42 protein-coding genes and 1 tRNA gene are annotated in these 44926 nt (G+C 32.9%); 19 read left to right on the top strand and 24 right to left on the bottom strand.

Annotation, left to right across the window (positions count from 1 at the left end):
* Positions 1–25 precede the first annotated feature (25 nt).
* Positions 26–2146: a cation:proton antiporter gene (locus VGE71_RS12815; RefSeq protein ID WP_331138681.1), complete on the top strand. Its 2121-nt coding sequence runs from the start codon at positions 26–28 to the stop codon at positions 2144–2146.
* A gap of 37 nt (positions 2147–2183) precedes the next feature.
* Here VGE71_RS12815 and VGE71_RS12810 read toward each other — a convergent pair whose 3' ends face one another.
* From VGE71_RS12810 to VGE71_RS12780, 7 genes are all read right to left on the bottom strand, one after another.
* Positions 2184–2906 (bottom strand): type 1 glutamine amidotransferase, encoded by a 723-nt coding sequence (locus VGE71_RS12810; protein ID WP_331138680.1) that lies wholly within the window; start codon positions 2904–2906, stop codon positions 2184–2186.
* 91 nt (positions 2907–2997) lie between these two features.
* Positions 2998–3480, bottom strand: coding sequence for a GNAT family N-acetyltransferase (locus tag VGE71_RS12805; RefSeq protein ID WP_331138679.1), 483 nt, complete (start codon positions 3478–3480; stop codon positions 2998–3000).
* 4 nt (positions 3481–3484) lie between these two features.
* Complete coding sequence (locus VGE71_RS12800; protein ID WP_331138678.1) at positions 3485–4906, bottom strand: PLP-dependent aminotransferase family protein; 1422 nt, start codon at positions 4904–4906, stop codon at positions 3485–3487.
* 20 nt (positions 4907–4926) lie between these two features.
* Positions 4927–5295 carry a hypothetical protein gene (locus tag VGE71_RS12795; protein ID WP_331138677.1) on the bottom strand — a complete coding sequence of 123 codons (369 nt, stop codon included), beginning with the start codon at positions 5293–5295 and terminating at the stop codon, positions 4927–4929.
* A gap of 167 nt (positions 5296–5462) precedes the next feature.
* Complete coding sequence (locus VGE71_RS12790; protein ID WP_331138676.1) at positions 5463–6062, bottom strand: DUF6624 domain-containing protein; 600 nt, start codon at positions 6060–6062, stop codon at positions 5463–5465.
* Between the two features lie 68 nt (positions 6063–6130).
* Positions 6131–6391: a hypothetical protein gene (locus VGE71_RS12785; RefSeq protein WP_144218008.1), complete on the bottom strand. Its 261-nt coding sequence runs from the start codon at positions 6389–6391 to the stop codon at positions 6131–6133.
* Between the two features lie 139 nt (positions 6392–6530).
* Positions 6531–6604 (bottom strand) — tRNA-Met (locus VGE71_RS12780).
* A 150-nt stretch (positions 6605–6754) separates the two neighbouring features.
* Here VGE71_RS12780 and VGE71_RS12775 point away from each other — a divergent pair.
* Positions 6755–7147, top strand: coding sequence for an START-like domain-containing protein (locus VGE71_RS12775; RefSeq protein ID WP_144218010.1), 393 nt, complete (start codon positions 6755–6757; stop codon positions 7145–7147).
* Positions 7148–7201: 54 nt separating this feature from the next.
* Entirely contained in the window at positions 7202–8038 is an 837-nt protein-coding gene (locus VGE71_RS12770) for an aminotransferase class IV (RefSeq protein ID WP_331138675.1), read from the top strand.
* Here the strand turns inward: VGE71_RS12770 and VGE71_RS12765 are convergent.
* The 6 genes from VGE71_RS12765 to VGE71_RS12740 all read right to left on the bottom strand — a co-directional run bounded on the left by VGE71_RS12765 (position 8035) and on the right by VGE71_RS12740 (position 13900).
* Positions 8035–8595, bottom strand: coding sequence for a YqgE/AlgH family protein (locus tag VGE71_RS12765; protein WP_144218014.1), 561 nt, complete (start codon positions 8593–8595; stop codon positions 8035–8037). The two genes, VGE71_RS12770 and VGE71_RS12765, sit on opposite strands and share 4 nt — an antisense overlap.
* A 128-nt stretch (positions 8596–8723) precedes the next feature.
* Positions 8724–8996 (bottom strand): HU family DNA-binding protein, encoded by a 273-nt coding sequence (locus tag VGE71_RS12760; RefSeq protein ID WP_008464760.1) that lies wholly within the window; start codon positions 8994–8996, stop codon positions 8724–8726.
* A gap of 180 nt (positions 8997–9176) precedes the next feature.
* Entirely contained in the window at positions 9177–10124 is a 948-nt protein-coding gene (gene fmt, locus VGE71_RS12755) for a methionyl-tRNA formyltransferase (RefSeq protein WP_331138674.1), read from the bottom strand.
* Positions 10124–12019, bottom strand: a complete 1896-nt coding sequence (locus tag VGE71_RS12750; RefSeq protein WP_331138673.1) for an ATP-dependent DNA helicase RecQ — start codon at positions 12017–12019, stop codon at positions 10124–10126. Before VGE71_RS12750 ends, fmt begins: the two co-directional genes overlap by 1 nt.
* A 65-nt stretch (positions 12020–12084) precedes the next feature.
* Positions 12085–12618: an ATP-binding protein gene (locus tag VGE71_RS12745; protein ID WP_331138672.1), complete on the bottom strand. Its 534-nt coding sequence runs from the start codon at positions 12616–12618 to the stop codon at positions 12085–12087.
* 367 nt (positions 12619–12985) lie between these two features.
* On the bottom strand, positions 12986–13900 hold the full coding sequence (locus VGE71_RS12740; protein ID WP_331138671.1) for an alpha/beta hydrolase: 915 nt from the start codon (positions 13898–13900) through the stop codon (positions 12986–12988).
* A 292-nt stretch (positions 13901–14192) separates the two neighbouring features.
* Between VGE71_RS12740 and VGE71_RS12735 the strand changes: the two genes are divergently transcribed.
* From VGE71_RS12735 to VGE71_RS12720, 4 genes are all read left to right on the top strand, one after another.
* On the top strand, positions 14193–14489 hold the full coding sequence (locus tag VGE71_RS12735) for a DUF493 family protein (RefSeq protein WP_035649758.1): 297 nt from the start codon (positions 14193–14195) through the stop codon (positions 14487–14489).
* Between the two features lie 3 nt (positions 14490–14492).
* Positions 14493–15218 carry a DUF4290 domain-containing protein gene (locus VGE71_RS12730; protein ID WP_331138670.1) on the top strand — a complete coding sequence of 242 codons (726 nt, stop codon included), beginning with the start codon at positions 14493–14495 and terminating at the stop codon, positions 15216–15218.
* 89 nt (positions 15219–15307) lie between these two features.
* Positions 15308–16621, top strand: coding sequence for a UDP-N-acetylglucosamine 1-carboxyvinyltransferase (gene murA, locus VGE71_RS12725; RefSeq protein ID WP_331138669.1), 1314 nt, complete (start codon positions 15308–15310; stop codon positions 16619–16621).
* A gap of 113 nt (positions 16622–16734) precedes the next feature.
* The gene (locus tag VGE71_RS12720; RefSeq protein ID WP_331138668.1) at positions 16735–17610 is read left to right on the top strand and encodes a cation diffusion facilitator family transporter; all 876 of its coding nucleotides are present in this window, start codon (positions 16735–16737) and stop codon (positions 17608–17610) included.
* 79 nt (positions 17611–17689) lie between these two features.
* Here VGE71_RS12720 and VGE71_RS12715 read toward each other — a convergent pair whose 3' ends face one another.
* The 3 genes from VGE71_RS12715 to VGE71_RS12705 all read right to left on the bottom strand — a co-directional run bounded on the left by VGE71_RS12715 (position 17690) and on the right by VGE71_RS12705 (position 21497).
* Positions 17690–20179 carry a DUF5686 and carboxypeptidase regulatory-like domain-containing protein gene (locus VGE71_RS12715; protein WP_331138667.1) on the bottom strand — a complete coding sequence of 830 codons (2490 nt, stop codon included), beginning with the start codon at positions 20177–20179 and terminating at the stop codon, positions 17690–17692.
* A 204-nt stretch (positions 20180–20383) separates the two neighbouring features.
* Positions 20384–20797, bottom strand: coding sequence for a type II 3-dehydroquinate dehydratase (gene aroQ / locus VGE71_RS12710; RefSeq protein ID WP_331138666.1), 414 nt, complete (start codon positions 20795–20797; stop codon positions 20384–20386).
* Positions 20798–20936: 139 nt separating this feature from the next.
* Positions 20937–21497 carry a porin family protein gene (locus tag VGE71_RS12705; protein ID WP_331138665.1) on the bottom strand — a complete coding sequence of 187 codons (561 nt, stop codon included), beginning with the start codon at positions 21495–21497 and terminating at the stop codon, positions 20937–20939.
* Positions 21498–21784: 287 nt separating this feature from the next.
* Here VGE71_RS12705 and VGE71_RS12700 point away from each other — a divergent pair, with 287 nt between their 5' ends.
* From VGE71_RS12700 to VGE71_RS12675, 6 genes are all read left to right on the top strand, one after another.
* Complete coding sequence (locus tag VGE71_RS12700) at positions 21785–22288, top strand: hypothetical protein (RefSeq protein ID WP_331138664.1); 504 nt, start codon at positions 21785–21787, stop codon at positions 22286–22288.
* 206 nt (positions 22289–22494) lie between these two features.
* Complete coding sequence (locus VGE71_RS12695) at positions 22495–23064, top strand: porin family protein (protein WP_144218038.1); 570 nt, start codon at positions 22495–22497, stop codon at positions 23062–23064.
* Positions 23065–23224: 160 nt separating this feature from the next.
* A complete protein-coding gene (locus VGE71_RS12690) occupies positions 23225–23731 on the top strand; it encodes a hypothetical protein (RefSeq protein ID WP_331138663.1) in 507 nt (168 codons plus the stop codon).
* A gap of 143 nt (positions 23732–23874) precedes the next feature.
* Positions 23875–24459: a porin family protein gene (locus tag VGE71_RS12685; protein ID WP_331138662.1), complete on the top strand. Its 585-nt coding sequence runs from the start codon at positions 23875–23877 to the stop codon at positions 24457–24459.
* Positions 24460–24560: 101 nt separating this feature from the next.
* Positions 24561–25457 carry a site-specific tyrosine recombinase XerD gene (gene xerD / locus VGE71_RS12680; RefSeq protein WP_331138661.1) on the top strand — a complete coding sequence of 299 codons (897 nt, stop codon included), beginning with the start codon at positions 24561–24563 and terminating at the stop codon, positions 25455–25457.
* Positions 25458–25609: 152 nt separating this feature from the next.
* Entirely contained in the window at positions 25610–27130 is a 1521-nt protein-coding gene (locus VGE71_RS12675) for a sensor histidine kinase (protein ID WP_331138660.1), read from the top strand.
* Between the two features lie 67 nt (positions 27131–27197).
* On the opposite strand, the gene rny is transcribed toward VGE71_RS12675, so the two are convergent.
* From rny to VGE71_RS12660, 3 genes are all read right to left on the bottom strand, one after another.
* A complete protein-coding gene (gene rny, locus VGE71_RS12670) occupies positions 27198–28757 on the bottom strand; it encodes a ribonuclease Y (RefSeq protein ID WP_331138659.1) in 1560 nt (519 codons plus the stop codon).
* Between the two features lie 210 nt (positions 28758–28967).
* Complete coding sequence (locus VGE71_RS12665) at positions 28968–29261, bottom strand: cell division protein ZapA (protein WP_091497311.1); 294 nt, start codon at positions 29259–29261, stop codon at positions 28968–28970.
* A gap of 4 nt (positions 29262–29265) precedes the next feature.
* The gene (locus VGE71_RS12660; protein WP_144218050.1) at positions 29266–29556 is read right to left on the bottom strand and encodes a hypothetical protein; all 291 of its coding nucleotides are present in this window, start codon (positions 29554–29556) and stop codon (positions 29266–29268) included.
* A gap of 180 nt (positions 29557–29736) precedes the next feature.
* Between VGE71_RS12660 and VGE71_RS12655 the strand changes: the two genes are divergently transcribed.
* From VGE71_RS12655 to VGE71_RS12645, 3 genes are all read left to right on the top strand, one after another.
* On the top strand, positions 29737–31416 hold the full coding sequence (locus VGE71_RS12655) for a M23 family metallopeptidase (protein ID WP_331138658.1): 1680 nt from the start codon (positions 29737–29739) through the stop codon (positions 31414–31416).
* A gap of 11 nt (positions 31417–31427) precedes the next feature.
* Positions 31428–33893, top strand: coding sequence for a TonB-dependent receptor (locus VGE71_RS12650; RefSeq protein WP_331138657.1), 2466 nt, complete (start codon positions 31428–31430; stop codon positions 33891–33893).
* Between the two features lie 87 nt (positions 33894–33980).
* Entirely contained in the window at positions 33981–34700 is a 720-nt protein-coding gene (locus VGE71_RS12645; RefSeq protein ID WP_331138656.1) for a hypothetical protein, read from the top strand.
* Between the two features lie 210 nt (positions 34701–34910).
* On the opposite strand, the gene VGE71_RS12640 is transcribed toward VGE71_RS12645, so the two are convergent.
* The 5 genes from VGE71_RS12640 to VGE71_RS12620 all read right to left on the bottom strand — a co-directional run bounded on the left by VGE71_RS12640 (position 34911) and on the right by VGE71_RS12620 (position 41111).
* The gene (locus VGE71_RS12640; RefSeq protein ID WP_331138655.1) at positions 34911–35612 is read right to left on the bottom strand and encodes a DUF2971 domain-containing protein; all 702 of its coding nucleotides are present in this window, start codon (positions 35610–35612) and stop codon (positions 34911–34913) included.
* 126 nt (positions 35613–35738) lie between these two features.
* A complete protein-coding gene (locus VGE71_RS12635) occupies positions 35739–37568 on the bottom strand; it encodes an ABC transporter ATP-binding protein (protein WP_331138654.1) in 1830 nt (609 codons plus the stop codon).
* Between the two features lie 235 nt (positions 37569–37803).
* Positions 37804–39531, bottom strand: a complete 1728-nt coding sequence (locus VGE71_RS12630) for a phospho-sugar mutase (protein WP_331138653.1) — start codon at positions 39529–39531, stop codon at positions 37804–37806.
* Positions 39532–39615: 84 nt separating this feature from the next.
* Positions 39616–40572, bottom strand: coding sequence for a glycosyltransferase family 2 protein (locus VGE71_RS12625; protein ID WP_331138652.1), 957 nt, complete (start codon positions 40570–40572; stop codon positions 39616–39618).
* A gap of 8 nt (positions 40573–40580) precedes the next feature.
* Positions 40581–41111 (bottom strand): DUF4199 domain-containing protein, encoded by a 531-nt coding sequence (locus VGE71_RS12620; protein ID WP_331138651.1) that lies wholly within the window; start codon positions 41109–41111, stop codon positions 40581–40583.
* Positions 41112–41360: 249 nt separating this feature from the next.
* On the opposite strand from VGE71_RS12620, the gene VGE71_RS12615 reads away from it, so the two are divergent.
* The 3 genes from VGE71_RS12615 to VGE71_RS12605 form a co-directional block, all read left to right on the top strand.
* Positions 41361–41615, top strand: a complete 255-nt coding sequence (locus tag VGE71_RS12615) for a type B 50S ribosomal protein L31 (RefSeq protein WP_007804523.1) — start codon at positions 41361–41363, stop codon at positions 41613–41615.
* A 161-nt stretch (positions 41616–41776) separates the two neighbouring features.
* Positions 41777–42952, top strand: coding sequence for a GlmU family protein (locus VGE71_RS12610; protein WP_331138650.1), 1176 nt, complete (start codon positions 41777–41779; stop codon positions 42950–42952).
* 628 nt (positions 42953–43580) lie between these two features.
* On the top strand, positions 43581–44926 hold a 1346-nt coding region (locus VGE71_RS12605; RefSeq protein ID WP_331138649.1), incomplete at its 3' end, for an ABC-F family ATP-binding cassette domain-containing protein.

Here is a 44926-nt window from a genome sequence, read left to right as displayed (position 1 = left end):
ACTTACGCCATCAAAAAAATAATTTATGTTTTTAAGTATACATCATATTAGTCTTCCTATTGAAGATCCGCTTTTAAAATTTCTTATCGAACTTATTATAATATTATGCATTCCGCTTTTATTAAATAAGATTAAAGTTCCGCATTTGCTGGGTCTTATTATTGCTGGCGCCGTTATTGGCCCAAATGGTTTTGGCGTGCTTTCTAGAGATAGCAGCGTAGTGGTTACGGGAACTACAGGACTTTTATATATTATGTTTTTAGCTGGACTGGAAATCGATATGGCCGATTTCAAGAAAAATAAATGGAAAAGTATCGTGTTTTCTCTATATACTTTTGCTGTTCCTTTTATTCTTGGTCTTGTTGGAGGATATTATGTATTAGGTTTTTCCTTTCTGACTTCGGTACTTTTTGCTAGTTTGTTTTCGTCGCATACTTTAATTGTGTATCCAATGGTAAGCGCATTAGGAATTGCTAAAAACCTTTCGGTAAACATAACCGTAGGAGGAACCATGATTACCGATGTTCTATCGCTTCTTGTTTTAGCTGTAGTGGTCGGAATGTCTCAAGGAGAAGTTGGTACTGCTTTTTGGGTACAACTAACTGTTTCAATGGTACTTTTTACCCTCATTGTTTTATTGGTTTTTCCAATTATTGCGCGATGGTTTTTCAAAAATGTCGAGGATAAAATCTCTCAGTATCTTTTTGTAATTGTGATGATTTATTTGGCGGCTCTTTTGGCAGAACTTGCCGGAATCGAATCTATCATTGGTGCCTTTTTTGCAGGTCTTGCTTTAAACAGATTAATTCCGCATACTTCGTCTTTAATGAATAGAGTAGAATTTGTTGGAAATGCTATTTTTATTCCCTTTTTTCTAATAAGTGTCGGAATGCTTATTGATTTTACTGCTTTTATACAAAGTTGGGAAACATTATGGGTAGCCGCAATTATGCTTGTAGCTTCTATTGGAGGTAAATATTTTGCCGCCATGCTGACCAAGAAAACCTATAAACTTACAAATGACGAGGGACAATTGATTTTTGGTATGAGCGCCGCATCTGCAGCTGCAACATTGGCCTCTGTTATGGTAGGTTATAACATTATTATTGGAGAAAATGATGCTGGCGAACCCATAAGACTTTTAAACGATCATGTCCTTAACGGAAGTATTCTTTTGATATTAATTTCTTGTACTGTTTCTTCTTTTGTTTCAATGGCCAGCGCTCAGCGAATTGCAGACTCAGATAAAGATGATAAAGTGTCGGGTAAAAGCGAAGAAAAAGAGAATATTCTTCTGGCACTCAATCACGAAGAGACGGTAGAAAAAATGGTGAATCTCGGACTTATTGTAAAAACATCTACGAATAAAGACCGCGTTTTTGCTGTCAATGTAATTAATGAGGAAGAAAATGAATCGTCTGTAAAAAATGCAGAAAAGATTCTGGGATTGGCGGTTAAAGCGGCTTCTGCAGCCGATGTTAAACTCAATCCGATTACGCGTCATGATAATGATACAGCAAGCGGAATTAGTAATGTAATTAAGGAAAAAGAAATAACAGATTTAATTGTAGGATTAGAAGGCGGAAAAGGATTCTCTGCTTCTTTTGTTTATAATTTATACAACGGCTATCTCAAAAATAAAAATATAAATCTGATGATTTATCATGCCGTTCAGCCTGTTTCTACTATAAAAAATTATATAGTTTTGATTCCTGAAAATGCTGAAAAAGATGCTGGTTTTTTTCATTCAATGCTTCGAATTTGGAATATTGGGCGAAATTCTGGTGCAAAAATGAACTTTTACGGAAAAGAGAAAACCATGTTGCTTTTAAAAAGAATTGTAAAAAAAGCAGCTATAGAAGCCACATTCAATATACTTGATTCTTGGAACCAGGCACAGGAAACTGCCTTCAATTTGGGAGAAGATGAAGGTTTGATCATTATGATGGCCGATAAAGGAATGTATTCTTACTTTCAGCAAATGCGCGATGTGCCTGATTTGCTTAATAAAAAAGTAATTAATAATAATTACATGCTGATTTATCCTTTTTCAAAAACGGAAAAAAATACAACAGAAAAAAGAGCCGTTAGCAGTCACGACGATTTTGTTGAGATAGGAAAAGTAATTCGAAATATCTTTAAATAAATCAAAACCCTTAGACAGAAATCTAAGGGTTTTCTTTTTATTTTGATGAGGTATAAGCCAAAACAAGTTTGTCAAGAAATTGAAAAAGCTTTTCATTCATTTCATTATAATCATAAGAAAGAATTTCTTCAGGGTTTTGAACGAATTTGTATTTTTTACTTTCTGCCAATAAATCTGTTTCGCTTTCAATTAAAAGAGAAACCACTTCTGTTGTTAATTCCATGTGGCACTGAAAACCATAAACAAAATCAGAATAGGAAACAATCTGAATCGGACAACCTTCACTAAAAGCTAGAACTTTACTTTCTTTAGTTAAACCTGGCATATCGTTGTGCCAATGACCCACATTTAAAATTGATCCAAAATGACTTATTTTTTTATCTTTTATTCCATCTTCCGTTAAAGTTATCGGGAAAACTCCAATTTCTTTTTCTGGACTATGACCAAAGTTTGCTCCTAAAGCTTGTCCGATTAATTGTGAACCTAGACAAGCGCCAACAACTGCTTTTCCATTAGCAATACATTTCTGAATTAAAGTAATTTCTGCTTTGGCATCAAAATGCGAACATTCTTCAAGCGTTGTGTTTGGACTTTGAGGTCCGCCCATTACAATAAGCATGTCTATAAAGTCAACAGAATCAGGAAGAGGATTGTTTTCGTAAACTTTAGAAAAAGATATTTTGTAATTTCTGTTTTCAGCCCAGTTTAGATATGCGCCCGGAGCTTCGTAGGTTTCGTGTTGTATAAAGTGTATGTTCATCTGATCTAAAATAGCATCGCAAATTTACGCGGATAAAGAACGCTTTTGATAGTCCACTTTTTCTTTTAGTGAAATAGTCCAGTTTCTAAATTTAAGAATTCAGCGTAAGCATCATCTGAATATTTACCCTATTGTAAGTTGAAGAAAGACCTGTAACTTCTTTAAAACCTAGTTTTTCATACAATTTAATCGCTGGTTGTAGTTTGGTGTTGCTTTCCAAGTAAATTTTAGAAGCTCCTTTTTCTGAAGCCCATTTTATTGCCGATTCAGCCAATAATAAACCAACACCTTTTCCTTGTGCTTTCGGACTTACAGCCATTTTTGCTAATTCGTAATCAAATTCTTTTCCGTCACTTTTGATTAAGGCACAAACACCTAGCACTTCATCATTTAAAATGGCAGAAAAAATCTCTCCACATTTATTTATAATATATTCTTCGGCATGATCCAGCGCTTTTACATCGTTCGATTCAACTTCAAAATAATTTGAAATCCATTCTATATTTAAATCCTTAAAACTTTTTTGATATTTCGGATTATAAGTTACTATCGTTACTTGCTCGTTATTTTTCATGTTTTTAATAAATACTGTTTTTTATTATTCTGCCTAATTTTTCCAAATCAGAATCTACACGGTCATTCCATTCTAAAGCATAAGTTAATCTCATACAATTATGATATTGATTGTACTGAGAAAAGATTCTTCCAGGAGCAAAATTGATTTTTTGGGCTAGGGCAGTGTTATACAATTCTGTTGTTGAAATTCTTTCGTCTAATTCCAACCATAACATAAAGCCGCCTTTTGGCTGTGCTATTTTAGTGTTATCCGGAAAATAAGATTCTACAGCTCGATTAATCTGGAGATAATTAGCATAAAGTTTATTTCTAAATGTTCTCAAGTGATGATCGTAGCGACCGTGCTCTAAGAAATCTGCAATAACATCTGAATATAAAGAAGAATTGCAAACCGTTTGAACCAACTTTTGACGTATGATTTTATCTTTAAATTTTCCTGGTGCAATCCATCCAACCCGATATCCTGGTGCGAGCGTTTTAGAGACCGATCCAATCCATAAAACTAAACCAGCCTCATCGTAAAACTTACAAGGTTTAGGACGTTCTGAACCAAAATAAAGATTGCCATAAAGATCATCTTCAATTAACGGAACATTGTATTCTGTAATCAGTTTTACCAATTCTTTTTTGTTCTCATCGGGCATTTGAAATCCCATCGGATTATTGAAATTGGTGATGAAACAACAAGCTTTTATTTCAGGAAGTACTTTTTTTAAAGCATCAAGATCTAAACCGTATAAAGGATGAGTCGGAATTTCTACTGCTTTTAAACCTAATACCTTAATCGCCTGAAGTATTCCAAAATACGCGGGACTTTCTACAGCAACACTGTCTCCTGGAGAGGTTACGGCCATAAGTGCATTGTACATGGCATGCATGGCGCCAGAAGTAATGACAAGATCATCTTCGGTAATTTTGCCTTCCATGACAAGCGCCCATTTTGCAATCGCGCGTCTAAGTTCTTCAGATCCCTGAACGGGTTCGTAAGCTGTACCTGCATCGTCTCTATTGCGAACCGCATTGATAATGCCTTTGTTGAGTTTGGCCACTGGAAGGAAATTCTTTCCAGGTAATCCCAATGCAAATTGGGTCACATCTGATCTGTTGATGGTGCTGAAAACTTTATCGATAAGTTCTTCAGGAGTATTTTCGGTTTCGTGATTGTCAATGCTGGCAATTGTTGGAAGCGCTGTTGTGCGCTGTGAACTTTTACTAACATAATATCCCGTTTTTGGACGAGATTCTATCAACGAACGGCTTTCTAATTCTAAATAAGCTTGTTTGATTGTGTTTAAACTAACATTATATAATTTTTGCGCACTTCGTACAGAAGGCAGTTTGCTGCCGAGCACCAGAATCTCATTATGAATTTGATCTTCTATTATTTTGGCAATTTTTAAATATAATGTTTCGCGATTTTTCATTGACGCTTTTTGCTAATGGTTTAAAAGTTTAAAGAATGCATAAAATAATCCATACTGTGTTTGAGCTGTTGAGGATTTTTGAAATTCGCACTTCTTTTTTTCTTTAGAAAATTTGAAATATACTCCTCAAATAGTGTTTTGTCTTTATCGGTTAAACTTCCGTCATCGTAAATTTGATGTACGATTTCGTTATTCGAATTCAGTAATAAAGTGGCAAACGAATTGATTTTGTTTTCTTTTTCAACGAGTAAAAAAGGAATACCAAAAAGCATTTGATCTTCGGCTTTTACAGACTTGTTTTGACTGAAAATGTTTTGTAAAATTTCCATATCAAATATATACACTTCTCTAAATGTTAGTTTTTCCTGTAGTAATGCTTTAGATTTCATATCTTTTTTTAGCAAAATTATTGCTATTAAAGATTTGGGTACAGATACAGAAAATACTTTTTTTACGGATACAGATTAAAAGTAGTGTTTTTATTGTATCTGTAAAAATTACCGTTAAGTTTTTTATTGAATGAAGGATTGATTCAGAACTACTGTTGAATTTGAAGTTATTTTATCCAGCCTGTTTTTCTTCTCCAGTCCAGAACTTCTTGTTTTCGTTTTTCGAAATCTTCTGGTGGTAATTGATTTTCTTGTTTTACTTGTTTGCGAATAATTTCTGTTTGTTCTTCTAAAGAGTTGAGTCCAACAGATTTTCTTCTTTGGTTTACCATTTGTAAGTCATCAAACAAATTCGGACTTAAATCTCCATTTTCGTCCCAATCAAATTGAGTTCCGTAAAGTTGAGGTTTTTCTTCGAGAACCGCTATTCTGTCATTTAAATAGGCTAAATTGATAGGATCAGCTTTCTTTTGATCAACCGCATTTTGTAATTGATCAGCACATTTTTTCATAAAATGAGGCAGTGCGATTGAATGCTGAATGATCAACCAAGCGGCTTCACTTGCTTCTTTACCTACTTTGTCGATAGTTGGATAACCGATTGAATTTATTATTTCTTCTAAAATTGCTGCGTTTTGAAGATGCAGTTTTTCCATTTCTTCGTTATATCCTTCAGAAAGCTTTTTACTTTCAATAAGTTTAGCTCTCAGCTCGAGATCGGTATTTTTCAGCTCAATGATTCTTTTGGAAATGGTTTTATTATCCATTTTGATATTGGTTGAAGAATTAACGAAAAATGACTTTAATTTATAAAAAGTAGTCTTTTCTTATAAATTTAATTATTATCCTCCTTTTCTAAATCAGCAGCAGAAATCTGATCTAAAATATTGGTTTGGTTTGGCGAAATATAATTTTTGTTTTCAATTGTGGCTTCTTTCTTAAAAAGAAGATCTAAGGCATTGTATAGTTTTAATAAAACATCTTTGTCTGCTTTATCGATTTCTAAAGCAGTATTAAAATTAAAAACATAATTGTTCGAATTGCGTACTTCGACTTTTATCGTTTTTGATGTGATTTTAAATTTAACTATATCCATTTGGTTATAAATTACTTAGTTCGAAAAAAGCTGTTTTAGTAGTTTGTTTATTGAAAAATAAAACACAAATCTACTACAAATTACGAAGATTTTTAAATAAAAAAAACACCACTTAAAAAAGTGGTGTCTCTTACCTAAGTAGCGAGGACGGGAGTTGAACCCGTGACCTCAGGGTTATGAATCCTGCGCTCTAACCAACTGAGCTACCTCGCCTGGACTGCTATCATGAATTCCTGATTGCGGGTGCAAAGATAGAAATAATATTAAAGCATACAAGCAAAAAAGAAAGAAAAAAAAATATTTTTAAAAACGCATTGTTTTTGGACATATATTCTTATATTTCGAAAAAATTAAAAGTAGCACATGGATTCAAAAATACGTTACGAAATCGAGTTTCCGATCAATTCTTCGCCACAATTATTGTATCAATATATATCAACGCCGTCAGGTTTACAAGAATGGTTTGCTGACAACGTTAACTCAAGAGGTGAATTTTTTACTTTCATCTGGAATGATTCACAAGAAAAAGCACGTTTAGCGTCTAAAAAATCTGGTGAAAAAGTAAAGTTTAAATGGGTGGATGAAAGCAGTAAAGACACTGACTACTTTTTTGAACTCCATATTTTAGTGGATGAATTAACTAAAGACGTATCGCTTATGGTAGTTGATTTTGCCGATAGAGAAGAAATTGGCGAGGCTAAACAATTGTGGGAGAATCAGATCTCAGATCTGAAACATCTTATTGGATCTGTTTAGTAAAAGTCTATTTTATACCTTATATTTGCCCTGAACAAAATTCAGGGTTTTTTTATGATTAATTTTAACGGAAACATCGGACAGGAAGAGAATATATTAACTCAAAATCGTGCCTTTTTATACGGTGATGGGATATTTGAAACAGTAAAAATTATCAACGGAAAAATCTTGTTTCTTGAGGATCATTACTTTAGATTAATGGCTTCCATGCGTGTTGTTCGAATGATGATTCCGATGAATTTTACAATGGAATATTTTGAAGAGCAAATTCTTAATCTGGTTAAAGAACTAAATATTACTTCTTCAGCAAGAGCGAGAATCACTGTTTTTAGAAAAGATGGTGGTTTGTACCTTCCAAAAAGCAACGAAATTTCGTTTTTAATTAATGCTATCGTTCTTGGAAATACTTCTTATTCGGTAAGTACAAAAGAATATGAAGTAGATTTATACAAAGACTTTTATGTGACTAAACAGCTGTTATCATCTCTTAAAACAACTAATAAGATGATTAATATAACAGGAAGTATTTATGCGCACGAAAACGACCTTGCAAACTGTATTTTGTTGAATGACAGCAAAAATGTAGTAGAGGCGCTTCAGGGAAATATTTTTATGGTTTCTGGAAACAAACTAATTACGCCTCCAATTTCAGAGGGAGCTTTAAACGGTGTAATGCGTAAACAAATTTTAGCTTTGGCTAAGAAAGTAGAAGGCATAGAAGTTTTAGAAGAAATAATTTCGCCATTTGATCTTCAAAAAGCAGACGAATTATTTCTAACCAATGTAATCACAGGAATACAGCCGATAACTAAATATCGAAAAAAGGAGTTTAAGATAAATCTGGCGCATTTATTAGTGCAAAAACTAAATGAATCCATTTCTGAAAATTAATTCAGATATGGATTTTCTGGTGCATTAGACCAAATAAGATAGTCGCCTCCGAGTTCTATAATCTGCTCTTTCCAAAAATGAGTGGTAGATTTTCCGATAATTTTATTTTTATAATTATTATCAGCAATAATCCAAGAGTTTCCCTGCATTTCATTTTCAAGCTGATTTTCGTCCCAACCGGTATAACCTAAGAAAAAGCGAATGTTATTCTTGCTGATAGCACCGCTATTAATTAAATCTTTGGTCGACTCAAAATCACCTCCCCAATAAATTCCGTTCGAAATCTCAACACTATTTGGGATTAACTCAGGAATATTGTGAATAAAATAAAGGTTGTCTTGTTCTACAGGGCCTCCGTTGTATATTTTGAAATTAGCATCAATTTCTGGTATTAAGTCATTAATAGTATATTTTAATGGCTTGTTGATTATAAAACCTATTGATCCTTCTTTGTTATGGTCTGCTAATAAAATTACCGATCTGTTAAAAGATAAATCTCCAATTATTGAAGGCTCGGCAATAAGCAGGTGTCCTTTTTTTAATTTTTCTGAAATCATACGGTTACAATTTTTATTAAATTTAATCATAAAAAAATTAAAATCACAAAAAAAATCGTTAAACCGCATAAAAAAACCTTCCATAAGGAAGGTTTTAATTATATTATAAGTTTAGAGAACTTTCTTACTTAGTTCACTGCACCTTCTAATTCAGCACCAGCTTTGAATTTTACTACGTTTTTAGCCGCGATTTTGATAGTTTTTCCTGTTTGAGGGTTTCTACCATCTCTAGCAGCTCTTGAAGATACTGACCAAGATCCGAAACCTACTAATGAAACTCTTCCTCCTTTTTTCAAAGTTGTTCCTACATTACCTAAAAAAGACTCTAAAGCTAATTTCGCCGCAGCTTTTGTAATTCCTGCATCAGCAGCGATAGCATCGATTAATTCTGATTTGTTCATAATAATTAGTTATTAATTGTTGGTTAAAAAAAATTGTTAATACACAAATTTAGTAGGAAATCCGTTGCGTGCAAGTCTTTTCTTTAATTTTAGCAAAAATTGTTGATAACTTGCTTTTTTTGTTCATAAAGAATGTTGTTCATCGATGAAAATTAGGTACAAACCCCTGTTTTACTGATGTTAATAGACTTTTGCAGCGTCTGAAAAACTTACTCCATTTAATAATTCTGAGGCAAGCATTCTCTTTTTTCCTGGAAATTGTAGACTTAATAACTGAATAAAACCATCTTTTATTGCAATCTTGATTTCTTTTTTATTACTAATGAGTTTTCCGACCTCATAAGAATGTTGCTCTAAAATTAGTTTTGACTCATATATTTTGATGTTCAATTCTTCTGCTTGATCTTTCAAAAAACACCAAGATGCAGGATATGGACTCAAACCTCGAATCAGATTGTTGATTTCTGCGCCCGATTTTGTCCAGTCAATTTTGCAGTTTTCTTTGTTTAATTTATAGGCTGTTTTAATATCGTCATTATCTTCCTGAATTGTTGTTGTAACATTTCCGTTTTCAATCACTTTTAAGGTGTCAATTACCGTTGTGCTTCCTAAATTCATTAATCGATCGTGTAATTGTCCCGCAGTTTCTTCTGGTTCGATAGCAATTTCAGAATTCAAAATCATAGCTCCAGTATCAATTTTGTCGTCAATAAAGAAAGTCGTAACGCCGGTTTTAGTTTCTCCGTTAATGATTGCCCAGTTAATTGGTGCAGCACCACGATAATTGGGTAATAAAGAAGCGTGAAGATTAAAAGTTCCTAATTCTGGCATTTCCCAAACTACTTTTGGTAACATTCTAAAAGCGACTACGATTTGTAAATTGGCATTTAAAGCTTTTAGTTCGGCAAGGAAATTCTCGTCTTTTAAATTCGTAGGTTGTAATAAATTAAGATTGTTGGCAAGTGCATATTCTTTAACTGCCGAATATTTTATTTTTTGTCCGCGACCTGCTGGTTTGTCTGCAGCAGTAATTACGCCGACAACTTCGTAGTTGTTTTTGATAATGGTATCCAGAATGCCTACAGCAAATTCTGGTGTTCCCATAAATATAATTTTCAATTTCTTCATTATGATTTTAAAGTGTATTTATTATTCGCTTGTATGATAATATGATTGTTTTCGAGTAATTCTTGAAGAACCGAAACAATGTCTTTGGTATCCATGTTGATCTGGTTTTCAATTTCTCTTGAACTTAAAGAAGTTGTTTTTAGTAAAGATAAAATCTTGTCAGCAATGGAATCGGCTTCAGTAATTTTTCCTTTTTGGGTAATGCAATAAGAGCAAATGCCACAGTTTTCGTTGGTTTCTTCTCCAAAATAATCCAGAACCAATCTGTTTTTGCAGGTTTTATTGTCTTTTATATAATGAAGGACAGATAAAAGCTGTTCTTTTTTAACTAGATTTTGTTTTTCTAAATACTTCGAAACCCTGTTTATGGTATGATCGTCTTCTCGGACTTCATTAAATAAAATAGTAGCGTCGTTGTTTTTAGATTTATATTCAATGATTTCTTTTTCTTTTAATTTTTCTAAAAGAGCGATAACTTGTTCTTCAGAATGATTAGATTTTTTGGCAATTAAACCGAGATTTAAATTGGATTTAACTTCATAAACGCCAGGATAAGTTCTTAGAATAGCCAGAATGATTTCTTCGTCATTTGGATTTAAACTCATGTAGCGAATCACTTCTTTGGACTCAATCAAAAACTGAATATTAATTTTTTCTGAGAATTCCTGAGACATCGTAATAATTCCCTGCTGGTTCAGAAACTGTAAAGCATTATAAGTTTTTACAGTAGGGAAGTCGTATTTATTACAAAAATGATTCATTTTAAACGAAAATGATTCGTCTAAACCTTCGCCATAAGCAATCTGAAAATAATTACAGAGTTTTACATACATCGTTTTTAAAAACTTCTTATCGGGAAGAATATTTAAAAACTGCTGTTCGGTCTGAATCATATCGGAATTATTATAAAGCAGAACCGAAAAAGCTTTTGCGCCATTTCGTCCAGCTCGTCCAGATTCTTGGTAATAATTTTCTAAATTTTCAGGAAGCTGCGTATGAATAACGGTTTTAACATTGTCTTTGTCAATTCCCATTCCGAAAGCATTTGTTGCTACAATAACCTGTGCTTGCTGTGACATCCACAACTGCATGTTCTTGTCTTTTTCTTTTGCCGAAAGTCCGCCATGATAGTATGTCGCTGTAAATCCTAAGGATTGTAATTGCGAAGACATGTTTAGGCAAGATTTGCGATTTCGGACGTATATAATAGAAGGTTGCGGATTTTTTTTAAGAATTTGTTCGGTTCTGTAAAGTTTGTCTTCCACTTCAAAAACCATGTAAGCAATATTTTTACGCTCAAAAGACTGTTGAAAATGTCTCGGATTTTTTAATTCTAATTGCGTTCTAATGTCTTCAATGACTCTCGGAGTTGCGGTTGCGGTTAAAGCCAAAAACGGAATTTTAGGAAAGAATTTCTTTAACTCCGAAATTTTAAGATAAGCCGGTCTAAAGTCGTGTCCCCACTGCGAAACACAATGCGCCTCGTCAATAGCAATTAAATTGATAGGAAGATTTTTGATTCGTTCCAGAATCCAATCCGATTGTAAACGTTCTGGAGAAAGATAAAGGAATTTATAATTACCATATTGGCAATTGTCTAAAAGATCAATAATTTCTTCGGTGTGAATTCCACCAGTAAGAGCAATTGCTTTAATGTCTCTCTTTTGAAGATTCATTACCTGATCTTTCATCAAGGCAATAAGGGGAGAAATTACTAGACAAATACCTTCCTGCATCATGGCAGGAACCTGAAAACAAATCGATTTTCCTCCGCCTGTCGGAAGTACTGCAAAAGTATCCTGTCCTTCTAAAACAGAATCGATAATTTCTTTTTGCAACGGTCTAAAACTGTCGTGTTTCCAGTATTTTAGAAGAATATCCTGCGCTCCGAGCATTGCGTGAGTTTTAAAGTTAAAAATTTAGAAAGCAGCTTCTAGTTTTGCAACTTTAAAACCTTTTACTAAATTTTGTCTAAGATATAAAGAATTCTGTTCTCAACCGTATCTTTTGGAACTTCGATCAGTTCGTAACCATATTTTTTATAGGTTTCAATAAGATGTTCCTGAATTTTAACTGCCTGTTCAAAATTTTCGTAACGCTCTGCATCACTTTGGTAAATTTCTTCCCATGGCGGTAGAATAAAAGTTTTAGAATATTTATAATCTTCGCAAGCTTGAACAAAACTTTCTGGATATTCATCACCAATATAATCCATATAAGCTACAACATCAGGAATTCCTCGGTCAATAAAAACGACTTGGTCAGGTTCTTTAAGAGCATTTTTGTATTGTTCGATACGACCTTCCAAAAGCATTTCGCTAAACAAAAGTGGTTGTTCTAAAAACAATTGTTCAATACCTTCTTCTTGCGCTTTCATGGTCACCTGTCTGGAAATTTCAGGATAGCAACAAAAGCCACGAGCTACCAATTCGTTAATAAGTGTTGATTTTCCAGTACCGGGTCCGCCAAGTAAGACTATAATTTCTTTTTGCACTATTCTAAAAATAAAGCGCAAATTTACCTAAACTTATTTATAATTAAAAAGAATATTTATCAGAAACAAAAGATTTGATATTTTAATAAACAAAGGTTCCAGTTTTAAAGTCCCAGAGGGACGAGATATTTATAGAAAAATATACGCAATAAATATAAAGCTCCAGCGGAGCGACATAATTTTAATAGTTTAAATGTCGATCCGCTGGAGCTTTTGATTGGGTAAATTGAATTTTGCTATAAATATTTTGCTCCGCTGGAACAATTTTTAAAATGGAAATTGTTTTTTTATAGTTTGTTTGAATTGCCGTTGGTTTTAACCAACCTTTTTTTTGGAGATTTAGAATTTCGGCTTTAGCCAAAAAAAATTACTCGCAAAACAAATACTTCCCAGAGTCCTTTCCTTTTTTATTAGAAGGAACAATCAAATGCGATTCAAATTTTTTTCCTTTCAAAACATCATTCACAAAATCCAAAACATATTGTTGTCCTTGATGGAAAAGATAGCCTGAAAATTCATGTCCGCCTCCACAGAAAGTAATCAATTCGATGTCTTTGTGTAAATCTTGCATTTGATTGTAAACAGCATAAGAACCGAAAAGAATTAGCCAACCAGAAGCATTTGTTGGGCAAGAACGGTGTGAACCTGCAGCGTATGGCACAGTGTCGTCATTATTTCCATGAGCTAATAACATCGGAATTGCTTTTTCTTTTGTGATTAAATTAATATCCTGGATCGCTCCTGAACCTCCAATGAAACCTTTGTATTTGAAGTTTTCTGGAAGATTACTTTTGTATAAATTCATTAATTTATAATCCCAAAAAGAAGCGTGAAAGCCAATTTCTGCTCCAGCGCTAATTCCAGAAATAAAAAATTTTGAAGCATCGAGATTGTATTTGTCGGCATTTTCAATCATGAAAGCAGTTGCTTGCCACATATCGCTCACTCCAATTTGAATCGCTTTAATTTTTTCTGTTAAAGTTCCTTTACAACCAAAATCTTTTCCTTTCATATATAAACTGTATGAAATACTAGCGACAGCATAGCCATTTTGTGACATGAATTTTCCGAAGTCTTTTTCGCTTGTGCGTTCTCCGCCCGAAAATCCTCCACCAAAAGCAAATAGTATTAACGGAACTTTTTCGCCAGCTTTTTTCTTTGGCAGATATAAATCTAAATCCAGTTTTAAAGTGTCATTTTGAAAATAAGTTAAGGTTTTGACTTCTTGTGCCTGAAGTAAGTTTAATGAAAATGCGATAAAAAGTAAAAGGAGTTTTTTCATTCTGTTGTGTTTTTAATATCGTAAAGTCTCCAAGACGCAAAGTTTTGTTTTTGCAAAAAGGATTGTTTTTTTTTAGCAGATATAGCATAAAAGCTTTGCATCTTGGAGACTTTGCGAGAGATTTCGGTAGATTATTTCCTCAAATATAAGCTGAAATTTTACAATGAAATAATCTTGTAAAGCTTTTTTCTCTGCACCTTTGTAGCTTTGTAACTTTGAAGCTTTTTTCGAAAGAAAAAATCTAAAAAATCTGAAATCAAAAACGTATATTTGCGTTTATTTTTAATTACGAATGGAGAACGATAAAGAAAAAAATACAGCCGAATTTTACGAAAGATTGAAATTAGAGCTTGATAATGCAAATACTTGGCCAGCAGAATATTTATACAAATTCATTGTGCCTTCTGTAGCAGATAATGTAGAGCGCGTAGAAAAAGCTTTTGATCGAATGGGAGCGGTTATTAAAACAACAAAATCTAAAACAGGTAAATTTACCAGTGTTTCTGTAGATGTTACTATGCACAGTTCAGATGATGTGATTAGTAAATATAAAGAAGTTTCTACAATAGAAGGTATAGTTTCATTATAACTTATGATCGAAAAATATAAAAGAGAAGCCGCAAGCGATGTTGTCTATAATTTGGAATACAATTCTGAAAGACAACGCTTAATTATTCCAGAATATGGTCGTCATTTGCAAAAATTGATTGATCAGGCAACCGCTATAGAAGATGATGAAACGCGCAATAAAGCAGCGAAATATATCATTCAGGTTATGGGAAGCTTGAATCCGCATTTGAGAGATGTTCCAGATTTTCAGCACAAACTTTGGGATCAGCTTTTTATCATGTCTGATTTTAAACTGAATGTAGAATCACCATATCCGATTCCGTCAAGAGATGTTCTGCAGTTAAAGCCTGAAACTTTACAATATCCGCAGAATTTCCCAAAATACAGATTTTATGGAAACAATATCAAATACATGATTGATGTTGCCAATAAATGGGAAGATGGCGAAATGAAAAATGCATTGGTAATGGTGATTGCCAACCACATGAAAAAATCTTTCTTAAGTTGGAACAAAGACACCGTGAAAGATGATGTGATTTTTGAACATTTATATGAACTGTCTGGTGGTAAAATCAATTTACTGCAAAGTACAGAAGAACTGTTAAATACGACAGATTTGATGCGTACCAACAAGCGTATGTCTAATAAAACAGCTTCTGGTGCACAGCCAAAAAATCAAAACAACAAAAACAATAATAATAAAGGCGGTCAGAAAAAGACGTTTCAAAAAAATAATAATCAGAAATAAAAAGGCGCTAAGATGCTAGGGGCTAAGATGCTAAGATTTTTAGCTTAGAACCTCAGAATCTCAGAACCTCAGAACCTTAACAAAGATCTATGGGAATTTTTAAAATCGAAGGAGGAACTCCTTTAAAAGGAGAAATCACTCCGCAAGGAGCAAAAAACGAGGCATTACAAATTTTATGTGCCGTGCTGCTGACAGGAGAGAAAGTAAAAATTAATAACATTCCTGATATTATAGACATCAATAAATTAATCACTTTGTTGGGTAATTTAGGGGTTAAAATTCAACGTAACGAACCGGGTTCAATAACTTTTCAGGCCGATGAGGTTAATGTTGGTTATTTAGAAACAGAAGCTTTCAAAAAAGAAGGTGGAGCGCTTCGTGGTTCTATTATGATTGTTGGTCCGCTTTTGGCTCGTTATGGAAAAGGATATATTCCAAAACCAGGAGGAGATAAAATTGGTCGTCGTAGATTAGATACACACTTTGAAGGTTTTATCAACCTTGGAGCAAAATTCAGATATAATAGAGAAGATCACTTTTATGGAGTAGAATCTCCAAAAGAAGGACTTCAAGGAACAGATATGCTTTTAGATGAAGCTTCTGTAACTGGAACTGCAAACATTGTAATGGCTGCTGTTTTAGCAAAAGGAACAACTACAGTTTACAACGCTGCTTGTGAGCCTTACTTACAACAGTTATGTAAAATGTTGAACTCTATGGGAGCAAAAATCACTGGAGTTGGTTCTAACTTATTGACTATTGAAGGTGTTGAAAGCCTTGGAGGATGCGAACACAGAATTTTACCAGATATGATCGAAATCGGTTCTTGGATTGGTCTTGCGGCTATGACAAAAAGCGAAATCACAATCAAAAATGTTAGCTGGGAAAATTTAGGATTAATTCCGAATACTTTCAGAAAACTAGGTATTACAATCGAAAAACGTAATGACGATATTTACATTCCAGCTCACAAAGATGGATATGAAGTAAAAACAGATATTGACGGTTCTATCTTAACCATTGCCGATGCACCATGGCCAGGATTTACGCCTGACTTGTTAAGTATCGTTTTGGTTGTGGCAACACAAGCAAAAGGAGATGTTTTAATTCACCAAAAAATGTTCGAAAGCCGTTTGTTCTTCGTGGATAAATTAATCGATATGGGAGCAAAAATCATGTTATGTGATCCGCACAGAGCTGTGGTTATGGGACATAATTTCGAATCTCAATTAAAAGCAACTACAATGTCATCTCCAGATATTCGTGCGGGAATCTCATTGTTAATTGCTGCGCTTTCTGCAAAAGGAACAAGTACAATCCAGAATATTGAGCAAATCGACCGTGGATACGAGCGTATCGATGAGCGCTTAAGAGCAATTGGTGCTAAAATTGTTAGAGCATAAAGTTATTAGCCACGATCCGAGCGATAGCGAACGGGCGAAGCAATTCAAGAATTATTTTGATAATCTTTGCAGATTTAAATTCGTGAATTCGTGGCGAAAAAAAATAGTCATAAATGACAAACGAACAAAAAGCTATAAAAGCTACATACTTTAGTATAGCTGGAAACACCTGCTTAGCCCTTGTAAAAGGCTTAGCAGGTTTTTTTGGCAATTCATACGCCTTGATTGCAGATGCTATTGAGTCGACTACAGATATATTTTCGTCATTTTTGGTTCTGTTTGGAATCAAATATTCGAATAAACCTGCAGATGAAAATCATCCTTACGGTCATGGTCGTGCAGAACCTTTAATTACCTTTTTAGTAGTTGGTTTTTTAATTACTTCTGCAACTATTATCGGATATGAAAGTATCTCTAATATTGGAACTTCACACGATTTGCCTAAATCTTGGACATTATATGTTCTTGGAGCTATTATTATCTGGAAAGAGTATTCATTTCGTTTAGTGATGAAAAGAAGTCGACAAACCAACAGTACATCTTTGGCTGCAGATGCCTGGCACCATAGAAGTGATGCTATAACTTCTGTAGCGGCATTTATCGGAATTTCGATTGCCCTGATTATGGGTAAAGGTTATGAATCTGCAGATGATTGGGCAGCACTTTTTGCGGCTTTCTTTATTTTGTATAACAGTTATAAGATTTTTAGACCAGCATTAGGTGAAATCATGGATGAAAATCTTAATGATGATTTAGTAGAAGAAATTCGAGTGGTAGCTCTTACGGTTCCTGGAATTTTAGGTACAGAAAAATGTTTTATTCGTAAAGCAGGAATGCGTTATCATGTAGATTTACATGCAATTGTGTCGGCTAAAATTTCTGTAAAAGAAGGTCACGATTTATCTCATAAATTACAAGATACACTAAAGGAGCAAATTCCGCAGTTAGGAAATGTCCTGATTCATATTGAACCAGATGATTATCATTGAGAGGTTCAAAGTTGTAAAGGCTTAAAGGGACAAAGTTTCTAAACTGCATTTTAACTTTGTCCCTTTGTTGCTTTGTGGCTTAATCCAACGCATTCAAAATTTTTAATCCAAATACAACGCCGTTTTGCTGAATACCTCCTTGGTAAGAATGGATGTAATCAATTCTAAATAATTTAAATTTTCCAAAACCTAGATTGTCTAAACCAACTGTAAGCTCTGTATAAGGTTTTCGGTCAGGAATAGCCAGCGAATGAAAACCAATATTCATAGTCGATTTTAAAAGATTCAAAAGCGGAATTTTATTCGTAACATATCCCTTGTCATTGTGTTCCAAATGCATTTCAAAGTAACTGTCATTTGTGCTGTTGGCGTAATAAGGCATTAAATTAAACACATTAAGATAACGTCCTGTCGTGCCAATATGAGTTTGATTTCCGTTGAAATGTCTGTAATCAATAAAAGCAATATTTTCGGCATTAAAGAATTTTCCAGCTCTGAAATTCATGCCTAAAATTCCTTTATTGTTTAAATTTAAATCATATTGTACTGCTGCACCAATTCTTTCAAATTCGTATTTCTTTTCACTTCCGCCAAAAGCTTTTTCGAAACCTAATGTTACAGTTGGATATCTATCATCTTTGAAATTATATCTTCCGTCTGGTCTCGAAATGTATTTATTTCCGAAATCAATACGGGCATTTATACCAGCTTTAAACAAATGATGTTGGTCAAATGGGGCAGTAGTAAAGTTATTTGGATCTAATGGATTGTTAGAAGAATACAAATCATCTCTTTTAAAGAAAGAATAGTCTGTGGTGTTAAAAAGAGGTTTTCTCTGTTCATAAGCTACTTTTGCAAATAAGTTGACGCCATTTAAAACGTTTTGCGAATAGTTTACCTGTGCATATTCTAAGTTGTACAATTTCATGTAATTGTCTTTAAAAAATAAAGAACTTACAGAGTTCACCAATTTCGTAATCGGTTCTGCACTATTGAACTGTGCTACTTTCGTTCCACCAGAAACTCCAATTGTGGCGTAATTTATATTGTTGAATTTATGACTAAAATATCCCGTTGCTCTAAAACGTTCGTCTGAAAAACCGTAGTTGAAAGTTGTTCCAATTGTAGTTGTTTTTCCTTCTTCTTCATTCTCTTTTTTAAATGAAAAACCCGAATCTAGATTAAAGCCCTGAACGGTATTAAAACTTAGAGAAGAAATATTCAATAAACCCTGATAATTGAAAGAGTATTTTTTGAAAGTATTTTTATAATCATATCCCATTAAAATATCCCAAACTTTAAATTTATTGTTTTTGGCATCTATAGAATCTGTATACTTTTTGGATGTTCTAATGGTTAAAAGACTGTCTTTTTTGACATAATCGTTACTTTCTTCAATTGTCAACGGAATCGGACGGATTTCATTCCAGAAAGCATTATCTTTTTTGTTTGCATTAGCTTCAAAAGAAACAATTTCATTTCCAAAAGTTTTCTTTTCAAAAGAAGAAGGAAACTCATAATTAGAATATACGTAATTGAATTGTCCAGAGAATTTTATTCCAAAAACACCTGCCGTAAAAGAAAGAGTCTGCGCATTTTTAGACCATATTTTATTTTTTGAATTGTAACTAAAACTTTGTGTCAAAGACATTGTCTCAGTAAATTCATTTTTCATTCGATAACCTTTTAAATCTAAATCAATTGCATAAATGGCAAAACTATCATCTACTATATAAATATAACCTTCAAAAACGGGTTCTTTATCTCTTTTTGGAATGATCTTTATTTTGTAAATCTGTTTGTTATTATCATCATAAAAAGTGCCTTCGAGTTTATATTTGTAATAATTGAAAGCATTGTCAGCAATCGGAGAAATCATTTTGACATCAAAATCTAAAGTGTTGTCATAAAAATCATAAGTCGATAATGCAGCAGTATTATAACTATAACCTCTATTGTTTCCGGAGATTTTAGAAGCAATGATTTTCTCTTTTAGTTTGAAAGGTTTTTCAAAAGTAATCTTCGAAACGGTTTCTGATAAATATAAAATTCCAGATCCGGTAGAATCTAAATTAGCAGCCATATCTGGACCAAGATCTACTTTTTGACCAAGGATTTTTTTAGGAAGATCTTTGACTTTAAACATTCCTTTAGAATAAAAATCGGCAGTATATCTTTGTGTTCTGTCTGAGTTTTCCTTTTTTTTTGCAATGGCATTTTTGATGATGGCATTCGCAGGATTATTTTTAGGATCAATAACCACTTCGTTTAATGCAAAACTCTCTTCTTGTAGTTTTACATCTAAAGTTATGACCTTGGAATCTGGAGAAACCGTAATTTTTTGGGTTTTAAAACCTAAATACTGAAACACAATTCGGTTAGAACCAATTTCCTTTACCTGAAGTTGGTATTGTCCTTGCTCGTTAGAAGTGGTTCCTCTGTAAGTTCCTTCTTCAAAAATGGAAACAAACGGTAAAGGAGTTCCTTTTTCATCAGTTACAGTTCCTTTGATTTGGGCGAAATTGGATATTGAAAAAAGTAAAAAGGCAAATAATGTAAAGTTTCTCATGTAAGTGGTTTATCTTACAAAAATAGAATAACTTGAATCTCAGGGTATTAATAATTTGTTAAATTGTGGAGCGACTTTTCGAGCGTTATATTGGCGATTGATGCTAATGGTAGAAGTTAAGCAGGTATTTTTTTCTCGCAGATTCAGCAGGTTTTTTCTTGAAATATTGTAAGATCTGCTCAATCTGCGAGAAAAATAAATTATTTACAAAAAGGATTGAATAGCCAATTCATAACTTTTAAGTCCGAAACCTAAAATTACACCTTTTGCATTTCCAGATAAATACGATTGATGTCTAAAACTTTCACGTGCATAAGTGTTCGAAATATGAACTTCAATAACTGGAGTTGTAACCGCTTTCATGGCATCACCTAAACCAATTGAGGTATGAGTATAAGCGCCAGCATTTAGAATAATTCCGTCAAATGAAAAACCAACTTCCTGAATTTTTCCAATCAATTCGCCTTCAATATTACTTTGATAATATGAAAGTTCAACATTTGGAAATTTTGCTTTCAACGTTTCAAAATAGTCTTCAAAAGTTTGGCTTCCGTAAACTTCCGGTTCTCTTTTTCCTAAAAGATTCAAATTGGGTCCGTTGATAATGCAGATTTTCATGTTTTAAATTGTTTATATTGAAGTATTATAATTGTCATTGATTTTTGTCATTGCAATTGCAATTCTCATTGAGCTGCGTAAAAATAAAAAAACCGCTCTAATTAATAGAGCGGTTTTTGTAAAAGTATGTGATATATTTTTAGAACATGTATCCAGCTGAAAGTTGGAATACAGAGTTTTTGAAGTCAGCTTCTTTAGAAATTTCTGTCAAACCAATTCCGTAACGAGCTTGAACAAAAAGACCTCCAACAACTTTTAATCCTAAACCTGCATTAAGAGAGAAGTCAAATGTTTTTGGATCTGCAACATCAAATTCTTTTTTATTGCTTACAAGGAAAGATGCTTGTGGTCCAAGTTCTAAACTAAGAGATTTAGTCATGTAGATTTTTGCCATTACAGGAATTGCAATGTATCCCATTTCGTTTTTAAATTCAGATATAGCATTTTTATAAGTAGCTCCTTGTGTAGTATACAAAAGCTCTGGTTGGATTGAGAATTTTTCTAACAATTTAAGTTCTGCTACAAGACCTGCGTGGTAACTTGTAATCCCTTCTTTATCGACAGAAATTCCATCAAAGTCAGAACCTCCTGTTTGATTAGCAAAGTTAACTCCGGCTTTAACCCCGATTTGTACAAATTGGGCATTCATTGTTGCTGATGTTGCAAGGAACAAAACAGCGGCTACAATTATTTTTTTCATAAAAATGTTTTTTTAAATTTTTGGTATTTAAATGTTATTCTAAAGTTCAAAACTACATATTTAGCATTTTATTGCATTATATTTTGGATTAAATAATTAATAAAATTCCCACTACAAATGATTTTTTGAGTACTTAAACGATGATTTTTGCAAATATAGTGTTGATTTTCAGGCTCTTTTTTAGTAAAAAAAATATGTCTTTTTTTAATACTTTTTAAACTTTTGGAGCATTTTATTCTGTAAGTCTAATCCTAGTTTTGTCTTAAGTAATTAAAAAAAATATAAACATGAAAAAAATTGTTTTAGCTGCTATTGCAGTAATGGCTTTTGGTTTTGCTAATGCGCAAGAACAAACAGCAAAAGGGAAATGGTTAATTGAAGCTAATACTGGTTTTGGTGCAGCAACTGGAAACACATCTTTTGGTTTGACATCAAGAGATGGTGAAACAAATTGGAATGTTGGAGCAGAAGGTGGATACTTTGTGGCTGATAATTTAGCGGTTAAGTTAGGTTTAGGATATGGAGATGATGGAGATTCTAATGTGTTCTCTTATAAAGTTGGAGCTAAATATTATTTGTTAAACAAGTTTCCCTTAGAAGCTTCTTATACAGGGGTAAGTATAAAAGATGTGGATCATAATCCTTCTTTTATTGGACTTCAAGGTGGATATGCTTTATTTCTTGGAAATAATGTTTCAATTGAGCCAGGTTTACGCTATAACATAACTACTAATGAAGATTATGGAAAAAGCTTTTTCCAATTCAACATTGGATTTGCATTGCATTTCTAAAAGAAAATAGTGAATATTTTTTTGAGAGCCTTTTCAGAAATGAAAAGGCTTTTTTTTTTCTGTTTTGGTAAGTTTTATCAGGAATTAATCGCTATTTAACAATTTGTGTACTTATTACTATTTTATTTGTTAAATTCCAAATTAGTTTTTATGAAGAATATTTTTATATTTGATATGAAAATTAATTTAACCCAAAACAAATTAGAATGAAAAAAATAATTTTATCAGCCATTGCAATTATGGCTTTTGCATTTACAAATGCTCAGGAAACAAGATTTGGAGTAAAAGGAGGTCTTAACCTAACTACTTTTGCTGGAGGAAATTATTGGGATGCTAAATCTCTGGTTGGTGCTCATGTTGGAGGTTTTGCTGAAATTAAAGTTATTGAAAGATTAGCAATTCAACCCGAAGTATTATTTTCAATGCAAGGTGCAAAATTGGATGACTTAAATGTAGATGCAAAATTAAATTATATCAACGTTCCTGTTTTAGCTAAATTTTTTATTACTAAACAATGGACAGTTGAAGCAGGTCCTCAAATTGGATTCTTAGTTTCTGCCAAAGTTGATGGAGAAGATGCTAAAGACGGATACAAATCAACAGATTTTGGTTTTAACTTCGGAGGTGGATACAATTTTACAGACAACCTTTCTGTAAATCTTCGTTACACTGTGGGTGTGTCAAACATCGCAGATTATAATGCAGAAGATTTTGATCAATATTTTGATAGTCCAAAAAATAGTGTTTTAGCACTTTCTTTAGCTTACAAGTTTTAAGTTTTTGATTTATAAATATTTAAGAAGACCTTCCTCGAAATGGAAGGTTTTTTTATTTCATTTTTTCTAATAGTACTATTTTATTTGTTAAATAAAATACTTGTATTTAATAAGTATATTTTTATATTTGGTGAAAATTATTTAACCCAAAACAAATAAAATGAAGAAAATTTTTTTATCTGCTATTGCATTTATGGCATTTGGTTTCGCGAATGCACAGGATGGACACTTTAAAGTTGGAGCTCACACAGGTGTAGTTCTAGGTGATTTAAAAGATTCCTATTCAGTTAATCTAGGTGTTGACGTGGCATATCTATGGAATGTTACTGATAAATTCAGTGTTGGTGCAACAACAGGTTATACAACTTATTTTGCAAAAACGTATACCTTTTATAACGGTATGACATCAGTTGATATTAAAGGAGATAATGCTGGTTTTATTCCGGTTGCGGGTACAGCACAATATTCTATAACAGATAATTTATTTGTTGGTGCAGATTTAGGATATGCTATCTATGCAGGAAGTGGAAGCGGAGATGGAGGTGTTTTGTATCAGCCAAAATTTGGTTATCAAAATGATAAAATTGAACTGTTTGCTTCTTATAAAGCAATATCTGATGATGCAACACTTTCTTCTTTAAATATTGGTTTTAATTATAAATTCTAATTTATAGTTCAGTATATTTTGTAAAACCTTCCTGATATCTGGAAGGTTTTTTTTATGTGATTTTTTTAAATTAAATGTGTATTTGGTAAGTATATTTTTATATTTGGGCAATTAATTTAACCAAGCAAAAAAAGAAATTAAAAATGAAGAAACTTATTTTATCTGCTCTTGTAGTTATGGTATTTGGCTTTGCAAATGCTCAAGGAACTGGGGGGAGATTTGGAATTAAAGGAGGTGTTAATTTTCCAAATAGTTCTAGTGATTTCCATGAAAATGAAACTTTATTAGGGTATCAGGTTGGAATTTTTTCAGAAATTAAAACAGATGAAAAATTTGCTATTCAACCAGAACTTTTCTACTCAACTCATGGGGTGAAAAATAAATTTGAAAGGGATGGTATAGCATATAATAATGACATTAAATTCCGTTATTTGAGTTTACCTATTTTGGCAAAATATTTCGTTGTTCAAGGATTAAGTGTTCAGGCAGGTCCGCAAGTTGGTTTTTTAATGAAGGCTGAAGAAAACGGTATTAATATTACAGATCATGTTAAAACCATCGATGTTGGTTTGAATTTTGGTATCGGCTGTAATTTTCTGGAGGTTTGTTCGGTAGACCTTCGTTATAACTTAGGTTTGTCTAATGCTGTAGATTTTCATGTCGGAGAGGATAATTATAAAATAAAAAATAACTTATTTTCTTTGACTTTAGGATATAAATTAAATTAAAGTATTTAATAATTGTAAAAACCTTTTCTCCTTTAAGAAAGGTTTTTTTTATTTCGTTGTGTAAGACATTTTTATTTCTAAAATTGTTTTACTTTGTAATTATGAATTGGAGCAGATATATTAAAGATTATCAGTCGTATTTGAGGATAGAAAGAGGTTTGTCTAAAAATACGATCGAAAATTATGGCTTTGATATTGAACGGTTGTGCCTTTTCTTAGAAATGAATCAAGTAGATGTTTCTCCAATAAAAATTTCTGATGAAACGATACAGCAGTTTATTTACACTGTTGCAAAAGAAGTAAACCCGAGATCGCAGGCAAGAATTATTTCAGGACTAAAAAGCTTTTTTAATTATCTGGTTTTTGAAGATTACAGAAATGATAATCCGTTAGAATTAATTGAAACTCCAAAAACAGGTCGAAAACTTCCAGATACTTTATCGCTTCAGGAAATTGATAATTTAATTGAAGCGATAGACTTGAGCACCAATGAAGGAGAAAGAAATAGAGCAATGCTCGAAACTTTATACGGTTGCGGACTTCGTGTTTCGGAACTAATTACGCTTAAAATTTCAGATTTATATTTTGATGAAGGTTTTATCAAAATTACAGGTAAAGGAAATAAGGAAAGATTCGTTCCAATTGGATCTTTAACTCAGAAATATATCGACATTTATAAAAATGCTGTCCGCAGTAATCTGACTATCAAAAAAGGTGCAGAAGATACCTTGTTTCTTAATAGAAGAGGAAATCAATTAACAAGAGCTATGATTTTTACTATTATCAAAGATCTTGCTCAAAAAATAAACCTAAAAAAAAGTATAAGCCCCCATACTCTACGACATTCTTTTGCCACACATTTACTAGAAAATGGTGCCGATTTAAGGTCAATTCAATTAATGTTAGGCCACGAATCAATTACAACAACAGAAATTTATGTGCATTTGGATCGCAGTTTCTTAAAAGAAGTGATGCATAGTTTTCATCCGAGGAAATAATTTTTTAAATGTTGCGTTTGTTTTGTTGTAAAAATTTATATATTGTGTTAAAATATTGTTGTAATAAAAACAATAATGGAATAAGTTGTGATTTTTCTCTCTTTTTTAAAGAAAAAAATCTGAAATATTTTATTTACATAAAGAAGTAGTGTATGATTTTTGATTTATATGGAAATGACGATTGCTTGGAGGTAAATAATTTTTATAAAAAATTGTTGGCCGAAATGCCTGACTTACTTTTTCAGTTTACAATTGATCCCGATAATAACTATTCGTTTCCGCTTGTAAGCAAGTCTGCTGATGAGATATTTGAGCTTTCTGCTTCAGATTTTACTAATAATATCAAGCTTATAATTTACGATAGAATTGTTCCGCAGGATCGGGAGTATTTTTTTCAGTCCTTAGTTAAAGCACGTAAAGAGATTACGCCTTGGGATATTGAGTTTAGAGCTGTTCTTCCTAAAAAAGGAATTCGTTGGTTTAAGATTGCTTCAAAAACGGAGTTGACTTTAGAAGATAAGGTCGTTTTTTATGGTCATGTATCTGATATTACCGATTTAAAAGATAAAGAAGAAAAGCTTCGGATATCCGAAGAACGTTTTCAGTTTGCACTCGATGCTTCAACAGCTGGGATTTGGGATTGGGATATGGTGACAAACAGTGTTTTTTATTCGTCTTTGTCTCTTAAAATTCTAGAATTAGAGTCCACTGATATTTTTGACGATCCCGAGCGTTGGGACAAAATTGTGCATCCAGATGATCTTCCAAAATATTACTCGGATATTCAGGAACATTTCGATAATAAGATTCCATACTATGAGAACTATCATCGTGTGATGACTTCTAGTGGAAATTATAAATGGATTCTAGATCGTGGCAAAGTGATTAAACGTGACGAAAACGGAAAACCTTTGCGAGTTATTGGGACCCATACAGATGTTTCTGCACAGAAGGAAAAAGAGTTGGAACTTTTAAAAACGATGAAATTGTACAGCGATCAAAATAGTCGTTTGTTAAATTTCTCGCATATCGTTTCGCATAATTTAAATACACAAGCTGGTAATATAAAATCAATTTTGGATTTTATTGATGCGGATGTAAATAAACAAACAGTTGAAGAGATGCTGGAGCATTTGCGAACAGTTTCAAATGATTTGAATGAAACCATTTCTAATCTTACGCAAATTGTAAAAACGCAGAGTAATATTAATATTGCGGTTGCTCCGTTAATGTTGTGCGAATATATTGAAAAGACCATTTCGACAATTAAAGGTTATGATAAGCAACGTAAGGTTACAATTATAAATAACGTTCCGAAGTATTTGACGATTAATTTTAATCCGGCTTATATGGAGAGCGTTTTATTGAATTTTACAACAAACGCAATTAAATACGCGCATCCAGATAGAGATCCTGTAATTGTTTTTGATTTTGCAATAGAGCCAGAAGGATTTAAATCGTTAAAGATTACAGATAACGGATTAGGAATCGATTTAAAAGTGTACGGAGATTTATTGTTTGGAATGTATAAAACGTTTCATAAACACGAAGAAGCACGAGGGATTGGTTTGTATATTACAAGAAATCAAATAGAAGCCATGAAAGGAACTGTTTTGGTGGAAAGTGAAGTAGGAGTAGGGACAAGCTTTAAAATCGTTTTTAATGATATGTAAAGTTTTAAAATAGTTATAAAAAGAAAGGCTGTCAATTGACAGCCTTTCTTTTTATATAAATCTTTGATTATTTAGCAATGTTTACAGCTCTTGTTTCTCTGATAACTGTAACTTTTACTTGACCAGGATAAGTCATTTCTGTTTGGATTTTTTGTGAAATTTCGAAAGATAAATTTGCAGCATTATCATCTGAAACTTTTTCGCTTTCAACAATCACACGAAGTTCTCTACCAGCCTGAATTGCATAAGCATTTTTAACACCGCTGAATCCGTAAGCTACATCTTCAAGGTCTTTCAAACGTTGGATGTAAGAATCTAATACTTGACGTCTTGCTCCCGGTCTTGCTCCTGAAATCGCATCACAAACTTGAACAATTGGAGATAATAATGATTTCATTTCAATCTCGTCGTGGTGTGCTCCAATAGCGTTGCAAACTTCGTCTTTCTCACCATATTTCTCTGCCCATTGCATACCTAAAAGTGCGTGTGGTAAATCACTTTCAGTGTCTGGCACTTTACCAATATCGTGTAGTAAACCGGCTCTTTTAGCTAGTTTTACGTTTAATCCTAATTCTGCGGCCATGATACCACACAATTTAGAAACCTCTCTTGAGTGTTGTAATAAGTTTTGTCCGTAAGAAGAACGGTATTTCATTCTACCGACTACTTTAATTAATTCAGGGTGTAAACCGTGAATTCCTAAGTCGATTACAGTACGTTTTCCAACCTCGATAATTTCGTCGTCGATTTGTTTAGCAGTTTTAGCAACAACTTCCTCGATTCTTGCTGGGTGAATACGTCCGTCAGTCACTAATTTGTGTAAAGACAAACGAGCGATTTCTCTACGTACAGGATCAAAACAAGAAAGAATGATAGCTTCTGGTGTGTCGTCAACAATGATTTCAACTCCAGTTGCAGCTTCAAGAGCTCTAATGTTACGTCCTTCACGACCAATGATACGTCCTTTTACATCGTCAGACTCAATATTGAAAACAGATACGCAGTTTTCAACCGCTTCTTCAGTTCCAACTCTTTGAATAGTATTGATGATAATTTTTTTAGCTTCTTGCTGTGCAGTTAATTTAGCTTCTTCAATAGTCTCTTGAATGTGAGACATTGCTTTGGTCTTAGCTTCAGCTTTTAAACCTTCTACTAATTGCTCTTTTGCTTCTTCAGCAGAAAGTCCTGAAATTACTTCTAATTGCTGTAATTGACTTTTGTGAAGTTTGTCAACTTCAGCTTGTTTTTTGTCTAGAACCTCAATTTTATTATTGTACTCTGCAGTTTTTGATTCAAAATCTTCGTTTACTTTTTTAGCTTTAGAAAGTTCGTTGGAAACTTGAGATTCTTTATCACGTACACGTTTTTCTACTTCGGCAACTTTTTTGTCTCTTGCCAAAATAACTTGTTCGTGTTCAGATTTAAGTTCAATAAAACGCTCCTTTGCCTGAAGAATTTTATCTTTTTTAATATTTTCTGCTTCTAAATTAGCATCTTTTAAGATTGAAGCTGCTTCTTTTTTAGCATTTTTGATTAGGTTTGAAATATTACTTTTCTCGATAATTTTAGCTATTGCAAATCCTGCTGCAATACCTACAATACCAATAATGATCGTTATGATGTCCATGTTTGTTAGGGTTTATATATAAAAAAAGCCTACATTAATTGCTTGAATAAACTCGTAAAGACAAGTTTTGAGCTAACTCACTGTTCAAGTTTCCCAGCCAAAAGGAGGGCATACTATAGTAGCGACGATTTGCTCATTCTAAATTGTTAGTGTTGAGTTTACCAATTGTGAACTAATGTAGGCAGTATCTTAGTTTCTTGTAAAGAACGTTTAATTTTCGAGATATTGATCTAAAAGCGTGTTTAATCTTTTAATTCTTTCGATAGTCTCTTCTCCATCGATTGCGTTATCAATCTGTTTTTGTTCTACTTGCGAAGCAAATTGCAATGCACACATTGCCAGAACATCTTGTTTGTCACGAACCGCGTAATTTTCTTCGAACTGCTTGATCATAGCATCAATTTTTTTAGAAGCACTTCTAAGTCCTTCTTCCTGAGCTGGTTCAACCGTAAGCGGGTAAACACGGTCAGCAATTGATATTTTAATTTTAAGCTTTCCGTCCATATTACTAATCTGATAATTGCGCTATACAGTAATCGATTTCGCGAATTAATGAATTTATTTTAAGCTTTGTCTCTCTCTTGTTATTGTCGCTGCCAAGCAACGAATTGGCTATCTTAAGTGTTTCATTTTGCTTTTTCAAAGCTTCAATTTCTTCAGATTGTTTCTGGATAATTTGCGCAGCTTTGGATAATTCTAATCGTAATACTTGATTGTTTTTCTCCAAACCTTTTGATTTTTCAAAAAGTTTTTCGACTTTATATTCAAGAGTATCAATTATTTCTGCAATTACACTCATTATACATCCTATTCATTACTTAATCCTACAAAGTTAATATTCCTTTTTATTAATGCAATTTTTTCTCGATTTTTTTGCATTAAAATAGATAAATGTATGTATTTCAATTAATTGTGTTTTTGTGTGTTTTTTCCTGCTTTTATTGCCTTATTTTTGTTTATCTTAGCAAAAATGTTGTTTATGAGATTATATTTACTTGCCCTTCTGATTTGTAATTCTGTACTTGCCCAAACGCAATATCCAAAAGACTATTTTCGCCCGCCACTTGACATTCCGATGCAACTTTCGGGTAATTTCGGGGAGTTAAGACCCAACCATTTTCATGCAGGTTTTGATTTAAAAACAAATCAAAGAGAAGGATTAAGCGTACATGCAATTGCTGACGGATATGTCTCAAGAATTAAAATTTCGACTTTTGGAAATGGAAAGTGTATTTACATAACGCATCCAAATGGATATACTTCTGTTTACGGACATTTGCAAACTCCAGTTGGTCCTATTTTAGATTATGTAAAAGCGACTCATTACAAAGATAAAGCGTATGAAATTGAAATGTTTCCTAAACCAGGTGAGCTTCCGGTGACGAAAGGTGAAATTATCGGACTTTCTGGAAATACAGGTTCGTCAGAAGGACCGCATCTTCATTTTGAAATTCGCGATACTAAAACCGAATTTGTAATTAATCCAATTTTCTTTGGCTTTGACCAAAATATTAAAGATACTAAAAAGCCAACTTTATCAAGTTTATATGTGTATCCTTTGTATAATGCAACGGTAAATCAGTCTAAACAGCCTTTATTGCTGAATATGGCACTGCAGAAAGATGGAACGTATTTAGCTTCAAAAGTAAAGACAAATGGAAGAATTGGTTTCGGAATCAATGCTGTAGATACAGATGATGTTTCATATAACAAAAATGGAGTTTTTAATGTGTCTACTTTTTTAAACGGAAATGAAAATTATAACTATCAGTTTAATACCTATTCTTTTGATGAAATGCGTTATATCAATGCGTTTATCGATTATCCTAGATATAAAAAGACAAGTCAGCGCGTGCAAAAGCTTTTTATGAAAACGCCTTTCGCTTTAAGTATTATTAAAACAGATTCTGTGCGCGGAATTGTTAAGGCAGAACCGAATCTTTCTTCAACTTATAGAATCGAAGTTTCGGATTATTTCGGAAATTTAAGATCAGTTACAGTTCCGATTGAGTTTGATGATGCAACGCCAATTGTTGAAGCTACATCTGCAACTTCTAAATATTTTATCAGATATAATAGAGATTCTAATTTCGAAAAAGACAATATGTCTGTTTTCTTTCCTGCAGGAACTTTCTATGAAGATTTTAATATGAACTTTGATGTCAGAAATAACAAAGTTTTTATTCATGATGATACTGTTCCAGTTCATTCTAATTTCACCATAACGATAAAAGACGATTCTTATCCTGAAAATTTACGAGATAAACTTTATATTGGAAAAGGAACCAGTCATAATGGAACAATTAGAAAAGGAGATGTTTTTACGGCAAAAGCAAAAATATTAGGAGCTTATGGTTTGGTTTTGGATACCATTAAACCAGTAATTAAAATTGCAAAACCAATTGAAGGAAAATGGATTAGCGATCAAAAGAAAATCGATCTGACAATTGGTGATTCTTTATCAGGAATAAAATCTTATAATGGCTATTTGAACGGAAGCTGGGTTTTATTTGAATATGAAAATAAGGCCAGAAGAATTACACATACTTTTGATGCGCAGTATTTGGTTGAGGGTGAAAACTTTTTAAAAGTCGAAGTTGTTGATAATGTAGGAAATACTACTATCTTTGAAACTCGTTTTTTTAGAAGTCAAAAATAAAACCCCAACTTTTGAATAATAACAGGTTTATATTCGCTTTTCTTTTTCTATTCTTTAGCTGTATTTCATTAGCTCAGACTGCCCGTATTAAAGGAGTAATTTTAGATACAGATAAGCATCCCGTACCGAATGTGAATATTTCTTCGCAGGGAACTTTGGTGCAATCGGATGCTAAAGGTTTTTTTGAAATTACTGTTCCATCAAATAAAAAGATTTCTTTGGTATTTACCCATGTGTCTTTAAAAATGGTCAGTTTAACGGTTAGTTTAAAGACAAATGAAGTTTTTGTTTTTAATCCGATTATGAATAATTCGGAAGAACAGATGGGAGAGGTTTTTGTTTCTTCTGGAAATCGAAAGCGAGTTCAAGGAATTGCGACAATTGATGCTGCTACTATAAAAAAGATTCCGGGCGCTAATGCAGGAATTGAAAATGTTCTAAAAACACTTCCCGGAGTAAATTCAAATAACGAACTAAGTTCGCAGTACATGGTTCGAGGCGGTAATTATGACGAAAATCTGGTTTATGTAAATGAGGTTGAGGTATATCGTCCGTTTCTAATTCGTTCTGGGCAGCAGGAAGGTTTGAGTTTTACGAATACCGATTTGGTGCAGAATGTTGAATTTTCGGCAGGAGGATTTCAAGCCAAATTTGGAGATAAATTGTCTTCTGTTTTAGATATTACGTATAGAAAACCAACTCAATTTGGTGCTTCTTTTGAAGCGAGTTTTTTGGGAGGAAGCGCTTCTGTAGATTTGGTTTCTAAAAATAAAAAATGGTCAGCCGTAACAGGAGTTCGTTATAGAAACAATAGTTTGCTGGTCAATAGTCAGGATACGCAAACTAATTATACACCAACTTTTGCCGATGTTCAGACTAATATTAATTATGATATTTCTGAAAAATGGCAAATGAGTTTTTTAGGAAATATTTCTCAGAACAAATATTTGTATCAGCCTTTAACGCGCGAAACTAAATTTGGAACAATTGATCAGCCAATGGCTTTGGCAGTTTATTATCAAGGTCAGGAAAAAGATCAATACGATACGTATTTTGGAGCTTTAAAAACTACTTATAAAGCTTCTCCTTCTTTGACTTTAAAATTAATCGGATCTTTATTTCACACAACAGAAAAAGAACATTTTGATATTTTAGCCCAATATCGATTAGGAAATGTTGATCCTGAAAATCCAACAGATCCCTCTACAATTGATTTTACACGTGGAATAGGTTCTCAATTAAATCACGCTAGAAATGATTTAGATGCTTTAATTGCGAATATTGAATTGAAAGGAACTAAAGACTGGAAAGAAAGTCAGTTGGAATTTGGTTTAAAATATACTAGAGAATCTATTCGTGACAGACTGGTAGAATGGGAGATGATTGATTCTGCAGGGTTTTCAATAAATCCTCCAATCATTACGCTTCCCAAAAACAATCAGCCTTATTCGCCTTATACTGGACCACTTTTGCCTTATCAGGATATTCGTGCCACGAATTTTAATACTATAAATAGATTTTCGGGTTATGCACAATGGAACAAACAATCTGATATTGGTTCCAGTAGAATTTGGTACCATTTAGGAGCTCGTTTTCAGAGCTGGAATGTTTCAGGTGCTTCAGAAGAAGGGAAAAATCAATTTGTGGTAAGTCCAAGAGCGCAGTTTGCTATAAAACCAGATTGGGATACCGATATGGTATTCAGGATTTCCGGAGGATTGTATCATCAGCCGCCATTTTACAGAGAGCTTCGTGATTTGGACGGAGTTGTAAATCCGAATGTAAAAGCTCAGGAAGCAGTCCATGTCGTTTTGAGTAACGATTACAATTTTAAAATGTGGAATCGTCCATTTAAATGGGTAACAGAGCTTTATTATAAATCCCTTTCAGATGTAAATGTCTATTCTATAGATAATGTCCGCATTCGTTACGTTGCTAATAATAATGCAAAAGCGTATGCTCAAGGTTTAGATTTTAGATTAAACGGAGAATTTGTGCCAGGAACAGAATCTTGGGTGAGTTTTGGATATATGAAAACAGAAGAAAACTACGAAAACAAAGGTTATATCGCCCGTCCGACAGATCAGCGATTGAAATTTGCGATGTTGTTTCAAGATTATATGCCAAATATTCCAAGTGTAAAAGTGTATTTAAATTTGGTATATAACACAGGATTGCCAGGAGGTGCGCCAGCATATTCAGATCCGTATTTGTATCAAAATAGATTGAATGATTATAGAAGAGCGGATATTGGTTTTGCAAAAGTTTTTGTTGATAGCAGTACGCAAAACACCAAAAAAGGCTGGTTGAAAAACTTTAAAGAATTGGCTGTAGGCTTAGAAATCTTCAATCTTTTCAATAATCAAAACGCTATTACAAATACTTGGGTTCGTGATGTATATTCTAAAAATCAATATGCGATTCCAAATTATATGACTTCGAGGGTTTTTAACGTTAAGATTAATGCGAGGTTATAAAACCTTTTCAATAGTTTAGTAAAATTCAATAAAAACAAATATTACAATCAAAAATAGTATATTTGATAATCGTATATAATCTTGTAGATGAAAAAGTATTTTAAATATATCGCCTTAATAATCATCGGGACTGCAATAAGCTGTCGCGAAGAAGTTCAAAAACCAAAAGTAAGTTACGCAGCTTCAAATAAAGTAAGTATAGCCAAAACTGATACAACTCAAATCGAAATCGCTGATCTTCCGATCCAGATGGAAGGGACTAACTATCTAATTCATCCTGTTGGAGATTTAAGGGTTTTTGAAAGAGGTTCTAAAGCTCGTTATGGATCGTCTAGTGTAAATGATGTGAGTTTTACGATTTCTAATTTAGGTGAATATGAAATTACAGGTTATTTACAGAATTTGAAATTTCAAAAAATAGATTCAGACTCTATTCGTCCTTTGTCGGATAAACCAATTTTGATTTTAACGGCAACTTATTTAAAAACGGTAGCAGACAAAACGCATAACAATGTTATGGTTTACACCCTTACAGATTCTGATACTAATAAAGACGGAAAAATCGATACCAGCGATATTAAAACTTTGTACTTAAGCGATATCAGTGGAGAAAATTTTACCAAAGTTTCTGCTGACTTAGAAGAATTGGTAGATTGGAGTTTAATTGAATCTAAAAACCGTTTGTATTTTAGAACCATTGAAGATACCAACCAAAACGGTCAGTTTGATAAAAACGATGTTTTGCATTATAATTATATAGATCTGACCGCCAAAAAGTGGGAGGTTAAAGCTTATAAACCTATTTAAAGTTGCTAAGGTGCTGAGGAGCTAAGCTTCTAAGGTTTTGCTACAGATTTAAAGGATTGAAAAAAAAACTTTTATAAAAAAAAAGCGTTTAGAAATTAAAAAAATCTAAACGCTTTTTCGTTTTTTTTATCTCAATTTAGATAATCTTTTTAATCCTTAAATCTGTGGCAAAAAAACCTCAGAACCTTAGTCTCTTAGTGCCTTAGTATCTTAAATCAAAATATCGCTTTCCAAATCAGATTTTTCGATTTCAAAACCAAAATCTAGGCGTTCAACCAATTCGATTACTAGTTTTTTATACCAGTTTTCTGATTTAGGATGAATGTAAATCTTTTCAATTAGTTGATTAATATCTACATTGATTTTTAAGCCGTCATTTAATTTGATGTCGCTTTTAGAAGTGTCTGTAATAATGCGGACTTCACGTTCGTATTGGAAACTTTTTCGTTTAAATAAAAAGGGGAAAAACAAATCATCAAACGGAATATATTCTTTTTTGTAATCGATGTAATTCACTTCGCCAATGTATTGATCAAAGTTGTTTTCGGGTTTTAATGCTTTCTGCAATCTTCCAATTGTGGATTGAATGGCTAATCCTTCACTGTTTTGTGTGAAAATCTGCCACATCGCAAAAGATTCATATTCGTTGATATGCCAGCTGCTTATGGCAACTTGTTCCCGTTGCGTTTTGTAGTATTTCAAAAAGTCAGGATTGTCAATTGCCAGCTTTTTTATCTCTTCGTAAGTTGGTTCGCTGAAAGTGCCTTCGTATTGATCTTCAAACTTGTCAGAGCGTGACATGAATAATTTCTTGGAAAGCAATAAATCAAGAAATTTAGATAAGTCTAAGTATTTCCAAACAACAGTGTCAGGATTTTCAGGGAGTGTAATGTTGGGGTTGTTAAGATACATTTTCGTGAGATTAAATGATTTATTCTTTAACCAACCTAAAGTTATAAAAATAAACACAGATTAAAGAAATTAAACTCAGTTTTAATATTTCCTTAATCTGTGCCAATTATTTGGGTTTGGATGTGTTTACGATTCGAAAGACTGCATCGTTACCAATTTGTTATAAGTTCCGTTCAGAGCAATTAACTCTTCGTGCGTCCCTTGTTCAACGATTTTTCCTTTTTGCATTACCACAATCACATCTGCTTTTTGGATAGTAGAAAGACGGTGAGCAATTACGATGGAAGTTCTGTTTTGCATCATATTTTCTAAAGCAAGCTGAACAAATTTTTCACTTTCTGTGTCTAATGCTGAAGTTGCTTCATCCAGAATCATAATCGGCGGATTTTTCAATACAGCACGGGCGATAGATAAACGTTGTTTTTGTCCGCCAGAAAGTTTGTTTCCGCTGTCTCCAATATTGGTGTAAATTCCAGAAGGTAGATCTTTTACAAACTCGTAAGCATTAGCGATTTTCAAAGCTTCGATAATTTCGTCGTCTGTAGCATCCAGTTTTCCTAATGCAATATTCGCTTTTATGGTGTCATTGAATAAAATACTGTCCTGTGTAACCAATCCCATCAAGCTACGAAGAGATTGTAGATTCATATCTTTAATGTTGGTTCCATCAATAGAAATCGATCCGTCATTCACATCGTAAAAACGAGTTAATAAATTGGCAATCGTACTTTTTCCACTTCCAGATTGTCCAACAAGAGCGACAGTTTGTCCTTTTTTAATTCGAAGAGAAAAGTCTTTTAAAACAGTTTCTTCTTCGTACTTAAAGTTTACATTTTGAACATTGATGTTGTCATCAAAAGTTGTTTTGTCAACTGCATTTTCTTTTGATACAATGGGATTTTCCTGTTCTAAAATTTCAAGAACACGTTCTGCTGCTGCATTTCCTCTTTTTACTCCGTAAGAAGCTTTAGAAATAGCTTTTGCAGGAGTCAAAATGTTGTATGCTAATCCCATATAAGCAATAAAAGCAGCGCCTTCTAGAGTTTTGTCAATTAAAACCATTTGACCTCCGTACCATAACAAAATAGCGATTACGGTAATTCCCATAAATTCGCTGGCAGGAGAAGCTAAGTTTTGACGATTTCCAATGCTGTTGGATAAACTGAAAAATCGTTCTGTAGAATTTTGAAAAACAGTATTGAAATAATTTTCAGAATTATAACCTTTTACTACTTTCAATCCTCCGATTGTTTCTTCAATTGTAGAAAGAAATTTTCCTTGTTCTTCCTGAGCTTTAGTAGATTGTTTTTTAAGTTGTTTTCCAATCAATGAAATGATATATCCTGAAACCGGAATAAAAATGAAAACAAATAAAGTTAGTTTAGCGCTAATGATCAACATTGTGCTTATCGTAAAAATAATAGTTAAAGGTTCTTTTACAATAAGTTCAAGAATAGCTAAAAATGAAGTCTGAACCTCGTTTACGTCTGCGGAAATTCTTGAAATTACGTCTCCTTTTCTTTTTTCAGAATAAAATGCCAAAGGAAGTTCCAATGTCTTTTTGTATAATGCATTACGCATGTCTTTTAAAACTCCGTTTCGTAAAAAGTTGATGAAAAACATAGCGAGATAATCAGCTAAGTTTTTTAGTAAGAAAATCGAAATTATTATGGTAACCATAACACCTAAAACAAAACCAGGTTCATGTGTTTGTTTTGACGTAGTAATGTAGTAGCTTAAATAATTTTCCCCATATTGCTTAATTTCGAAAATGCCTGTGTAAACTGGTTTGGTTGTCACTGTTTTTGCTTTGTCAAATAAAACCTGGAGCATTGGAATTAAAGCAACAAACGAAAGTGTGCTGAAAAGTGCATACAAAACATTGAAAAAGATGTTTAGAAATGCGTATTTTTTATAAGGGTATATAAAAGGAACTATTTTTTTGAAATTACTCATTTATTTTTTGATATTGTTTTCTTTTGATGTGATAGCTCTTCTTGGTATTGAATCATTTTGAGCACGCAATTTTTACTGCACAAAATTAATCCAATTAAGGTGTTTTCAATTCCTTTTTAGTTTTTTTTATAAAAAAAACTCTGACTTGCATTTCAAGAATGTAAATCAGAGTTTGTTATAATTGATTTTTTCAATTGTTACACAGTATTTGTGCAATTGAAAATGTATTGAAAATCTATTTCAATTGCATGTCTGCAATAATATTTTCTATTTTTTGATCTAAGAATTTTTCTGCGTCATCAAAATCTAAAACTGATTCGATTTCAGCATTTACGCTGATATAGAATTTAATTTTAGGTTCTGTTCCACTTGGTCTCGCACAGATTTTCGAACCGTCTTCTGTGTAATAAATTAATACATTAGATTTTGGCATATCAATCGGCGATTCTTCATTTGTCAATAAATTCAAAGCTGTAGACGATTGATAATCTTCAACCATAACTACTCTTTGTCCATTGATTTCTTTCAAAGGATTTTGACGTAAATTAACCATCATCTGATTGATTTCTTCTAATCCTTCCATTCCTTTTTTAGTTAAAGAAACTAAGAATTCTTTATAGAAACCATTTTCAACATAAAGTTGTAAAAGTTCTTTGTAAACTGAGCTTCCAGCTGCTTTTGCTTGAGCTGCAACTTCACATATTAATAAGGTAGCCGCAACAGCATCTTTGTCTCTAACAGCGTCGCCAACCATAAAACCGAAACTTTCTTCGCCACCTCCGATAAATTCAAGTTCAGGAAAATCTACGATCATTTTTGCGATCCATTTGAAACCGGTTAAACCAACTTTACATTCAACGCCATAGCTAGTAGCTAATTCCATCATCATTGGAGTCGAAACGATAGTTGAGCCTACGAATTGTTTTCCGTTAAGTTTACCAGCTTTTTTCCATTGTTTCAATAAGAAAGAAGTCATTAAAACCATCGTTTGGTTTCCGTTTAGTAAAATCATTTTACCATCGTTATTGCGAACAGCAACACCTAAACGATCACAATCAGGATCTGTTCCAACTACAATGTCAGAATTAGTTTTGTCAGCTAAAGCTAAAGCCATAGTTAAAGCTTCAGGTTCTTCTGGATTTGGAGATTTTACTGTTGGGAAATCTCCATCTGGAATTGCCTGTTCAGGAACGATATGAACATTCTTATAACCTGCTTGAGCTAAAACGTCTGGAATAGATTTTATAGAAGTTCCATGCAATGAAGTGAAAACAATATGAAGATTGTCTTTTGCTTCTGCTGGAGTATTAAAACTTGCGTTTTCGATTGATGAATTTATAAAGGCTTTGTCAATTTCTGTATCAATATACTGAATCAAACTTTCGTTAGCATTGAACTTAATTTTATCATAAGTTAAGTTTTCAATTACATTGACAATTGCTTTGTCTTGTGGAGGAACAATTTGTCCGCCATCTTGCCAGTATACTTTGTATCCGTTATATTCTGGCGGATTGTGTGAAGCTGTTAAAACAATTCCACATTGGCATTTTAAATATTTAAGTGCAAAAGATAATTCTGGAGTAGGTCTTAGGTCAGAAAACAAATAAACCTGAATTCCGTTAGCAGAGAAAACGTCTGCAACTACTTTTGCTAATGTGTTACTATTGTGGCGACAATCGTAAGCAATAGCAACTTTTAGGGTTTCGTTAGGGAAAACTTCATGTAAATAATCAGATAATCCCTGAGTGTTTTTTCCAAGTGTATATTTGTTGATTCTGTTATTTCCAACGCCCATTACACCTCTCATACCTCCGGTTCCAAATTCTAGGTTTTTATAAAAACTTTCTTCAAGTTCTTTTGGAGAAGTGGTCATTAATTCTTTAACTGCAGCCTGTGTTTCCTGATCGAAAGTAGGTGTCAGCCATTCGTTTACAGCGCTTAAAATATTAGGTGCTATGTTCATGTTTACTGTTTTTATGTTTTGATAAAGATAGTTTTTCAAGAAAGTTTAACTTGACTCAAAAAGATTTTTTTTTCCTGATTTGTGTCAAAAATTCACTTCACGTGCTACTTTGTATCGTTCTTCGTTATTTTTGGTTCTTAAAATAATTTCACCTAAAAATCCAGCCAAGAAAAGCTGCGTTCCCAAAATCATTGTGGTCAATGCTATGTAGAACCAAGGGTTGTTTGTAACCAAAGAATATTTCATTCCGTTATACATATGGTATAGTTTTGAAACACCAATGTATCCTGCAGATAAAAATCCAATGATGAACATGATTGAGCCAATTGCTCCAAAAAGGTGCATAGGTCTTTTTCCAAAACGGGATAAAAACCAGATGGTAATTAAATCAAGAAATCCATTGATAAAACGCTCCATTCCGAATTTAGTCTCTCCATATTTTCTAGCTTGGTGAATAACCACTTTTTCGCCAATTTTTCCAAAACCAGCATTTTTAGCTAAAACAGGAATATAACGGTGCATCTCACCAGAAACTTCAATGTTTTTTACCACAACATTTTTGTAGGCTTTTAATCCGCAGTTAAAATCGTTTAACTCAACTCCAGAAGTTTTTCTTGCAGCCCAGTTAAATAATTTAGAAGGAAGATTTTTTGCTACAACAGAATCGTAACGTTTCTTTTTCCAGCCCGAAACTAAATCGTATTTCTGAGCCGTAATCATTTCGTATAATTCTGGAATTTCATCAGGGCTGTCTTGCAAATCGGCGTCCATTGTAATAATAACGTCGCCTTTTGCTTTTGCAAAACCAGCATGCAAGGCCTGAGATTTTCCAAAGTTTTTCATGAAACGAATGCCTTTTACATTCGGATTTTCATTAGAAAAACCTTCAATAATCTGCCAGGAATTATCTGTACTACCATCATCTACAAAAATGATTTCATAAGAGTAATTATTAGATTGCATCACTTTAATGATCCAGGTATAGAGTTCTTGAAGTGATTCCTCCTCGTTTAGAAGCGGTATAAGTATAGATAAATTCATTTATATATTTATTCTTGTGTAGATTTGCTTTTAAAAAATGCAGCTAGAATTAATCCTAATATAGAATAACCAACAATACTAAAAGCCAAAGCTTTAATTTGTTCTATTGTTGAAAAAGGATTGTTTTCTCTCATTTTAGTTAATGCTTCGTTTATTGCAGAAGCCGGTGTTCCAAATTTTTGTAATGTTTCGGCCATATATTTAACCAGTAATTCACTTAAAGTGTTTTTTGCTTCTGGGTCAATTACATTAAATAATAAAATGCTAAACAGTGAAGAAATTGCAAGAGCAATTATGGTAGTTATAAAAAAGGTTGTAAAGGCATCTTTGAAAGAGAAAAAGCCATTAATATCTTTTCTTGTTTTGGTTAGTAAAACGATTCCGATTACTAAATAAATAACAAAAGTAAGACCGCCAATCCAGCCTGAAACAAATAATTTAAGATCTATAGCATACATAGTTGCTGTAATCAATGAAAGAATAACTCCTAAAGCGATTCCATAAGTAATTCCATTCTTTTTTATAACTTCATTAATCATATTTCTATAGGTTTTAAAATTAATCCACAAATATAGTAATTCCCAATATAATCGGAGATAAAAAAAGCTTTTCGAAATAAACTAAAAAAAAGTGAGCTAAGTATTTGTTTATTAAAAAAGAATTGTAAATTTGCACACTCAAAAATAATTAAATTTTTAAACAAAAAAGAGTAGTATTGTTTACACCTTTTCAAAATCAAGGAAAAGCTTCAAAATAAAAATACTCTAAAACAATAAATAAAAGAAAAGATGAAAAAAGGAGTTCACCCAGAAAATTACAGATTAGTTGCATTTAAAGACATGTCTAATGATGACGTTTTTATCACTAAATCTACTGCAGATACAAAAGAAACAATTGAAGTTGACGGAGTTGAGTATCCAGTTGTAAAAATGGAGATTTCTAGAACATCTCACCCTTTTTATACTGGTAAATCTAAACTTATCGATACTGCAGGACGTATTGATAAATTCAAAACTAAATACGCTAAACACGCTAAAAAATAATAGCTGTTTTAAATTATACAAAAGCCTTCCAATCTTTGGAAGGCTTTTTTTATGCGTTAAATATTACTTTTCGTTAAACTGCTTTTTAATGAAACCAGTAAAATATTTGTAACTTTGGGGCAGGTAACCAAATCAATATTTTAACAAACACTCAATTATTTATGAACTACATTCTTTTCGACGGCCCCGTTCGGAATGCTTTATTACCCTTTACTTTTACAAGGCCAGTAGCCGATATTTTGGTTGGAATTATGACGATTCGGCAGAAATGGGAAAAACGTCTAGGATCTACGATTACAACTATAACCGAAGAATATTTGTCTGAAAAATTTCCGATGGTTGAAATGGAAGAAAACGTAATGATCAATGCGGCGTATTTACCAAATGATACGCTGGCAGAGATGGTTTCTAATTTATCCGAAAATCAGGCCATATTTAAAGGTGAAGATGTGATTGCATTTTTTGCAAGCGAAAATCAGGAGGAAGTCGATTTTGATTTTTATGAAATTATTCAGTACAATGATGACTGTATAACGATAGAGCATACTTGGGATATTTTCTCTAAAAATGATGCTGCAATTCGTCAGGATTTTAATTACTTGACTGAAGATCGAAAATCACAACCCATTCCAAAAAGTGTAAACGTAATTGCTCCTGAAAATATATTTATTGAAGAAGGTGCAAAATTAGAGTTTGTAACTTTAAATGCTTCAAACGGGCCTATATATATAGGTAAGAATGCCGAGATTATGGAAGGAACCGTAATTCGAGGACCTTTTGCATTATGTGAAAATGCAATGGTAAAAATGTCGGCTAAGGTTTACGGTGCAACAACGGTTGGGCCAGGATCTAGAATAGGTGGAGAAGTTAAAAACTCTGTTCTTTTTGCGAATTCAAATAAAGGACACGAAGGATTTTTAGGCGATTCTGTTTTAGGTGAATGGTGTAATATTGGGGCTGATTCAAATAATTCAAACCTTAAAAACAATTACGAAGAAGTGAAATTATGGAGCTACGAAACAGAAGGTTTTGCTAAAACTGGACTTCAGTTTTGTGGTTTAATGATGGGAGATCACAGTAAATGCGGAATCAATACGATGTTTAATACCGGAACTGTTGTTGGTGTAAGTGCCAATATTTTTGGATCAGGTTTTCCTCGTAATTTTGTGCCAAGTTTTTCATGGGGAGGTGCAGCTGGATTTACAACTTATGTGACTAAAAAAGCTTTTGAAACAGCACGTTTGGTTTTGTCAAGAAGAAATATCGATTTTGATGCAACTGAACAGGCTATTTTAGAACATGTTTTCGAAGAAACCAAAAAGTGGAGAAAAGACTAAAAATATAATTAGTCAATTTGAAAATTAAATAATTATAGTAAACCCGACAAGCTTTTAAAACCTGTCGGGTTTTGTTTTTCTGCCACAGATTTTAAGATTAAAAAGGATTTTTCTTTTAAAAAAATAATCAGTGAGAATCCTATAACCTGTGGCTAAAATTTTCACGTAGTAAACCCGACAGGTTTTAAAAACCTGTCGGGTTTTATTTTTTGTCCGTCACAGATTATAGGATTAAAAAGGATTTTTCTTAAAAAATAATCAGTGAGAATCCCGTAATCTGTGGCTAATATTTTCGCATAGTAAACCCGACAGGTTTAAAAAACCTGTCGGGTTTTGTTTTTTTCTGCCACAGATTTTAAGATTAAAAAGGATTTTTCTTAAAAAATAATCATTGAGAATCCTGTAATCTGTGGCTAAGATTTCGCGTAGTAAATTAGATAGGTTTTTAAAATCTGTCGGGTTTTGTTTTGAATATAAAATTGAAAAGGGATAATTATCTAATTATCAAATTGACAGATTATCTAATTATTTAAATTGCCTAATTATCTAATTAATCTATCTTTGCACCACGAAAAAAAAGGCTGATCAAATAAATGATTAACCGATTCAACAAATTCACAGAAAACAAATGATTACAGTTAACGATATTTCGGTTCAGTTTGGTGGAACTACACTTTTTAGCGATGTTTCTTTTGCTATTAATGAAAATGATAAAATTGCCCTTATGGGTAAAAATGGTGCGGGAAAATCTACACTTTTAAAAATAATTGCTGGTGTAAACAAACCTTCAACTGGAAGTATTTCTGCTCCAAAAGAAGCTGTTGTTGCTTATTTGCCACAGCATTTGCTTACAGAAGATGGAGCGACTGTAATGGAAGAAGCTTCAAAAGCATTCAGTGAAATTTTTAAAATGAAATCTGAAATAGACGAAATCAATGAGCAATTGACGGTTCGTACAGATTATGAAAGTGACGAATACATGAAATTAATCGAAAGAGTTTCTGACTTAAGCGAAAAATTTTATGCAATTGAAGAAGTAAATTATGAAGCTGAGGTAGAAAAGATTCTAGTTGGTTTAGGTTTTGAACGTGAAGATTTTACACGTCAGACTTCTGAATTTTCTGGCGGATGGAGAATGCGTATCGAATTGGCTAAGATTTTGTTGAGAAAACCAGATTTGATTTTACTGGATGAGCCAACCAACCACATGGATATCGAAAGTATTCAATGGTTAGAAGATTTCTTGTTGAATCAGGCAAAAGCAGTTGTGGTAATCTCTCACGATAGAGCATTTGTAGATAATATTACAAATCGTACTATCGAAGTTACAATGGGTAGAATTTACGATTATAAAGCAAAATATACGCATTATTTAGAATTAAGAAAAGATCGTAGAATTCACCAGCAAAAAGCTTATGATGAGCAACAAAAAATGATTGCTGAAAACCGTGCTTTTATTGAGCGTTTCAAAGGGACTTTCTCTAAAACGGATGCTGTTCAATCTCGTGTGAAAATGTTGGAAAAATTAGAAATTGTTCAAGTTGATGAAGTAGATACGTCTGCACTTCGTTTGAAATTCCCGCCAGCAGCACGTTCTGGACAATATCCTGTTATTGTAAAAGAAATGTCTAAAGCTTACGGAGATCATGTAGTTTTTAAAGATGCAAACATCGTAATCGAACGTGGGCAAAAAGTGGCTTTTGTTGGGAAAAATGGTGAAGGAAAATCGACTATGATTAAAGCGATTATGAAAGAAATCGGTGTTGACTCAGGAAGTGTTGAAATTGGCCATAATGCACAAATCGGATATTTTGCTCAAAATCAAGCGGCACTTTTAGATGAAAATGCAACTATTTTCGAAACAATTGATAGTATTGCTGTTGGAGACATCAGAACGCAGATTAAAAATATCTTAGGGGCTTTTATGTTCCAAGGTGATGATATTACTAAAAAAGTAAAAGTATTATCTGGAGG

Origin of the sequence: Flavobacterium sp., from assembly GCF_036405015.1 — a bacterium.
GTDB lineage: Bacteria > Bacteroidota > Bacteroidia > Flavobacteriales > Flavobacteriaceae > Flavobacterium.
The sequence above is the reverse complement of the archived record's forward strand: the minus strand, read 5'-3'. Positions and strand labels throughout refer to the sequence as shown.

Excerpts from the sequence above, each read along its gene's own strand:
- VGE71_RS12815 (WP_331138681.1), top strand. The coding sequence starts at position 26 with ATGTTTTTAAGTATACATCATATTAGTCTTCCTATTGAAGATCCGCTT.
- VGE71_RS12810 (WP_331138680.1), bottom strand. The coding sequence starts at position 2,906 with ATGAACATACACTTTATACAACACGAAACCTACGAAGCTCCGGGCGCA.
- VGE71_RS12805 (WP_331138679.1), bottom strand. The coding sequence starts at position 3,480 with ATGAAAAATAACGAGCAAGTAACGATAGTAACTTATAATCCGAAATAT.
- VGE71_RS12800 (WP_331138678.1), bottom strand. The coding sequence starts at position 4,906 with ATGAAAAATCGCGAAACATTATATTTAAAAATTGCCAAAATAATAGAA.
- VGE71_RS12795 (WP_331138677.1), bottom strand. The coding sequence starts at position 5,295 with ATGAAATCTAAAGCATTACTACAGGAAAAACTAACATTTAGAGAAGTG.
- VGE71_RS12790 (WP_331138676.1), bottom strand. The coding sequence starts at position 6,062 with ATGGATAATAAAACCATTTCCAAAAGAATCATTGAGCTGAAAAATACC.
- VGE71_RS12785 (WP_144218008.1), bottom strand. The coding sequence starts at position 6,391 with ATGGATATAGTTAAATTTAAAATCACATCAAAAACGATAAAAGTCGAA.
- VGE71_RS12775 (WP_144218010.1), top strand. The coding sequence starts at position 6,755 with ATGGATTCAAAAATACGTTACGAAATCGAGTTTCCGATCAATTCTTCG.
- VGE71_RS12770 (WP_331138675.1), top strand. The coding sequence starts at position 7,202 with ATGATTAATTTTAACGGAAACATCGGACAGGAAGAGAATATATTAACT.
- VGE71_RS12765 (WP_144218014.1), bottom strand. The coding sequence starts at position 8,595 with ATGATTTCAGAAAAATTAAAAAAAGGACACCTGCTTATTGCCGAGCCT.
- VGE71_RS12760 (WP_008464760.1), bottom strand. The coding sequence starts at position 8,996 with ATGAACAAATCAGAATTAATCGATGCTATCGCTGCTGATGCAGGAATT.
- fmt (WP_331138674.1), bottom strand. The coding sequence starts at position 10,124 with ATGAAGAAATTGAAAATTATATTTATGGGAACACCAGAATTTGCTGTA.
- VGE71_RS12750 (WP_331138673.1), bottom strand. The coding sequence starts at position 12,019 with ATGCTCGGAGCGCAGGATATTCTTCTAAAATACTGGAAACACGACAGT.
- VGE71_RS12740 (WP_331138671.1), bottom strand. The coding sequence starts at position 13,900 with ATGAAAAAACTCCTTTTACTTTTTATCGCATTTTCATTAAACTTACTT.
- VGE71_RS12735 (WP_035649758.1), top strand. The coding sequence starts at position 14,193 with ATGGAGAACGATAAAGAAAAAAATACAGCCGAATTTTACGAAAGATTG.
- VGE71_RS12730 (WP_331138670.1), top strand. The coding sequence starts at position 14,493 with ATGATCGAAAAATATAAAAGAGAAGCCGCAAGCGATGTTGTCTATAAT.
- murA (WP_331138669.1), top strand. The coding sequence starts at position 15,308 with ATGGGAATTTTTAAAATCGAAGGAGGAACTCCTTTAAAAGGAGAAATC.
- VGE71_RS12720 (WP_331138668.1), top strand. The coding sequence starts at position 16,735 with ATGACAAACGAACAAAAAGCTATAAAAGCTACATACTTTAGTATAGCT.
- VGE71_RS12715 (WP_331138667.1), bottom strand. The coding sequence starts at position 20,179 with ATGAGAAACTTTACATTATTTGCCTTTTTACTTTTTTCAATATCCAAT.
- aroQ (WP_331138666.1), bottom strand. The coding sequence starts at position 20,797 with ATGAAAATCTGCATTATCAACGGACCCAATTTGAATCTTTTAGGAAAA.
- VGE71_RS12705 (WP_331138665.1), bottom strand. The coding sequence starts at position 21,497 with ATGAAAAAAATAATTGTAGCCGCTGTTTTGTTCCTTGCAACATCAGCA.
- VGE71_RS12700 (WP_331138664.1), top strand. The coding sequence starts at position 21,785 with ATGAAAAAAATTGTTTTAGCTGCTATTGCAGTAATGGCTTTTGGTTTT.
- VGE71_RS12695 (WP_144218038.1), top strand. The coding sequence starts at position 22,495 with ATGAAAAAAATAATTTTATCAGCCATTGCAATTATGGCTTTTGCATTT.
- VGE71_RS12690 (WP_331138663.1), top strand. The coding sequence starts at position 23,225 with ATGAAGAAAATTTTTTTATCTGCTATTGCATTTATGGCATTTGGTTTC.
- VGE71_RS12685 (WP_331138662.1), top strand. The coding sequence starts at position 23,875 with ATGAAGAAACTTATTTTATCTGCTCTTGTAGTTATGGTATTTGGCTTT.
- xerD (WP_331138661.1), top strand. The coding sequence starts at position 24,561 with ATGAATTGGAGCAGATATATTAAAGATTATCAGTCGTATTTGAGGATA.
- VGE71_RS12675 (WP_331138660.1), top strand. The coding sequence starts at position 25,610 with ATGATTTTTGATTTATATGGAAATGACGATTGCTTGGAGGTAAATAAT.
- rny (WP_331138659.1), bottom strand. The coding sequence starts at position 28,757 with ATGGACATCATAACGATCATTATTGGTATTGTAGGTATTGCAGCAGGA.
- VGE71_RS12665 (WP_091497311.1), bottom strand. The coding sequence starts at position 29,261 with ATGGACGGAAAGCTTAAAATTAAAATATCAATTGCTGACCGTGTTTAC.
- VGE71_RS12660 (WP_144218050.1), bottom strand. The coding sequence starts at position 29,556 with ATGAGTGTAATTGCAGAAATAATTGATACTCTTGAATATAAAGTCGAA.
- VGE71_RS12655 (WP_331138658.1), top strand. The coding sequence starts at position 29,737 with ATGAGATTATATTTACTTGCCCTTCTGATTTGTAATTCTGTACTTGCC.
- VGE71_RS12645 (WP_331138656.1), top strand. The coding sequence starts at position 33,981 with ATGAAAAAGTATTTTAAATATATCGCCTTAATAATCATCGGGACTGCA.
- VGE71_RS12640 (WP_331138655.1), bottom strand. The coding sequence starts at position 35,612 with ATGTATCTTAACAACCCCAACATTACACTCCCTGAAAATCCTGACACT.
- VGE71_RS12635 (WP_331138654.1), bottom strand. The coding sequence starts at position 37,568 with ATGAGTAATTTCAAAAAAATAGTTCCTTTTATATACCCTTATAAAAAA.
- VGE71_RS12630 (WP_331138653.1), bottom strand. The coding sequence starts at position 39,531 with ATGAACATAGCACCTAATATTTTAAGCGCTGTAAACGAATGGCTGACA.
- VGE71_RS12625 (WP_331138652.1), bottom strand. The coding sequence starts at position 40,572 with ATGAATTTATCTATACTTATACCGCTTCTAAACGAGGAGGAATCACTT.
- VGE71_RS12620 (WP_331138651.1), bottom strand. The coding sequence starts at position 41,111 with ATGATTAATGAAGTTATAAAAAAGAATGGAATTACTTATGGAATCGCT.
- VGE71_RS12615 (WP_007804523.1), top strand. The coding sequence starts at position 41,361 with ATGAAAAAAGGAGTTCACCCAGAAAATTACAGATTAGTTGCATTTAAA.
- VGE71_RS12610 (WP_331138650.1), top strand. The coding sequence starts at position 41,777 with ATGAACTACATTCTTTTCGACGGCCCCGTTCGGAATGCTTTATTACCC.